Below are 57,671 nucleotides of genomic sequence, written 5' to 3'. Positions count from 1 at the left end.
TGCCACCCGGTCCGCTCACCGGAAGCGGAAACGAAACCGGAACCGGCCCCCGGGGCGATGCGGCGCGTGGCCGTGCCCCCTGCACGGGGCACGGCCACGAGTCCATCCGTACGGGCGTCCGCTCGCACGGACGTACGGGCACGTACGGGCCTACATCGCGGTCAGTCGCTGTGCGCGAAGAGCTTCAGCACCGGCACCCCCACCTTGTGGCGGGCCCGCGAGGCCCAGTCCCGGTGGAAGAACTCCTCCACGTAGTGCGGGGCGGTCAGCACGATCACCTCATCCGCCTCCGACTCGTCGACCACCGCCCTCATCTTGTCGAGCGGATGGTCCTCGACCACCTGCCCCACCGCCTCGCAGCCCGCGTCCCGCAGGGCCCGGAGCGAGTGCTCCAGGGCCTGCTCGGCGGGGAGCCGGGCGGCCTTGCCCTCCGGTTCCTCGCCCTCGCGGGTCGCCTCCTTCAGCTCGCCCATGGCGACGTCGTCGATGGCACGCAGCAGTACATCGGCCTGGTCACCACGCGGCTGCATGAGAACGATGAAGGACACGCCCTCGTCGCCGTGCAGGGTGGTGACGAATTCCACGTCGACGGACGTGAGGGGCTTCTCGATCATCAGAACGCTTGTGAACACCTCAGGAGCCCTTCTGCGGAAACCATCCTTCCCCGTGCCCGCACGGGGTCTGCGACAGTAAGTGTGCCCAGCGGACGGTAAGCGGAACGACAAATTCCGCCGATTGTCAGATCCGAAGGTAGCGGGTGAAGAGGAAGCCGTCCCGCTCCAGCACGGAAGCCACCTGGAAGCGTGTCGGGACCGTCACGGACGGGCCTCCGGCGATCCGCTGGGCCCCGCCCGCCGTCATCGTCGGCGAGAGCGTCAGGCACAGCTCGTCCAGGACGTCCGCCGCGACGAACTGGCCCAGCAGCCGGGGACCGCCCTCGGTCAGCTGCCGCCGCAGCCCGCGCGCGGCGAGCGCCGCCACCACCCGCGCCGGGTCCACCCCGGCGCCGTCCCCCGCCACCACCACCTCGACGCCCGCGTCCCGCGCGGCCCGCACCCGCTCCGGGGGCGCCGTGGCCCCGGTGAGCAGCAGGGTCGGCACCAGCGGAGAGGTGAAGAGGGGCAGGGTGAAGTCCAGGGTCAGGGAGGCGCTGACGACGGCGATGGCGGGCGCCGGGCCCTGTCCGGCGGCGGCGCGGCGGGCGGCGAAGGCCTCGCGCGCGCGTGCGGGCCGGTACCCCTCCAGGCGTACCGTTTCCGCACCGACGACGACCACGTCGGCGAGACCGCGCAGGGTGCCGAAGATCCGCATGTCCGTCTCCGAGGAGAGCGGCTGGGAGCGCCCGTCGTGCTGACCGGCGCCGTCGAGGGACGAGACCATGTTCGCCCGCAGCCAGGACTTCCCTCCGGACGGGAGCTCCGGATAGGCGTAGGCGTCGGCGAGTTCGTCGAGGGACCATTCCCCGCCCCCCGCCGAGGTCACGGGGGCTGTCATGTCCGTCACAGGGAGCAGTTGGCGCATCCTGGCAGTCTGACATGGCGCTTACAGTGGGGAACTGTGTCGACCCGTGCCCCCATCGAAGCCGCCTCCGCCGCGGCGGCCCCGCTCTCGCTCTGCTCGCGCGAGCCCCGTGTCCCCGCCGACCGTCTGGTCGCGGAGATGGTGCCACCGCCCCGGTTCGACTCGGTGCGCTTCGACACGTACCTCCCGGACCCGAACCAGCCCAGCCAGTCCGAGGCCGTGGAGGTGCTGGCCGCCTTCGCCGGGGGGCTGGGCGGGGCGCACGCCTCCGGTGCGGGCAAGCGCCGCTGGTTCGCCCGGAAGCCGGCCGCCCCGACGGGCCCGCGCGGGGTGTACCTGGACGGCGGGTACGGCGTCGGCAAGACCCATCTGCTGGCCTCGCTCTGGCACGCGACCCCGGCGGAGCCCGCGCTGAAGGCGTTCGGCACCTTCGTGGAGCTGACCAATCTGGTCGGCGCGCTCGGCTTCCAGGAGACGGTGCGGACCCTGAGCGGGCACCGGCTCCTCTGCATCGACGAGTTCGAGCTGGACGACCCGGGCGACACGGTCCTCGTCTCCAGTCTGCTCGGCAGGCTCGTCGAGGCGGGCGTGGCGCTGGCCGCGACCTCCAACACGCTGCCCGGCAAGCTCGGTGAGGGCCGCTTCGCCTCCGCCGACTTCCTCCGGGAGATCCAGGGCCTGTCCGCGCACTTCCGGCCGCTGCGGATCGACGGCGAGGACTACCGCCACCGGGGGCTGCCCGAGGCTCCGGCCCCGTACACCGACCAGGTCGTCACGGAGACGGCGTACGCGACGCCGGACGCCTCCCTCGACGACTTCCCGCATCTGCTCGAACACCTGGCCAGGGTTCACCCGAGCCGGTACGGCGCGCTCACCGACGACCTCACGGCCGTCTGCCTCACCGATGTCGCGCCGGTGCCCGACCAGTCGACGGCCCTGCGGCTCGTCGTCCTCGCGGACCGGCTGTACGACCGGGAGATACCCGTACTCGCCTCCGGACTCCCCTTCGACCGTCTGTTCAGCGAGGAGATGCTGAACGGCGGCTACCGCAAGAAGTACTTCCGGGCCATCTCCCGGCTCACCGCGCTCGCCCGCGACGCCAAGGGGCTCGTGCCGCAGTAGGTTGGAGGCCGTACCCCCGTCGAAAGGGATTCACCATGGCCACCGTGCGTCACGCCCACACCGTCTGGCAGGGCGACCTCCTCAAGGGTTCGGGTGTCGTCACCCTGGACTCCTCCGGTCTGGGCTCGTACGACGTCTCCTGGCCCGCCCGCTCCGAGGAGCCCAACGGCAAGACCAGCCCCGAGGAGCTGATCGCCGCCGCGCACTCCGCCTGCTTCTCGATGGCCTTCTCCAACGGACTGTCCAAGGCCGGTCACGTGCCGACCCGTCTGGAGACCAAGGCGGACGTCACTTTCCAGCCAGGCGAGGGCATCACCGGCATCCACCTGACCGTGCGCGGTGAGGTCCCCGGGCTCGACGCCGAGGGCTTCGGGTCGATCGCGGAGGACGCCAAGAAGAACTGCCCCGTCAGCCAGGCGCTCTCGGGCACGACGATCACCCTCACCGCCGAACTGGCCTGATCGTCCCCCGGCGTTCTTGCGCCACATGAGGCGACGCGTCGATCCGCATGGTTCACGGGCCACCACCGTGCGTGGTACCACATGCGGGTCACGCGTCACACCCACCTGTCCGCCAACAGGAAAGTGGTTGCCCCATGTCCGCGACCCGACGTCAGATCCTCTCCCGCACCGGCGCCTCCGTCGCAGGGATCGCCTTCACCGGCGCGCTCTCCGAACTCTTCACCGGCAGCGCGGGCGCCGTGTCCGGGGCCCGCCCCGGGCGGCCCGGCCGCCCGGCCGGATACGGCCCCCTCGTCCCCGACCCGGACGGGCTGCTCGACCTCCCGGAGGGATTCCGCTACCGGGTCCTCTCCCGCCAGGGCGACCCGATGCGCTCCGGCGAGGGCCCGGTCCCCAGCAACCCCGACGGCATGGCCGCCTTCGCCGGACGGCGGGGCCGGACGCACCTCGTCCGCAACCACGAGAACAAGGTCACCGGCAAGATCGGCGTGCCCACCGTCCCCGGTCTGACGTACGACCCGGCAGCCAAGGGCGGCTGTACGGCCCTGGAGCTCGACGGGCGGAACAACGTCCTCGGCGAACGGGTCGCCATCGCGGGGACCGCCGTCAACTGCGCGGGCGGCCCCACCCCCTGGGGGACCTGGCTGACCTGCGAGGAGACCGAGGACAAGGCCGGGACCAAGGGGTACACCAAGGACCACGGCTTCATCTTCGAGGTCGACGGCGCCGACCCCCACCGCACCGGCGCGGTCCCGCTCACCGCGATGGGCCGCTTCCAGCACGAGGCCGTCGCGATCGACCCGGCGAGCGGCGTCGTCTACGAGACGGAGGACGCCTTCGACCACCCCTTCGGCCTCTTCTACCGCTTCCTCCCCCGCGAGCCGCTCGGCGGCCGGGGCTCGCTGCGCGCGGGCGGCACCCTGGAGGCCATGCGGGTCCCCGGAGTGCCGGACCTCTCCGTCGTCCAGGAGACCGGCACCCGCTTCGACAAGGTCGAATGGGTCCCCGTACCCGATCCGGGAGCCGCCGGGACCCCGATCCGGCACCAGGACTTCGGCCCCCGGGGCATCACCCACGCCCAGAAGCTGGAGGGGTGTTACTGGGGCGGGCGGGCCGTCTACTTCGTGTCCTCCTTCGCCCGCGTCAAGGACGGCTCCGGCGCGGGTCACTTCGGGCAGGTCTGGAAGTACGAGCCGCACCGGCGCCGTCTCACCCTCGTCGTCGTCTTCGGGCCCAGCACCGACGTCCGGCTGCCCGGCGAGTCGCCGGACAACATCTGTCTGACGCCGACCGGCGGCCTGATGGTCTGCGAGGACGGCGACGGGGCGCAGCACGTCTTCGGGGTGAGCGAGCGGGGCGAGGTGTACGCGGTGGCCCGGAACGCGAAGGCCATCGGCAGCCCGGAGGCGCCGGAGTGGGGCGAGTTCGCGGGCGTCGCGTTCTCGCCCGACCGGAGCACGATGTACGTCAACTGCTACACGCCGGGGACGACGTTCGCCGTGACGGGCCCCTGGTGCTGAGCTGACGGTCCGAGCGCCCGGCCGCCCGCGCGCTCGCGGACGGCCGGGTTCCGTCGCAGGATCGGGGAAGGACCGGCGGCGCGGCGGAAGGGACCGAGGTGGCGGAGAAGGACGGCGGGAAGAAGACGGACGGGAAGAAGGGCCCCGGAGGGAAGCGCCCCGGGAAGAAGACGGAGGGCCGGCGGGTCACCCCCCTGCGGGAGCTGCTGCGCGTCCCCGAGGGCGAGCGGATCGACCTCACCGCGTACGACGCCGCCGCGACCCCCGGCGGGCCCGGGGGCAAGGCCGCGGGGCTCGCCGCCACCGCCGCCCTCGGGCCCCGCCTCGCCGATCTCCAGGAACGGCTGTACGCGGCGAGCACGGCGGGCGACCGGCGCCGGGTGCTGCTCGTCCTCCAGGGCATGGACACCAGCGGCAAGGGCGGCACGGTCAAGCACGTCATCGGTCTCTTCAACCCCTCGGGCTGCCGCATCCAGGCGTTCAAGTCACCGACCCCGGAGGAGCTGAGCCATCCGTTCCTCTGGCGGATCACGCGGGCGCTGCCCAGGGCGGGCGAGATCGGCATCTTCGACCGCTCGCACTACGAGGACGTGCTGATCGCCCGGGTGCGGGAACTGGTCCCGCGCAAACGGATCGGCCACCGCTACGGGCAGATCAACCGCTTCGAGAAGGCCCTCGCGGACGAGGGCGTGACGGTCGTCAAGGTCTTCCTCCACCTCTCGTACGAGGAACAGCGCGAGCGCCTGCTCGAACGTCTGGACAACCCCGAGAAGCACTGGAAGTTCAACGTCGGCGACATCGAGGAGCGGGCCCTGTGGCCCGCGTACCGGGAGGCGTACGAACTCGCCCTCGAACGCTGCACCACCGAGGACGCGCCCTGGTACCTGGTCCCGGCGGACCGCAAGTGGTACCGGAACTGGGCGATCAGCACCCTGCTGCTCGAACACCTGGAGGCCCTGGCCCCCGCGTACCCGCCGGGAGACTTCGACGTGGCGGAGTGCCGGGAACGCCTGCTGGCCACGTGAACGGCGGTCCGTCGCCCGACGCGTGGACTCCGTAGCCCGGCACTCGGGCTCCGTCGGCCCGACGCGTGGACTCCGCACTCCTCGCTGTCGCGTCGCGCGCGCCGACGTTTTCGATCAGTTAACTTCCGGACGTGAACATTTCTGTACGAAACCTGGCGGCGCTCGGGGTTCTGGGCGCGGTTCTCGTCGGCTGCGGCGGCGGCACGGGCGGGGACGCGGGCGGGCACCCGGCCTCACGGGCGACGGCCACGACCGGCCCGACCGGCACCGGGAGCGCCTCGCCCGGGGCCACCTCGGCGGCGGGCTCCAAGCCGGTTCCCGCCCGTACCGCCCCGCCCACCCTGGCCCCCGCCCCCGGCGGCCTCACACCCGTCTACACCCACCGGGCCAGGAGCACCGAGAAGGTCGTCGCCCTCACCTTCGACGCCGACATGACCGCCGACCAGGGCCCCCGGGCCGCCCGGGGCGAGCACTTCGACAATCCGCAGCTCATCCGGACCCTGCGCCGCCTCAAGGTCGACGCCACCGTGTTCATGACCGGCCGCTGGGCGGAGGAGTACCCCGACCAGGCCAGGGCCATCGGCGGCGACCCCCGCTTCGAGATCGCCAACCACTCCTACAGCCACTACGCCTTCGCGTCCCCCTGCTACGGCCTGCCGACCGTCGCCGGACCCGACATGGCCGCCGACGTACGACGCGCCGCCGACGCCTTCCGGAACGCGGGAGCCGTCAACGTCGTCCCCTACTTCCGCTTCCCCGGCGGCTGCTACGACGACGCCGCCCGGCGCGCCCTCGCCCCCACCGGTGTGACCGCCGTCCAGTGGGACGTCGTCAGCGGCGACGCCTTCGCCAAGGACGCGGACGCCGTCGCCGAACAGGTCCTCGACGGCGTGAAGCCCGGCTCCCTCGTGGTCATGCACTGCACCCGCAGCGCCGCCCCCGTCACCGAGACCGCGGTCCGCCGGATCGTCCCCGAACTCCGCGCGCGCGGCTACCGCTTCGTCAAGGTGTCGGAGCTGATGGGCCGCTGACCCCGGTTCACTCCAGCCGGGCCGTGGCCGCGCGGGCCAGCGCCGCCACGGCCGCCGCGAGCAGCAGCGCGCCCCCGCACGCGAGCCACGGCGGCTCGGCCGTCGCCGTCCGCGCCCCGGTGACCAGCGCCGTCACCGCGTGTTTCGCCGGGGAGCCGGTCGTCACCAGGGCCAGCAGCGAACCCAGCACGAGCGCCCCGAGCGACCGGCCAGGCGCGGGCAGGAACGGCCGTGAGGACAGCGCGCCGACAGCGGCGCCGGTCCCCGCGCAGGCCAGCACCGCGAGGAGCCCGGTCACGAGGGCGGCGCCCGTCCCCACCCCTCGCCGGTCCCCGGTCAGGGTCACCACCAGCACCGCGAAGGCCCCGACCAGCACCGGCCAGAGCGCGCCGGTGGCCAGCGCCGCGAGGTGCGCCCGCCCCCGGCCCGCGACGGCGGCCACCACGCCCCGCGCGGCGGGCGGCTCCTGGGTGACACAGATCCGTACGGACCAGGCCGTGACCGGCAGCAGAGCGGCGGCGGCGAGACCGAGCGAGCCGAGCACCGGCTCCCCGAAGGTGATGCCGACGACGAGACAGGCCGTGTACAGCAGCAGCGGCGCGAGCCAGCGCTGCGAACGCAGCAGCAGACCCGACTGGTAACGCAGGAGAGCGGTCATGTCCGCCGCCGTTCCGCCGTGGGGGTCGCGGTGGCTGGGGTGGCTGGTGTGTTCGGGGTGCCTGGGGTGTCGAGTGCGGCTGGGATACCTGTGGTGTCGGAGGCACCCGTCGTCCGCGGCCCGCCCGTCTCCGGCCCGCCCGTCTCCGCCGTCACCGCCTCCTCCAGTCGTTCGATGTGCCACGAAGAGGCGAGCAGCGCCCCGAGGAGCGTGTCGGAGTGGGACGCGGCCACCGTGAGGACCGTGGTCGCGCCGGGTCCCGGCAGGACGAGCGGCGCCCCGGGCAGGTCCCCCGGCAGCGGGCGGGAGCCGCCGGAGGCGACGATCCGCACCCGGCCCGGCGCCCGTACCCCGGAATCCGGCACGGCCGCTCCGCCCCGGGGCCGCGCCGACACCCGCCCCGCCGCCACCTCGTACACCGCGTCCGCCTCCCCCGCGAGGCGGCGCGGGTCGTGGTCGACGAAGACGACCGTCGCACCCGCCGCCCGGCGCTCGCGCACCGCCGTGTCCAGCACGGTGCGCGCCCCCGCGTCGAGGCCCGTCCAGGCCTCGTCGAGGACCAGCAGTCCCGGCCCGGCCAGCAGCGCCTGGACCACGGCGACCTTCTGGCTGGTGCCCTTGGACAGCTCCGCCATCGGGGTGCGGGCGTGCCCGGCGGCCCCCAAGCGCTCCAGCCACTCCCCCGCACCGGCCCGCGCGGCGGCCCGGCCGAGACCCTGGAGCCTGCCGAGGTGGACCAGGTACTCGACGGCCGTGAACGGCAGCGCGGCCGGGAAGCGCTCGGGGACGTACGCGGTCAGGACCGGCCGCCCCTCGATCCGGCCCTCGGTCGGCGCGTCGACCCCCGCGAGCAGCCGGAGCAGCGTGGACTTGCCGCTGCCGTTGGCGCCGACGACCCGGACGAGAGCGGCGGCGGGCAGATCGAGGACGACCTCGCGGAGGACCCAGGGCCCCCGCGAACCGTGCCTGCGCCCGACCCGCTCCAGCCTCAATTCGACGTCTTCTGCGGGGTCAGCTCGCTCGGCCGGACGACCACGAAGCCCTGGCCCTCCAGCTTCAGCTGCACCGCCTCACCGGAACCGCCCCGCATCATCGAACCGAGCGACTGCGAGCGGTGGAGCGAGGTCCGCAGCTGCTCGCTCCAGCCGACGACCGCGTCGGTGTCGACGTACACCGGGGCCTGCGGGGTGACGGGGATGACGATCGGGGTGCCCTCACAGACCAGGGCGACCTTCCCCCGGCCGGAGAAGACGGAGTTGAAGAGGCCGCCGCCGGTCATCCCGGCGCCCTTCACGGTCTTGATCTCGTAGTGGAGGGTGGAGTCGAAGCAGAGCACGTTCCGGCCGTTCACGGAGAACGCGTCACCCGGCTCGATCTCGACGATGAAACAGTTCTGCGCCTCGTGCGCGAACCACACCTCGCCCTGGCCGCGCACGGCCATCAGCGCCAGCCCCTCGCCGGTGACGGCCCGCTTCAGGAGCCCGCCGATGCCCTGGCCCTTGCGCTCGAACTGGAGGTCGCCCCGGTAGGCGATCATCGAGCCCTGGCGCGCGTGCATCTCGCCGTTCACGGTGTACTTGACCGACTTCGTGTTCTGGAGGGTCATCCCGGGGAAATCGGACGTCTCGGCGAGGTGTTCGCCGACGAAAAGGTCGCTCTTCATACGGGCATCCTGTCCCGGAAGCTCCGATTCCCACAACGATCCCCCGTCCCGGCAGTGGCAGACTTGCCGGGTGAGCAGCGACGACACCGACCTCCGCGACGAAAAGCCCCAGTTCGTCCTCCCCCTGGTGGTGAGGATCGAACGGGACGCGCCCCCGGCCCGTACCGATGCCCTGGAGACGGCCGCGCGCGCCGTCCTGGAGATCCTCACCGACGAGCGTTCCCTCGGCGAGGGCGAGTGGGCGCGGGCGGTCGCGGACTGGGAGGACGCCCGCATCCGCAAGGTGGTGCGCCGGGCGCGGGGCGCGGAGTGGCGGCGCGCCGGGACGCTCCCGGGGATCACCGTCTCCGGGAAGGAGGCGGAGGTACGGGTCTTCCCGCCGGTCCCGCTCGACGGCTGGCCCAAGGACCTCGCCCGCCTCCAGGTCTCGGGCACCCATCTCGACGACCCGGCCGAGCCGGGCCCGGTGCCGGACGGGGCGGTGACGCTCTGGTTCAACCCGGAGCTCGACATGACGGCGGGCAAGTCGATGGCCCAGGCGGGCCACGGGGCGCAGCTCCTGTGGCGGGCGATGCCGGACGCGGACCGCGCGGCCTGGCGCGCCGCGGGCTTCCCGCTGGCCGTACGGACGGCCCCGGCCGACCGGTGGGCGGCACTGGTCGCGAGTGGTCTTCCGGTGGTCCGGGACGCGGGTTTCACGGAGATCGCCCCGGGCGAGACGGTCGTCGCCGAGGGCAGCGAGCGTTTCGCTCCCCGTCTGCGGCTCGACCTGCCGTAGGGCGGGCCGGGGTCACCCCGGGCCGGGGGGACGGGCCGGGAGGACCGGTCGGGGGGACGGGCTCGCACGTCCGCCGGGCCGCCGGGCCCGCGAGCGCCGTACGGGCCCACCGGACTGAGCGGCGCTCGCGGGCCCGGCTCCCGGACTCCCGTCGGCCCGGCCGACCGGCTGACGACCGGCGTCTGAAGGGCCCGACCGGCCGCCCGGCGACACCCTGCCGACCGGCTCCCGGCTCCCGGCCACCCCACCTACGCCACTACGCCACCGGGAACGAAGCCGTCGCCAGGACCGTGCCGCTCGGGGAGACCAGGCGGGCGCCGGTCACCGTGGCCGGATCGGTGGGCGCCGGGGCGCCCCAGGCGCCGTAACCGTCCTTGAGGGAGAACGTCCCCACCGGGACCGTCGATCCGTCGGCGCGCACCAGGAGGCAGCGCACCGGGCCCCGGGCGGAGCCACCGAGGTCGACCGACATGTAGACCCAGCCGCCGTCCCCGCCGTGGGCGAAGACCCGGCCCACCGTCTGTCCGTCGGCCACCAGGGACGCCTCCCGCAGGCCCCCGGCCGTCTGCTGCGAGACCGCCGGGGGCGCGCCCTCGACCACCGTGCCGACCGCCCACCCGCCGAACCCGCAGGCCAGGGCAGCTGCGGCACCCGCCGCCGCGAGCCGCAGCCGGTACCTGCCGCGCTTCGGCGCGGGCGCCGCGCCCATCGCCCGTACCGCCCGGCTCTCGAAACCGACCGGCGGTTCCGCGTCCGGCAGCAGCGCGAGCAGCCCGTCACCGGCCGCCGTCAGCCGTTCGACGTGCTCACGGCAGTCCGGGCAGCGGTCCAGATGGGCCAGCGCCTCGGCCCGTTCACGGGCCGGGAGGACCCCGAGCGCCAGCTCGGCGTCCAGCTCCCGCAGCCGCTCGCACTCCATGTCGTTCACCGTCCCTCCACCGTGTCGAGCAGCGCCCTGACCTTGAGCGTCCCCGTCCGGATACGGGTCTTCGCCGTGCCCAGCGGCACGTCCTCGGCCGCCGCGACCTCCCGCGCGGTCATCCCGTAGATCCCGGCCATCACCAGGGCCCGCGCCTGCTCCCTCGGCAGCTCCGCGACCGCCCGCCGGACCCGCTCCGCGCTGTCGTCGGCGAGGGCCCGCCGCTCGGGCGTCTCGGTCACCGCGCCGAGGAGCGCGTCCAGGTCTTCGGGGGCGACCGGGCGGGCCCGCCGGGCCCGTGCCGCGTCGACCGCCAGGTTGTGCGCGATGACCGTCAGCCAGGTCCGCACGGAGCCGCGCCGGGAGTCGTACACCTGTGCGTGCCGCCAGGCCCGCTCGAAGGTCTGCTGGGCGATGTCCTCGGCGAGCTGCGCGTCCCCGAGGACCGCGAGCGCCACGCCGAAGACCGGGCCCTGGAAGCGGCGCACGAACGCGACGGCGAGCGCGGGATCGCCCGTCGTCAGGCCGGTGAGCAGTGCCTCGTCGGACACCCGCCCGGGAGAAAGTCCCATGCGCCACATGCCAGGGATACGGTCCGCGGCCCGGAAGGGATTGCCCCGCCCATTCTCCTCCCTCCTCCCCTCTCCCCTCTCCCTTCCCCTCGATCGAGCCCGATCGTCGATCGCCCGGAAACCCGGCCCGGTCGCCCGGCGCCCCGGCCCCGGCCCCGGCCCCGAGCCCGATCGCCTGAACCCCCCGCCCCCGCCGCAATCCCCCGGCCGGGTCGGCCCGTACCCCTGGCAGGGGGAAACAACCGGAGGACCGACTCATGACCATCCCGTTCACCCGTCGGCGCGTGCTCCTCGGTCTGACCACAGGAGGCCTCGTCGGACTGCTCGCCGCCTGCGGGGGCGGCGGCACCACCACCGGCGCCACCACCGCCCCACCCCCGGCGACGTCCGTCTCCTCGTCCGCGAACCAGGTCACGGCCGTGCTGACCGACTTCCACATCCAGCTGTCGCCGCAGACGTACCACCCCGGCCCGTACACCTTCACCGCGGAGAACAAGGGGCACACGGAACACGCCCTGGAGCTGGACGGCCCCGGCGGGAACAACCGCACCAAGACCCTGCAGCCCGGCGGATCCACGACACTCACCGTGAACCTGAAGTCCGGCACCTACCAGGTCTTCTGCCCCGTCGACGGCCACAAGGACCTCGGCATGAAGACGCAGATCACCGTCGGCGGCGCCCCCGCCCCCACCGACCGCGTCAACGCCCCCACGCCCCCTCCCGGCAATGGCTACTGACCGGGCGGTCGCACGGCTCGTCCTGCGCCTCGCCGGTGCGGGCCTGACCGGCGCGATGGCCGCCATCCACCTCTGGCTGTGGGCCGAGGGCTACCGGGACCTGACCACCATCGGGCCGCTGTTCCTCGTCAACGGCGTCGTCGGGCTGCTGCTCGCCGTGGCGCTGCTGGTCACCCCGGTACGCGGGCTCGCCCCGCTCGCCTCGGTCGCCGCGCTGTTCACCGCCGGCACCCTGGGCGCCCTGGTCCTCAGCCTCACCACCGGCCTGTTCGGGTTCGAGGAGTCGGTCCACGCGGAGCTCGTACGGCCGACGCTGTACGTCGAGACGGCGGGTACGGCCGTCCTGATCGCCCTCGCGGTGACCGCTCTCGGCCACCGAGCGCCCCGAGCGCCCCGTCCGGCCCCTCCATCCCCTCCGTCCCCTCCGGCCCGGACTCCCGGCCGGACTCCCGGCCGGAACCTCAAATGAAGCTCTGAACGTCCCCCTCCTGGGATTCGAACAGCCGCCGCGGGGCCATCACCCGGGTGACTGAGGACCCGAAGGAGGGGGACATGACGGAACTCGGCATCGGCATCGGCTGGCGTCCCGAGATCGCGGAAGCGGTCGAGGGACTGTCCGCGATCGACTGGGTGGAGGTCGTCGCGGAGAACATCTGCGTCGGCCATCTGCCCGACTCACTGACCAGGCTGCGGCAGCGCGGCGTCACGGTCGTCCCGCACGGAGTCTCGCTGGGGCTCGGCGGCGCCGACCGGCCCGACCCGGCGCGCCTCGCGGCGCTGGCCGAGAAGGCGGTGGCGCTGGGGGCGCCGCTGGTCACCGAACACATCGCGTTCGTACGGGCCGGGGGGCCGCTCACCGCGACACCGCTCCTGGAAGCGGGCCACCTGCTGCCGGTGCCCCGGACCCGGGACGCGCTCGACGTGCTCTGCGAGAACGTGCGCGTCGCGCAGGACGCGCTGCCCGTTCCGCTGGCCCTGGAGAACATAGCGGCGCTCGTCTCCTGGCCGGGCGAGGAGATGTCGGAGGGCCGGTTCCTCGCGGAACTGGTGGAGCGCACGGGGGTGCGGCTCCTGATCGACGTCGCCAATCTGCACACCAACCACGTCAACCGGGGCGAGGACCCGGCGCGGGCGCTGGCCGAACTTCCCTTGGAAGCCCTCGCGTACGTGCACGTGGCCGGTGGCGTGGAGCGGGACGGCGTCTGGCACGACACGCACGCGCACCCCGTCCCGGAGGCCGTCCTGGGCATCCTGGCGGACCTGGCGGGCCGGGTCGCTCCGCCGGGCGTCCTGCTCGAACGGGACGACGACTTCCCTCCGGCGACGGAACTCGCCGACGAACTGAGCGCCGTCAGGGCGACGGTCGCGGGGGCGCGGGCGGCGGGCCGTCACGGGGTACGGGCCTCCCGGCGCCCCGCACCGGCCCGCCACCCCCTGCTCATCGGCGCGGGCGCCCGCGTCTCGGGCGGCACCATGCCGAACGGGCCGGAGCCGGGACCGGAGCCGGGACAGGAGCCGGGGGCAGGGGCAGGGTCGGCGTCGTGGGCGAGGCCGGTCGACCGGCCCGTGTCCGCACCGGCCCCCACGCCCGCACCCGGGCCCGACAGCGCGGTCCCGTCCGCCGGGTCGGACCCGCCCGTCGGAGCACCCGTCGGACCACCCACCGACAACACCCCGTCCGCGTGCGGCGGCCCCGTCGTCGCTCCCGGCGCCCGGCAGCGGGTCGCCGTCGCCCAGGTGTCGCTGCTCTCCGCGCTCGTCGCCGGGACGCCCGCACCCGAGGGCTTCGACACCCGAAGGCTCGGGGTGCAGAGCCGGGCGCTCGCGGCCAAGCGGGCCGGGATCGTCGCGAAGGTCGCGCCCGAACTGCCCGAGATCCTGGGCAGCGGATTCCGGCCCGCGTTCCTCGCGTACGCCAGGTCCCGCCCCATGACCGGCAACTACCGCCGGGACGCGCTGGACTTCGCCGAGCACCTCCTGGCGGCCGGACGGCCGGAGCGGGAGGGGGCGCGGCGGGAGCTGACCGCGTGGTGGCAGGACCGTTCCGGCAATCGTCCGCCCGGCCGCGCGACCCGGCTCGTCCGGGCCGCCCGGCACGCCCTGGCCCGGAGATGAGGTGCCCGTGAACATCGCCGTCACGGTCCACTACCTGGCCGCCGCCGTCGGCATCGCGCTGGTCGTCACCGGGCTGGTCCGGTCCCGTCGCGGGCCCGGCGGGCCCCTTCACGACCGCTACGAGGCGGCCTTCCTCAACGGCGGGCCCGCCAGGGTCGCCGACACCGCCCTCGCCGCGCTACAGGCCGACGGCAGGCTGGCGGTCGGCGGCCCCGGCATCGTGTCGGTGCTCCGCCCCCTCGCGTACGACCCGGTGGAGCGCGCGGTGTTCCAGGCGCACGCCGAAGACCCGCACGGGGCCCTGCACCGGCTGCGGCAGGCCGTGATGCGGCACCCGGCGGTCCAGGAGATCGGCGACGGTCTCGCCGCGCGCGGGCTGCTCGTCGCCCCGGCGGTCCGGCGGTCCGTCCTGCGGCGGTGCGCGGTGGTCGGCGTCCTGTCCTTCCTGCTGTTCCCGGTGGCGGTCGTCCTCACCGTGCTGGACTTCGCGACCGCCGAGGAGCTGCCCGTCCCGTTCGTCCTGAAGGTGGCGCCCGCGCTGATCGCCGCCGGGGTCACGGCCGTCGTCTGCGGGGCCCTCGGTGCCGGGCAGGTCACCTCCGCCGGGCGGCGGGCGGTGTCCGCGTACGGCGCCGGGCACGCGCGTCCCGGGGACGCCGGTCATCTGGTGGCGCTGCACGGCCTCGGGGCCCTGCCGGACCCGGTGCTGCGGGAGCGGTTCGTCGCCGCCGCCCGGTTCTACGGCCCGGTCAGGCGCCGGGGGCGCGGCGGCCGGGGCCGTACGCCGTCCGGACACGCCTCCTGGGCCGGGGACGCCGCCGGGGCGGCGGCCGTGTGGTGCGCGGGGACCGGCGCGTGCGGCGGCGGGAGCTCCTGCTCCGGGGGCGGCGGTTCCTGCTCGTCCGGTGCGTGCTCCGGCGGGGGCTCCGGCTGCGGCGGCGGGAGCGGTTCCTCCTGCGGCGGCTCCGGTTCCTCCAGCTCGTGCGGGAGTTCCAGCTCCAGCTCGTGCGGCGGTTCGAGCGGCGGCTGAGGCGAGGGCGGGCCGGAAGGGCCCGGAAAGGACGCCGGTGCGGCGCGCTGTGGCGCGCCGCACCCGGTGCCGGACCCGGTGTCGCTGGAACGGCGGGCGAAACGTTCCCGCCCGCCGTCTGATCTTCCGGGTCGTGGGTGGCGCACCCGGCCGGGAGCCGGGCCGCCACCAGGTCTTCGTACGGCCGTCAGGCCAGGCCCGCCACCAGCTCGGCGACGCTCTTGCGACGGCCGGTGTAGAACGGGACCTCCTCGCGGACGTGCATCCGCGCCTCGGAGGCGCGCAGGTGGCGCATGAGGTCCACGATGCGGTGCAGCTCGTCCGCCTCGAAGGCGAGGAGCCACTCGTAGTCGCCGAGCGAGAAGGAGGCGACGGTGTTGGCGCGCACGTCCGGGTAGCCGCGGGCCATCTTGCCGTGGTCGGCGAGCATCCGGCGACGGTCCTCGTCGGGCAGCAGGTACCAGTCGTAGGAGCGCACGAAGGGGTAGACCGAGACGTAGTCGCGCGGGTTCTCGTCGGCCAGGAAGGCCGGGATGTGCGACTTGTTGAACTCGGCGGGACGGTGCAGCGCCATGTTCGACCAGACCGGCTCCAGGGCGCGGCCCAGGCGGGTGCGGCGGAAGAGGTTGTACGCCTCCTGGAGCTCGTCGCTCGTCTCGGCGTGCCACCAGATCATGACGTCGGCGTCGGCGCGCAGACCGGACAGGTCGTACGTGCCGCGTACGGTGACGTCCTTGGCGGCGAGCTGGTCGAACAGCTCCTGGACCTCGTCGGCGTAGCCGCCTCGGTCCTCGGGGAGAACGTCGCGCAGCTTGAAGACGGACCACAGGGTGTAGCGGATGACCTCGTTGAGGTCCTTCGCCTTCTTACCGGCGTTCGGGATCTTTTCGGGCGCACTCATGCGCCTATTCTCGCCCGTCACAGGGAGTGCCCCGCACCGGGGTCGGTCCTTTTCGACGTGGCGATGATCTCGTCGGCCGCGCGGTGGGCCGAGGCGACGCACGCGGGGATGCCGACACCGTCGTACGCGGCTCCCGCGACCCGCAGTCCGGGGAGCGCGGCGACCGCCTCGCGGACCCGGGCGACCCGGGCGAGATGGCCGACCGGGTACTGGGGCAGGCCGCCGGTCCAGCGGGTGACCGTGGTGGCGACGGGCCGGGCGGCGAGGCCGGTGGCGGCGGCCAGGTCCTTGAGGGAGGCGGCGACGAGGTCGGTGTCCTCGCGGTCGGTCCGCTCCTCCTCGCCGTGGCGGCCGACGGAGGTGCGGAGCACGAAGAGGCCGGGGGCTCCTTCGGTGACCCAGCGCCACTTCTGCGAGGAGAAGGTGGACGCCTTGACGGTGTGCCCGTCGACGGGCGGCACGAGGAAGCCGGAACCGGCCAGCCGGGGCATGTCGGTGCGCCGGAAGGCGAGGGTGACCAGGGCCATGGAGGCGTACTCGACGGCCCGCAGTTCGGTGGCGGCGGCGGGCGCGTGGTCGGCGAGGAGCGCGGCGGCGGGCCCGGCGGGGGTGGCGAGGACGACGGCGTCGGCGTCGAGGACGCGGTCGCCGGCCGCGACCCGCCAGCCGCCGTCCCCGGTGCGGCGCAGCGAGGTCACGGGGGTGTCGGTGAGGATCTCGCCGCCCGCGGCGCGGACGGCGTCGGCGACGGCGCCGGGCAGGGTGCCGACGCCGCCCCGGAGCCCCAGGAAGACGGATCCGCCGAGTCCGGTGGCGGCCCCGGCCGGGTCTGCGGGGACGGTGGCACCGGCCGACTGGACGGCGCGGACGGCGTCGGTGAGCGTGGGGTGCGCGCGGGCGGCGTGGAAGAGGGCGGGGACGGCGGCGCGCATCGAGATGCGGTAGGCGTCTCCGGCGTAGACGCCGCCGAGGAGGGGTTCGACGAGCCGGTCGACGACCTCGTGGCCCATGCGGGCGGCTACGTACGCGCCGATGGCGATGTCGTCGCCGATGTCGGTCGGGGGCAGTGCGGCGTCGAGGCCGACGCGGCGCAGACCGTCCTCGGAGAGGAGTCCCTCGACGGCGCGGGCGTCGCCGGGGACGCCCATGACGTGGCCCTTGGGCATGGGCACGAGGGCGCCCCGGGACCAGACGGACGCGGTGGTGGTGGCCGGGGCCTGGAGGCGGTCGCCGAGGCCGACCGCGCGGGCCAGTTCGACGGCCTCGGGACGGCGGGCCAGCAGCGACTCGGCGCCGAGGTCCACGGGGGCGCCCTCGATCTCCCCGGCGAGCAGCTTGCCGCCGAGCCGGGGGCCCGCTTCGAGGAGGGTCACCCGGTGACCGGCGGTGGCCAGCCGGTGGGCGGCCGCGAGTCCGGCGATACCGCCTCCGGCGACGACGACATGGGGTCCCGTGGTGTCCGCGTTCATGGGACCACTCTCTCAAATCGCCCGGGACGCCTTGTCCGGGGGCGTGCCGTGGTGGGGCCCCGGGGCTTCCGTTCCGAGGCCGGACCGTGACCACTTCGGGATCGGCGGACGGCAACCGGTTCCGGAGGCGCGTACGTCCAAGGACCGATACTCACCGACGATCCCTGGGGGGACCGATGAAGAGCGTACGGACCACGGCGAGAACGCGTACGGCGGCGGGGGCCGTCCTGCTCACCGCCGCGCTGGCGCTGACCGGCTGCGCGGGCGCCACGGAGGGGGCCTCGGAGAAGGGGGACCTGAGCGCGGCGCGGGGCTACGAGGAGGGCGGGGCCGCGCGGGGCGCGGACGCGGGGAAGGGTTCGCCGGGGGCGTCGTCCGCGAAGACGAAGGTTCCGGCCCAGCAGCACGTCATCCGGACGGCCTCGCTGGAAGTGGAGGTCGCCGACGCGGCGAAGTCGCTGGCCACGGCACGCCGGGTGGCGGTGGGCGCGGGCGGGCGCGTGGAGAACGAGACGACGGAGCGGACCGACGGCGAGCACATGATGTCCACCGTGGTGCTCCGGGTGCCGCAGGAGCGGTACGACTCCGTCCTGGGGGAACTGGCGGGTACGGGGAAGCTGCTGGCCCGCAAGGCGGACGCCAAGGACGTGACCGAGCAGGTCGTGGACGTCGAGAGCCGGATCGCGACCCAGCGGGCGAGCGTCGCCCGGGTGCGGACGCTGATGGACCGGGCGGAGCGGCTGGCCGACGTGGTGACGCTGGAGGGCGAGCTGAGCCGTCGGCAGGCGGACCTGGAGTCGCTGCTCGCGCAGCGGGCTTCGCTGGAGGACCGGACGTCGCTGGCGACGATCAGGCTGACGCTGCTGGAGAACTCGAAGGAGGCGGCGGCGGAGGAGCCGGGCCGTCCGGGCTTCGGTGACGCGCTGGCGGGCGGGTGGAACGCGCTCGCGGCGGCGGTCGCCTGGATCGGGATCGTGCTCGCGGCGCTGGCCCCGTGGCTGGTGGTGGCCCTGGTGGCGTACCTGCTGTGGCGCCGTCTGGTCCGTCCCCGCCTGGCCGAGCGCCGCCGGACGCGGGGCACCGGCTCCCCCGTGCCGTCGACGGCCCCCCGCAACGCCGCCGGGGCCCCGGTGCCGCCCGGTCCGCTGGAGTCCCCCGGGACTCCTGGCGAGTGAACCGGAGGGGCGCGGGGTGTTCCACCGGCTGAAGCGCCCCGGAGGAGAACCGGGCCCTTGAGAATGGGTGCATGAGGGAACGACTGGTGGTCATCGGGGGTGACGCGGCGGGGATGTCCGCCGCGTCCCAGGCACGCAGGCTCAAGGGTCCGGAGGAACTGGAGATCGTCGCTTTCGAGCGGGGCCGGTTCTCGTCGTACTCGGCGTGCGGGATTCCGTACTGGGTCGGCGGTGAGGTGGCCGCGCGGGAGGAGCTGATCGCGCGGTCGCCGGAGGAGCACCGGGCCAGGGGCATCGGTCTGCGGACGCGGACCGAGGTCACGGCGATCGACGTGGCGGGCCGCCGGGTCCTGGCGCGGGACCTGGCGGCGGGTACGGAGTCGTGGACGGGTTTCGACAAGCTGGTGATCGCGACGGGGGCGCGGCCCCGGCGTCCGGCACTGCCCGGCATCGACGCGCCGGGGGTGCACGGGGTGCAGACCCTGGAGGACGGGCAGGCGCTGCTGGACTCGCTGGCGGGGTCGCCGGGGCGGCGGGCGGTGGTGGTGGGCGCCGGGTACATCGGGGTGGAGATGGCGGAGGCGCTGCTGCACCGGGGGTACGAGGTGACGGTGCTGCACCGGGGTGAGCAGCCGATGGCGACGCTCGATCCGGACATGGGGCGGCTGGTGCACCGGGCGATGGACGGCCTGGGGATCAGGACGGTGGCGGCGGCGGAGGTGACGAAGGTCCTGACCGGTCCGGACGGGCGGGTGCGGGCGGTGGCGACGGACGCGGCCGAGTATCCGGCGGACGTGGTGGTCCTCGGGATGGGTGTGGTGCCGGAGACGTCCTTGGCCCGGGAGGCGGGCCTGCCGGTGGGGGCGCACGGCGGGCTGCTGACGGACCTGGCGATGCGGGTGCGGGGGCACGAGGACGTGTGGGCGGGCGGTGACTGCGTGGAGGTGCTGGACCTGGTGGCGAACCGGGAGCGGCACGTGCCGCTGGGGACCCACGCGAACAAGCAGGGTCAGGTGATCGGGACGAACGTGGGCGGGGAGTACGCGACGTTCCCGGGGGTGGTGGGCACCGCCGTGTCGAAGGTGTGCGATCTGGAGATCGCGCGGACGGGGCTGCGGGAGAAGGACGCCCGTGCGGTGGGGCTGCGGTTCGTCTCGGTGACGGTGGAGTCGACGAGCCGGGCGGGGTACTACCCGGGGGCGGCGCCGATGACGGTGAAGATGCTGGCGGAGCGGCGTTCGGGGCGGCTGCTCGGGGTGCAGATCGTGGGCCGTGAGGGCGCGGCGAAGCGGGTGGACGTGGCGGCTGTCGCGTTGACGGCGGGGATGACGGTGGAGGCGATGACGGCGCTGGACCTGGGGTACGCGCCGCCGTTCTCACCGGTGTGGGACCCGGTCCTGGTCGCGGCCCGCAAGGCGACGGCGGCGGTCCGCGCGGCGGGCTGAGGCGGCGGCGGGCGCGAGGGCGGCTCGGGCGCCCCGGCGTCCGTCGGCGGGGCTCCGGCGATACGGCCGCGGGTACGGCGGTACGGGTACGGCGGTACAAGCGCGGCTACGGGGACGGCGACGGCCGCCGGGGAGGTTCCCGGCGGCCGTCGTGGGTCCGTGCCGTCGTCGTGGTGGGCGCGGCTCAGACCGCCGTGCGCGTGTGGACGTGGTCGACGAGACGGGTCAGCGCGTCCGGGTCCATCGAGGGCATGACGCCGTGGCCGAGGTTGAAGACATGGCCTTCGAGGTCCTTCGCGGCGGCGAGGACCTCGTCGGCCTTGTCCCGGACGACCTGCTCGGGGGCGAACAGCACGGCGGGGTCCAGATTGCCCTGGAGCGCCTTGCCGGGGCCGACGCGGCGGGCGGCCTCGTCGAGGGGGACGCGCCAGTCGACGCCGACGACGTCCGCTCCGGCCTCACCCATGAGGCCGAGGAGTTCGCCGGTGCCGACGCCGAAGTGGATGCGGGGGACGCCGTATCCGGCGACCGCGTCGAAGACCTTCGTGGAGGCGGGCATCACGGAGCGGCGGTAGTCGGCGGGGGCGAGGGCGCCGACCCAGGAGTCGAAGAGCTGGACGGCGGAGGCGCCGGCCTCGATCTGGACCTTGAGGAAGGCGGAGGTGATCTCGGCGAGGCGGTCGAGCAGATCGGCCCAGAGCTGCGGGTCGCCGTACATGAGCGCCTTGGTGCGCTCGTGGCTGCGCGACGGGCCGCCCTCGACGAGGTAGCTCGCGAGCGTGAAGGGGGCGCCCGCGAAGCCGATGAGCGGGGTGTCGCCCAGTTCCCCGGTGAGCATCCCGATGGCCTCGGTGACGTAGTGGACGTCCTCGGGGGTCAGGTCGCGGAGCCGGTCGAGGTCGGCGCGGGTGCGGATCGGGTCGGCGACGACGGGCCCGACGCCGGGCTTGATGTCGAGGTCGAGACCGATGGCCTTGAGGGGGACGACGATGTCGCTGAAGTAGATGGCGGCGTCGACCTTGTGGCGGCGGACGGGCTGGAGGGTGATCTCGGTGACGAGTTCCGGCCGCATACACGATTCGAGCATGGGGATGCCCTCGCGCACCTTCAGGTACTCGGGAAGGGAGCGCCCGGCCTGCCGCATGAACCACACCGGGGTGTGCGGCACGGGCTCCCGCCTGCACGCCTTGAGGAACGCGGAGTCGTGCGTCCGCGACCGCGGGTCCGTCGGGCGGTCCGCGGCGGGGGTGGCGGCGGCACCGGTGGGGTCTTGGGCGAGGGAAAGGTCGTTGGCACTCACGCCCCGAATCTTCGCATGTGGCGGGAAGCCGCTCGGCCGGGCCGGGTGTCCTCCCTGCACGGAGGGCCCGTTCCGCCTACTCTTCCCCGCATGGCTGCGGCGCAGGGACATTTTTCCGATCATTCCGACGGCGATCGAGGGACGGGCGAAACGGCGGACAGCACGGAGACGAACCCGGTGCCGCTCGCGTTCCGGCGGGCGGTGGAGGCCCTGCGGGGGGCGCGGCTGAGGCCGGAGGTGGAGGTCGATCCGACGCGGCCCCCGCAGCGTCTCGCGCCGTACGCGTACGCGGTGGAGGCGGCCGTGGTGGACGGCGAGGAGGACCTCGCGGACGGACGGCTCGTGCTGCTGCACGACCCGGACGGGCACGAGGCCTGGAAGGGGACGTTCCGTCTGGTGACGCTCGTACGGGCGGAGCTGGAGCCGGAGATGGCGGCGGACCCGCTGCTGCCCGAGGTGTGCTGGTCCTGGCTGACGGGGGCGCTGGAGGCGCGGGGGCTCTCGTACGGGGAGGCGAGCGGGACGGTGACGATGGCGGGCTCGCACTATTTCGGGGGGCTCGCGGACCGCAGGCCCGCGACCCAGATCGAGATCCGGGCGTCGTGGACGCCCCGGGAGGGGCTGGGCGGGGTGCCGGACACGGGGGCGCACCTGGCGGCCTGGTGCGATCTGCTCTGCCAGATCGCGGGGCTGCCGCCGGTCGCGGTGGAACCGGGTGCGGCGGGGACGGTGTCGGGGGCGGGGGTCGTCTCGTTGCCCCAGCGGCGGGGCCCGCAGCAGGTATGAGGCCCGGCGGCGGACACGTCGCGCCCGGCGTGCGTGAGGCGGTCCGCGACGGGCCGGGGCCTCGGCCGGGCCGGTCACGGTTCCGGGTGGCCGGACGGGTGCCCCGGCGCTCCCTCGTGGGGGTGAAGGGGCGGGGGCCGTTCGTAGGATGATCGATCACGCATCCGAATTGCCCTAATTGTTACTCACCAAATCGTGATCTTTCCCTAAAGGCGGGCCGCCCTCCTGCCGAAGGAGTCAGTGACCCCTTCACAGCACGGGTCCACCCCCGGCTTCTTCCCCGAGCCGGCCCGTCCCGCATCCTTTTCAGGAGGCCTGGTGTCCGTTCTCCTCGAGCAGCCCGCAAGCCTGGTCGCCTACCGCCCGAACAAGCCGACGGCCATGGTCGTCGTGGCCGACCCGCGCGTCCGTTCCACCGTGACCCGCCACCTGTGGGCCCTCGGAGTACGTGACGTGATCGAGGCTTCGTCCATCGCGGAGGCACGCCCCCGCGTCGGCAACCCGCGCGACATCTGCGTTGCCGACGTCCACCTGCCCGACGGCAGCGGTCTGACCCTGCTGTCCGAGACCCGCGCCGCGGGCTGGCCCAACGGCCTCGCCCTCTCGGCCGCCGACGACATCGGCGCCGTGCGCAACGCCCTCGCGGGCGGCGTGAAGGGCTATGTCGTCACCGGCACCCGGACCAACATCGGCCATCCGACCAGGCCGGGCGCCGCCCCCATCGGTGCCGCCGCCGCCCGGCTCGGCCACCGCCGCCCCCCGGGTGCCCCGAGCCACCCGGGCGGCTACCGCGAGCTCTCCGGCCGTGAGGTCGAAGTGCTCCGGCTCGTCGCGGAAGGCCAGTCGAACAAGGCGATCGGCGTCTCCATGGGCCTCTCCGCCCTCACGGTGAAGAGCCACCTCGCCAGGATCGCCCGCAAGCTGGGCACGGGAGACCGGGCGGGCATGGTCGCGGTGGCCCTGAGGACCGGGATCATCCACTGACCCACCCGGTCGACAAAGACCCGGCGCCTGTCGACGGAACGTTCCGTCGGCGGGCGCCCGCCGTTCACCGATACCCTTGACAGGTGACCGACGCCCAAGAGACCGCAGCAGACACCGCACTGCGCACCACCGGGGGCGGCCCCCCGGACGACGACGTCCCTGCGATTGGGCTTCCGATCCCGTTGCTGGAGCCCCGCGAGGGGATTCCGCCCGTCGTCGAGACGGCGGACGCCCTCGCCGGGGTGATCGCCGCCTTCGCCGCCGGACGCGGGCCGCTCGCCGTGGACGCCGAGCGCGCCTCCGGCTACCGCTACGGCCAGCGCGCCTACCTCGTGCAGCTCCGCCGCGAGGGCGCGGGCACCGCGCTCATCGACCCGGTCGGCTGCCCCGACCTCTCCGGCTTCGGCGAGGCGCTCGACGGGACCGAGTGGATCCTGCACGCGGCGACCCAGGACCTGCCCTGCCTGCGGGACATAGGCATGGTGCCGACCTCGCTGTTCGACACCGAACTGGCCGGACGGCTCGCGGGCTTCCCGCGCGTCGGCCTCGGCGCGATGGTCGAGTCCGTCCTCGGCTACGCCCTGGAGAAGGGCCACTCCGCCGTCGACTGGTCCACCCGTCCGCTGCCCGAGCCCTGGCTGCGGTACGCGGCGCTCGACGTGGAACTCCTCGTCGACCTGCGCGACGCGCTGGAGAAGGAGCTGGACCGGCAGGGCAAGCTGGAATGGGCCCTCCAGGAGTTCGACGCCATCGCCTCCGCCCCGCCCGCCCCGCCGCGCAAGGACCCCTGGCGGCGCACCTCCGGGATGCACAAGGTGCGGCGGCGCCGTCAGATGGCGGTCGTACGGGAGCTGTGGACGGCCCGCGACAGGATCGCCCAGCGGCGGGACGTCTCCCCCGGCAAGGTGCTGAGCGACGCGGCGATCGTGGAGGCGGCGCTCGCCGTCCCGGTGAACGTGGCCGCGCTGCCCGGCTTCGGGCACCGGATGGGCCGCCGTCAGCTGGAGCAGTGGCAGGCCTCGGTGGACCGGGCCAGGGCGCTGCCCGAGAACGAGCTGCCGCAGCCGGGCACGCAGGTGGCGGGTCCGCCGCCGCCGCGCGCCTGGGCGGACAAGGACCCGGCGGCGGCGGCACGGCTCTCGGCGGCGCGCACGGCGGTGTCCGCGCTGGCGGAGACCCTGCACCTGCCGCAGGAGAACCTGATCACCCCGGACACCGTGCGCCGGGTCTGCTGGGAGCCGCCGACCGCGGGGACCGCGGGCGTGTCCGCCGCCCTGAGCGGGTACGGCGCGCGGCCCTGGCAGGTGGAGCTCGTGACCCCGCTCCTGGTGAAGGCCCTGACGGCGACCGCCTGACCCGTACGGGACGGCCCCCGGCATCCGCGAGGACGCCGGGGGCCGTTTCCTCTTTCCGGGCGGTTCCCCGGCGCCGCCCGGCCCGTTGCGGCAGGGTGACGGATGTGACCTTCGCCGCTTGGGGCCCAGGGGGTGGGCAGTCTGGTTACTCGTAAGTAGCATGGGGGAGCAAGCGCACGCTTAGGCGTGGGCCGCAGCAGCAGTGCCATCCCGCACCCTGGAGGAGAGCCATCGTGCCTCGTACCGTCAGGGACGTCGTCTTCGTCGACGGCGTCCGCACCCCGTTCGGCAAGGCGGGCCCGAAGGGCATCTACCACGAGACCCGCGCCGACGACCTCGTCGTGAAGGCCGTCCGGGAGCTGCTGCGCCGGAACCCGGGCCTCGACCCCGCGAAGATCGACGAGGTCGCCATCGCCGCGACCACCCAGATCGGCGACCAGGGCCTGACCCTCGGCCGTACGGCGGGCATCCTCGCCGGACTGCCCCAGTCGGTGCCCGGCTACTCCATCGACCGCATGTGCGCGGGCGCCCTGACCGCCGTGACCTCGGTCGCCGGTTCGATCGCCTTCGGCGCGTACGACGCCGTCATCGCCGGTGGCGTCGAGCACATGGGCCGCCACCCCATGGGCGAGGGCGTCGACCCGAACCCGCGCTTCGTGTCGGAGAAGCTCGTCGACGAGTCCGCCCTCTTCATGGGCATGACCGCCGAGAACCTGCACGACCGCTACCCGGGCATCACCAAGCGGCGCGCCGACGAGTACGCCGTGCGTTCGCAGGAGAAGGCCGCCAAGGCGTACGCCGACGGCAAGATCCAGCAGGACCTGGTGCCGATCTCGGTCCGCCGCACCGACGCCACCACCGGTGAGACCGGCTGGGGCCTGGTCACGGCCGACGAGCCGATGCGTCCCGGCACCACCCTGGAGTCCCTGGCGGGCCTGAAGACGCCGTTCCGCGTCCACGGCAACGTGACCGCGGGCAACGCGGCCGGTCTCAACGACGGCGCCACCGCCTCGATCATCGCCTCCGAGGAGTTCGCCCGCGAGAACGGCCTCCCGGTCCGGATGCGCCTCGTCTCGTACGCCTTCGCGGGCGTCGAGCCCGAGGTCATGGGCTACGGCCCGATCCCGGCGACCGAGAAGGCCCTCGCCAAGGCCGGTCTGTCCATCGAGGACGTCCAGCTCTTCGAGATCAACGAGGCCTTCGCCGTCCAGGTCCTCGCCTTCCTGGAGCACTACGGCATCGCCGACGACGACACCCGGGTGAACCAGTACGGCGGAGCCATCGCCTACGGTCACCCGCTCGCTTCCTCCGGCGTCCGGCTGATGACTCAGCTGGCCCGCCAGTTCGAGGAGCAGCCGCAGGTCCGTTACGGCCTCACCACCATGTGCGTCGGCTTCGGCATGGGCGCGACGGTCATCTGGGAGAACCCCCACTGGGAGGGCAAGTGAGCACCACCGCCGAGCTTCTGAAGGGCGCCGCCGAGCTCTTCCCCGACGAGGTCGTCACCAGCGCCCACGTACGGCACTTCGAACTGCCCGCGGGTGCGGGCCGGTTCGCCCTGATCACGCTGGACAACGGCTTCGACCACACCAAGCCGACCACTTTCGGCCCGCAGTCGCTGGCCAATCTGAACGCGGCGATCGACCAGGTCGAGGCCGAGGCCGCGAACGGCGAGATCACCGGCGTCGGCCTCACCGGCAAGCCGTTCATCTTCGCCGTCGGCGCCGACCTCAAGGGCGTCGAACTGCTGCGGAAGCACGACGAGGCGCTCGCCATCGGCAAGGGCGGCCACGACGTCTTCAAGCGGCTCTCCGGGCTCGCCGTGCCGACCTTCGCGTACTACAACGGCGCGGCCATGGGCGGCGGTGTCGAGGTCGGTCTGCACTGCACCTACCGCACCGTGTCGAAGGCCCTCCCGGCCTTCTCGCTGCCCGAGGTCTTCCTCGGTCTGGTGCCCGGCTGGGGCGGCTGCGCCCTCCTGCCGAACCTGATCGGCCCGGAGAAGGCCGTCTCGGTCATCATCGAGAACTCGCTGAACCAGAACCGCCAGCTCAAGGGCGCGCAGGTCTTCGAGCTCGGCATCGCCGACGCCCTGTTCGAGGGCGCCGACTTCCTGGAGCGGTCGCTGGTCTGGACGGCCGGGGTCCTCAACGGCTCCGTCACCGTCGAGCGCCCGGAGATCGACCGCGGCGAGGCCTGGGACCAGGCCGTCGCCAAGGGCCGTGCCCTCGCCGACTCCAAGGTGCACGGCGCCGCCCCGGCCGCCTACCGCGCCCTCGACATCATCGCGGCGGCCAAGGACGGCGACCTCCAGAAGGGCTTCGACGCCGAGGACCTGGCGCTCGCCGACCTGATCATGGGCGGCGAGCTGCGCTCCGGCATCTACGCCTTCAACCTGGTGCAGAAGCGCGCCAAGCGCCCCGCCGGTGCCCCCGACAGGTCGCTGGCCCGCCCGGTCACCAAGGTCGGTGTCGTCGGCGCCGGTCTGATGGCCTCCCAGCTCGCCCTGCTGTTCCTGCGCCGCCTGGAGGTGCCGGTCGTCCTGACCGACATCGACCAGGAGCGCGTCGACAAGGGCGTGGGCTACGTCCACGGCGAGATCGAGAAGCTGCTCGGCAAGGGCCGGATCAACCAGGACCGGGCCAACCGTCTCAAGGGCCTGGTCTCCGGTGTCCTGGACAAGGCCGAGGGCTTCGCGGACGCGGACTTCATCATCGAGGCCGTGTTCGAGGAGATGGGCGTCAAGCAGAAGGTGTTCGCGGAGGTCGAGGCGGTCGCCCCGGCGCACGCGATCCTCGCCACCAACACCTCCTCGCTGTCCGTCTCGGAGATGGCCTCGCAGCTGAAGCACCCCGAGCGCGTGGTCGGCTTCCACTTCTTCAACCCGGTCGCGATCCTCCCGCTCCTGGAGATCGTGCGCGGCGAACGGACCGACGAGGCCTCGCTGGCCACCGCGTTCGGTGTCGCGAAGAAGCTGAAGAAGACCGCGGTCCTCACCAAGGACGCCCCGGCGTTCGTCGTGAACCGCATCCTGACCCGCTTCATGGGCGAGATCCAGAACGTCATCGACGAGGGCACCCCGGTGGCCACGGCGGAGAAGGCGGTCGAGCCGCTGGGCCTGCCGATGTCCCCGCTGGTCCTCCTCGAACTGGTCGGCCCGGCGATCGGTCTGCACGTCTCCGAGACCCTGAACCGCGCCTTCCCGGACCGCTTCACGGTCTCCCCCAACCTGAAGGCGGTCGTCGAGGCGGGCAAGCGCGGCTTCTACGTCTACAAGCCCGAGAACGGCTTCAAGCCGGAGCTCGACCCGGAGGTCGCCGCCCTCCTCGTCCAGGGCGACTCCGTCCTGACCGAGGAGCAGGTCCGGGCCCGGGTCCTGGACGCGGTGGCGCAGGAGATCGGCCTGATGCTGGAGGAGGGTGTCGTCGCCGAGGCGCAGGACATCGACCTCTGCCTGATCACCGGTGCGGGCTGGCCCTTCCACCTGGGCGGCATCACGCCGTACCTGGACCGTGAGGGCGTCTCCGAGCGCGCCGTCGGTCGGCGCTTCCTGCCGCAGGGCGTGGCGAGCGTCCCGGCGTAACCCCTCGGGCGTACGCGAACGGCCCCGGCACCTCTTCCAGGTGCCGGGGCCGTTCCCGTCGTCGCGCGCGGGTCACCCTATGGAGCGCCAGCCCTCCAGGAGGAGGCCTTCGGCCGCCGCCTTCTGCCGGGTGGTGACCAGACCGGCGCCGCCGACCAGGGCCATCGCAACGAGGCGCCCGTCGAGGCCCCGGGTGAGGACGGTGGCCAGGTCGCCCTGGGCGTCCCCGGTCTCCGACCATGTGATGCCCTCGCTCTCCTGCTCGCTCGGGTAGGCGGCGAGGGCGAGGCGGCCGTCGGTGGACTGCTGGGCGAGGACCGTGCAGTCGAAGCCGTCGATGAGGCAGCGGGTGGCGGCGAGGCGCCCGGTGCCGACGGCGTCGCCGAGCGGCGTGGGCGCCAGGGAGCGCTCCGGGGACCAGGCGCAGACCTGGCCGTCCCCGTCGAGGTAGAAGAGGGTGACGTGGCCGGAGGGGCCGGTGGTGGCCGCCAGGGTTCCCATGACCACCGAGGCGGGGACCAGCTCCTCGCGGAGCGGCTTGGCGCCCGCCTCCCGCTGCACGTAGCGGACGAGGCCCTTGGCGTGGCAGCTGAGCAGTTCGACCATGCCCGAGCCGTTGGTGACGGCGACCGGCGAGGGGTCGGTCTTCGAACCCATCAGGTCCCACCAGGGGTGCCAGCCGCCGGCGTCCTTCTGGGCGCGCACGCTCAGTCCGCCGCCGCCGTTGCGCACGAAGACGTACGCGCGTCCCTGGGCGTCCACGGCGACGGCGGGGTCGCCGGTCCAGGGCCCCTTGCCGTTGGAGTGCCCGATGGGACGCCAGGCCACGGCGGGACGGCCGGTCTGGAACTGGACGGAGTGCACCAGCTCGACGTGGCCGTCCTCACCGTCGGTGGGCCGCAGGCCGACGAGGTGCACATAGCGGTCGGCTCCCTGGCCGACGGCGAGGAAGGCGCTCAGTCCTCCGCCGCCGAGCGGGTCGGGGCCGGTCCAGCCGCCGTCCTCCCGCTCGGTCCAGCGCACCACTTCTTCGTTCCTCGGCAGATAGGCACTGAACCTGCCGTCCGCCCCACGGGTCAGCCAGGATCCCTGGAGCCGGGGGGCGGCGGAGCCGTGGGAACGGGCAGCGGGGACCTGGGATCTATTCGCCATGGGGGGATCCAGCACTCCGGTCGTCGGGAGGAGTTCGGGTACGAGCCGACTCTAGTCTCCCGCCGGGACGCCCCCTTCCGCGCCTTCGGGATCGGCGGTCAGGAGGGGAGTTCGCCGTCCTCGCGCGCGAGCCGGCTGTGACGGTGGCCGTACAGGAAGTACACGAGGAAGCCGAGCAGCATCCAGACGGCGAACCGGAACCAGGTCTCGGCGGGCAGGTTGAGCATCAGCCAGAACGAGGCCGCGACGGAGAGGACCGGCAGGACGGGGACCCAGGGGGTACGGAAGGCGCGCGGCAGGTCGGGGCGGGTGCGGCGGAGCACGAGGACGCCCACGGCGACCACCACGAAGGCGAAGAGGGTGCCGATGTTCACCAGGGTGGCGAGTTCGTTGATGCTGGTGAAGCCCGCGACGATCGCGATGATCACACCGAGCAGGATGGTGGGCCGGTACGGGGTGCGGTACTTCGGGTGGGTGACCGAGAAGAAGCGGGGCAGCAGTCCGTCGCGGCTCATCGCGAAGAACACCCGGGTCTGGCCGAGCAGCAGGATGAGACAGACCACGGTGAGGCCGATGGCGGCGCCGAAGCTGATGACGCCCGCGTAGAAGGGGTGCCCGACGGATTTGAAGGCGTCCGCGAGCGGGGCGTCGACGGACAGCTCCGTGTAGTGCTGCATTCCGGTGACGACGAGGGCGACGGCCACGTAGAGCACGGTGCAGATGATGAGCGAGCCGAGGATGCCCCGGGGCATGTCCCGCTGGGGCAGTCTGGTCTCCTCGGCGGCGGTGGCCACCACGTCGAAGCCGATGAAGGCGAAGAAGACCACGGAGGCGGCGGTGAAGATGCCCATGACGCCGAAGTTGGTCGGCTGGTAGCCGAACATCAGCTGGATCAGTGGCTCGGTCCAGTCGGAGCCGCCGCCGGGCGGGGTGACGGCGGGCGGGATGAAGGGCTTGTAGTTGTCGCCGACGACGAAGAACAGGCCCGCGACGATCACGATCATCACCACGGTCACCTTGATGGCGACGACGACGGAGGTGATGCGGGCGGAGAGCTCCATGCCGAGGACGAGGACGACGGTCAGCACGAGGACGAGCACGAAGGCGAGGAGGTCGAAGGTGCCGCCGGGGATGTCGGGGCCTTCGAGCGCGGGTGGCAGGTGCCAGCCGATGTTGTCCATCAGCGAGCGGACGTAGCCCGACCAGCCGACGGCGACCACCGCCGTGCCCAGGGCGAACTCCAGGACGAGGTCCCAGCCGATGATCCAGGCGGGCAGCTCGCCGATGGAGGCGTACGCGAAGGTGTACGCCGATCCCGCCACCGGCACCGTCGAGGCGAACTCGGCGTAGCAGAGGGCTGCCAGGGCGCAGACGACGCCCGCGACCACGAAGGCGATGGCGGTCGCCGGGCCCGCGTTCTCCTTGGCGACCTTGCCGGTGAGGACGAAGATGCCGGTGCCGATGATGACACCCACTCCGAACACCATCAGGTCCCAGGCAGAGAGGGACTTCCGGAGTGCGTGCTCGGGCGCCTCGGTGTCGCGGATCGACTGCTCGACCGACTTGGTCCGGAACATGCCCGAGCGGGCACGCGGCTGTTGGTCCGTGCTCATCGTCGTACCTCCTGCCGGAGGGCTGCCCGCCCCGGGCCCGGAAGGCACGCGAAAGGGCCGGTCGGCACTCCGAAGAGTGAACCCGACCGGCCCCAGGTGACGGGGTCCGTCAGTCGCGCACGGGCTCCACGGCGGGCTCGACGGCCTCGGCGCTCTCGTACCGTCCGTCGAGGCGCGAGACCAGGCCGGTGACCTGGCGGGCGACGTCGAGGGCGGTCAGGCCGATCTCGGCCATGACCTCGCCCCGGGAGGCGTGGTCGAGGAAGCGCGGCGGGATGCCGAAGTCGCGCAGCGGGATGTCCACGTCCGCGTCGCGGAGCGCCTGCGCGACGGCGGAGCCGACGCCGCCGACCCGGCTGTTGTCCTCGACGGTGACGACGACCCGGTGGCGCTGGGCGAGCGGGGCGAGGGCCTCGTCGACCGGCTTGACCCAGCGGGGGTCGACGACGGTGGTGGAGATGCCCTGCCGGTCGAGCAGGTCGGCGACCTCCAGGCACATCGGGGCGAGCGCGCCGACGGAGACCAGGAGGACGTCGGGGCGGTCGCTGCCGGGCTCGCGGAGCACGTCCATGCCGCCGACGCGGCGGAGCGCGGGGACGGCGGGGCCGACGGCGCCCTTGGAGAAGCGGACCACGGTGGGGGCGTCGGTGACCTCGACGGCCTCGCGGAGCTGGGCGCGGACCTGGTCGGCGTCGCGCGGGGCGGCGAGTCGCAGTCCGGGCACGACCTGGAGGATCGACATGTCCCACATGCCGTTGTGGGAGGCGCCGTCGGTGCCGGTGACGCCCGCCCGGTCCAGGACGAAGGTGACGCCGCACCGGTGCAGGGCCACGTCCATCAGGACCTGGTCGAAGGCGCGGTTGAGGAAGGTGGCGTAGACCGCGAAGACCGGGTGGAGGCCGCCGGTGGCGAGGCCCGCCGCGGAGACCGCGGCGTGCTGCTCGGCGATGCCGACGTCGAAGACCCGCTCGGGGAACGCCTTGGCGAACTTGTCGAGGCCGACGGGCTGGAGCATGGCCGCCGTGATGGCGACGATGTCCTCGCGCTCCTTGCCCAGCTCGACCATCTCCTGGCCGAAGACCGAGGTCCAGTCCGCGCCGGAGGAGGCGATGGGCAGGCCGGTGTCGGGGTGGATCTTGCCGACGGCGTGGAAGCGGTCGGCCTCGTCCTGGAGGGCGGGCTGGTAGCCACGGCCCTTCTCGGTGAGGCAGTGGACGATCACGGGGCCGCCGAAGCGCTTGGCGCGCGTCAGGGCGGACTCCAGGGCCTCGATGTCGTGGCCGTCGATGGGGCCGACGTACTTGAGGCCGAGGTCCTCGAACATGCCCTGGGGGGCGATGAAGTCCTTGAGGCCCTTCTTGGCGCCGTGCAGGGTCTCGTAGAGCGGCTTCCCGACGACCGGGGTGCGCTCCAGGATGTCCTTGCCGCGGGCGAGGAAGCGCTCGTAGCCGTCGGTGGTGCGCAGGGTCGCCAGATGGTTGGCGAGGCCGCCGATGGTCGGCGCGTAGGAGCGCTCGTTGTCGTTGACGACGATGACGAGCGGGCGGTCCTTGGCGGCGGCGATGTTGTTCAGCGCCTCCCAGGCCATGCCGCCGGTGAGGGCGCCGTCGCCGATGACGGCGACGACGTGGTCGTCCTTGCGCAGGACCTCGTTGGCCTTGGCGAGTCCGTCGGCCCAGCCGAGGACCGTGGAGGCGTGCGAGTTCTCGATGACGTCGTGCTCGGACTCGGCCTGCGAGGGGTAGCCGGAGAGGCCGCCCTTCATCTTGAGCTTGGAGAAGTCCTGGCGGCCCGTGAGCAGCTTGTGGACGTAGCTCTGGTGGCCGGTGTCCCAGAGGACCTTGTCCTTCGGGGAGTCGAACACGCGGTGCAGGGCGATGGTCAGCTCGACCACGCCGAGGTTGGGCCCGAGGTGCCCGCCGGTCTTGGAGACGGCCTCCACCAGGAACGCCCTGATCTCGTCGGCCAGCTGGTCCAGCTGTTCCGGGGAGAGCCGGTCCAGATCTCGCGGTCCCCTGATACGGGTCAGCAGAGCCACCCGTTCCTCCTTGCGTTGAGCTGGTCGAGCTTGCCGATTTGTCGAGTCTAATGTTCCGTCCCGGATCGCGGACATCGGGCCGGGGAGTCGGTCATCACTCGGATGGCCTACATGGCGTTAATCTGTACGGCTCCGCGCGGGGTGGTCCGGGGGCCGGGCGGGGGTGTCACCGGGGCGGTCGCGCACGGGTCCCCGCGGATCTCGGCCCGCACGCCGGGCGGTCGCGGCACCCGGCCCGCGTACGGGTGGCGTACGCCCCCGAGGACTCCGCCCCGGCCGGTACGGCGAGGTGCCCGTCGCGTCCGTCCGGGTTCCCCGGCCCCCGAGGTCCCGCCCGCGCACCGGGCAGCACCCGGGGGCCGCACCGGGCCCGTCAGGCCTTCTTGACCACGCTCGACTTGAGCTGCATGGGGCCGAAACCGTCCACCTTGCAGTCGATGTCGTGGCCGTCCACGCCGTCCACGAGGCGGATGCCGCGGACCTTGGTGCCCGCCTTGATGCCGCCGGGGCCGCCCTTGACCTTGAGCGCCTTGACGACGGTCACGGTGTCGCCGTCGGCGAGGACGTTGCCCACGGCGTCCTTGACGACCCGCGCGCCGTCGCCGTCGGCCGGGCCCCCGGGGTCCGTCGTCGCCGACCACTCGTGGCCGCATTCGGGACAGACGAGCAGGGCGCCGACTTCGTAGGTGTAGACGCCGGAGCACGGGGGGCACGGGGGGAGGTTCTCGTTCACTGTTCGATTTTAGGAGCCGATCCGCCCCCGGCGGAAACCGAGGACACCTAGCGGTCGAGCCCTACGTGACCACGGTGATTATCCGCGTTTGCATTTATAGCGCGTGCGCAATTATTGTCGAGTCTCATCAAGGGCCTGCTCAAGCAATCGGAGAAGGGACGGACCCATGCCTCTCGCACTCCTCGCGCTGGCCGTAGGGGCCTTCGGGATCGGCACCACCGAATTCGTGATCATGGGCCTGCTGCCCGGGATCGCCGCCGACTACGGGGTCACCGTCCCCACCGCCGGACTCCTCGTCACCGGCTACGCGCTCGGCGTCGTCGTCGGCGCCCCGCTCCTGACCGTCCTCGGCTCCCGGGTCGGCCGCAAGCGGATGCTCATGCTGCTGATGGGCCTCTTCGTCGCCGGGAACCTGCTCTCCGCCCTCGCCCCGGACTTCGGGACGATGCTCGCCGGACGCGTGGTCGCCTCGCTCGCGCACGGCACGTTCTTCGGCATCGGCTCCGTCGTCGCCGCCGGACTGGTCGCCCCGGACCGGAAGGCCGGAGCCATCGCCACCATGTTCACCGGCCTGACCCTGGCCAACGTCGTGGGCGTCCCGCTGGGCACCCTCGTCGGGCAGACGGTCGGCTGGCGCGGCACCTTCGCCGCCGTCGCCGCGCTCGGGGTGATCGGGCTGCTCGGCATCGCCCGGCTCGTCCCCGAACTCCCCCGCCCCGAGGGGACCCGGCTGCGCGGCGAGCTGACCGCGTTCCGCAACCCCCAGGTGCTGCTCGCCATGGCGATGACCGTCCTGGGCTTCGGCGGGGTCTTCGCCGCGATCACCTACATCGCCCCGATGATGACCGAGACCGCCGGATACTCCGACGGCGCGGTCACCTGGCTCCTCGCCCTCTTCGGCGTCGGCATGTTCCTCGGCAACCTGCTCGGCGGGCGCTACGCCGACCGTGCCCTGATGCCCCTGCTGTACGTCGCTCTCGGCGGCCTCGCGGTCGTGCTCGCGCTGTTCACCGTGGCCGCCCACCACAAGGTCCTCGCCGCGCTCGCCGTCCTCCTCGTCGGAGCCCTCGGCTTCGCCACCGTGCCGCCGCTGCAGAAACGCGTCCTCGACCAGGCCCACGGCGCCCCCACCCTGGCCTCCGCGGTCAACATCGGCGCCTTCAACCTCGGCAACGCGCTGGCCGCCTGGCTCGGCGGCCTCGTCATCACCGCGGGCCTCGGCTACACCGCCCCCAACTGGGTCGGCGCAGCCCTCGCGGCCTCCGCACTGCTCCTCGCCCTCTGGTCGGCCGCCCTGGAACGCCGCACCCCACCCCCCGGCCCGGCCATCACCGCGGAGCCCGTACCCGTTTCCGTACCTCACTGAACGGAAGAGCCGGAGGGGACAGCCCACCCCGTGCGCACGCACGGGGTGGGCTGTCCCCTCCGGCTCTTCCGGTTCCTCCGGCTCCTCCGGGCGGGGGTTCGGTCAGGCGCGGCCCGCTGTTTTCTGGGTGCGGCGGGAGACCGAGTCGATGATCACGGCGATCAGCAGGACGGCTCCGGTGATCATGTACTGGATGGCGTTCGAGGACAGGTTCATCTGGTTGAGGCCCTGGACGATCGACTGGATGACCAGGATGCCGAGCAGCGCCGACCAGACCTTGCCTCGCCCGCCGAACAAGGACGTACCGCCGATGACGGCGGCCGCGATGCACATCATCAGCTGGTTGCCGCCGCCGAGGGAGCGGTCGGCGCCGCCGGTCGCGGAGGCGAGGAACAGGCCGCCGATGGCGCCCGTCGTGCCGGAGATCATGAAGACCGAGATCCGGATCCAGGACACGTTGACGCCCGCGCGGCGGGCGGCCTCGATGCCGCCGCCGACCGCGAAGACCTGACGGCCGTACGTGGTGCGGCGCAGCACGAAGTCGGTGACGAGCAGGATCGCCAGGAAGATCACCAGGGAGAGCGGCAGGCCCTGCTCCTGGTTGAAGCCGTACGCGGCGACGAGGACCAGGACCGCGAGGACGCCGGTGCGCAGCGCGATCTCGCTCTGCGGGCGGTGCGGCAGGTCGGCGGACCTGCGGCGGCGCGCGTCGCGGAACTGGGCGTACCAGAAGGCGGCGATCACCACGACGGCGAGGCCGTAGGCGGCGGCGACGTCGGAGAAGTAGTACTTGGTGAGGTCGCCGACGAAGCTGCCGATCGGGGTGGGGATGGTGGAGCGGTCGCCCATCACCCAGGTCTGGAGTCCGGCCCAGCCGAGGAACCCGGCGAGGGTGACGACGAAGGCGGGCACGCCGATCTTGGCGAAGACCAGACCGTGGAAGGCGCCGAGGAGGGTGCCGGACAGGATGCCGAGGAGGATGGCGAGGGAGTCGGGCATGTCGGTGCCGAGGACGCCCCAGACCGATCCCGCCAGACCGGCGACCGAGCCGACCGCGAGGTCGATCTCGCCGAGCAGCAGGACGAAGACGATGCCGACGGCCATGATGCCGGGGCCGACCGCGTACAGCGTGATCTGGTCGAGGTTGTACGAGGTGATGAAGTTGCCGGTGAGCGCCTGGAAGACGATGCCGATGACGATCAGGCCGACCACGACGGGCAGCGAGCCGATCTCGCCGGAGCGGATCTTGCGCTTGAACTCCTCGGCGTACCCCTTGAAGCCCTGCTCGCGCACGAGGAGGCGGGGGTCGACGGCGGGGACGGTCGCGGCGGCCGGGGTGTCGGTCGCGGGGGCACCGGCGCCGCGGGGCTCGGGCACCGCGGCGGCTTCGCTCGCGGTGGGAGGGGTCTCGCTCACTTCGCCACCTCCGCGTTGCGGGCCTGGCGGCGGGTCACGGCGTTGTCCGTGGCACCGGTGATCGCGGCGATGATCTCTTCGTGGGTGGTGGTGGCCACCGGGAAGGTGCCGTTGTTGCGGCCCAGGCGCAGTACGGCCACGGTGTCGGCGACGGCCTTCACGTCGGCCATGTTGTGGCTGATGAGGATGACGCCGAGGCCCCGCTCGCGCAGCCGCTCGACCAGGTCGAGGACCTGGGCGGTCTGCTCGACGCCGAGGGCGGCGGTCGGCTCGTCGAGGATCACGATCCTGGGGTCGCCGACCAGGGCGCGCGCGATGGCGACGACCTGGCGCTGGCCGCCGGAGAGGGCGGCGACGGGGATGCGGACGCTGGGGATGCGGATGGAGAGGGTGGAGAGGAGGTCCTTGGCCCGCTTCTCCATGGCGACCTCGTCGAGGACGCCGCCCCTCTTGATCTCGCGGCCGAGGAACAGATTGGCGACGACGTCGAGGTTGTCGCAGAGCGCGAGGTCCTGGTAGACGGTGGCGACGCCGAGGTTCTGGGAGTCCTGGGGGCGCTGGATCTCGACGCGCCCGCCCTCCCACTCGATGACGCCCTCGTCGATCGGGTGGACGCCCGCGATGGTCTTGACCAGCGTGGACTTTCCGGCTCCGTTGTCGCCGACGAGCGCGACGACCTCTCCTGCGTGGACTTCGAGATCGACACCGGAGAGGACCTGGACCGCTCCGAACCGCTTGAAGATCCCGCGCAACGCCAGCACGGGCGTCTGGGACACGTGAACCAACTCCTTCGCCGCCCGGGGACGGCGGGATGTCGCGCCGCCGTGCGGCGCCGAAGTTTCGAGGGGGAAAGGGGCTCGTCCGGCCCCCGGACCGACAGCGGGGTCTGGGTCGGCCGGGGACCGGACGGGCGGAGGGACGGACCGGACGGATGCCTTCCGGTCCGTACGGGGGCGCAGCCCCGTACGCGGGGCCCGCGGCGCGCGCGGGCCGGTGGCGGGACCGGTCCGTGGTGTCGGCCCCGCGCGGGGCCGACGGGCCGGGCCCGGAGGGTGTCGCCTCCGGGCCGGGGGGGCTACTTGATGCCCAGGGCGGTGCACTTGGCGGCGAGGTCCGGGGTGCACAGGTCGGCGACCTGGTAGATGCCGTCCTTGACGACCGTGGTCTGGATGTTGGTCTTGTCGACGACGACCGGCGGGAAGAGCGTCGACGGCACGCCGTCGGTCGCGCCCTGGGCGCCCAGGTCCTTGCCCTGGAGGAGGTTCACCGCGAACTTGGCGGCCTCGGGGGCGAGCTGGAGCGGGGACTTGTAGATGGTGAAGGTCTGGGTGCCCGCGATGATCCGCTGGATGCCCGCGACCTCGGCGTCCTGGCCGCCGACCGGGATGTTCTTGATGCCCGCGTTCTCCAGGGCGGTGATGATGCCGCCGGCCATGCCGTCGTTGGCCGAGTAGACGGCGCCGATCTTGTCCTTGCCGACGGAGGAGATCGCGGCGGACATCTTCTCGCCCGCGACCTTCGGGTCCCACTCGCCGGACGCCTCGTACGCGATCTTGCCGACCTTGCCGTCCAGGGCGCTGTGGACGCCCTTCTTGAACAGGGCCGCGTTCGGGTCCTTCTCGTCGCCGTTGATCAGCACCACGTCGGCGGTGGCGGCCTTGCCGCCGAGGGCGGCGAGCAGCGCCTGGCCCTGGAGCTCGCCGACCTTGTTGTTGTCGTGGCTGACGTAGGCGTCGGCGCCCGCGACGGCACGGTCGTACGCGACGATCTTGACGCCCTTGGCCTTGGCGTCCTTGACCCAGGCGGCGGCCTTGGTGGCGTCGACCGGGTCGAGGGCGATGACCTTGACGCCGTCGGCGATCAGCTGGTCGAACTGCTGCTTCTGCTTGACGACCTCGGAGACCGCGTTGTTGTACACGACCTCGCAGTCCGCGCAGGCGGCCCGGACGGCCTTCTCGAACTGGGGCTTGTCCAGGGCCTCGTAGCGCGAGGTCTTGTTCTCCGGCAGAAGCAGACCGATCTTGGTCGAGCCGCCCTTGTCACCACTGTCGTCGCCGCCGGCCTTGCCGCAGGCGGCGAGCGTGAGGGCCATCGAGACCGCGGCCGTTGCTATGACGGCACGACGCGTCACTGCGTTCATGGGGGGTTGCCTCCCTGACGAGGCCGCGACGTTGCGGCCGAGGTGGCACGAAGTCAACTCGGCCGCCACGATGTCGTCAAGAAGTAAATCCTTAACGAGATGACAACGGTGGCGATCGTTCTCTAAGTGAAGGCAAGCCGGGAAGCGGGGCCCGAAATCGGTGGTGCGCTCTCCAACAGGGTCGAATCGCCCATCTCGCTCAGCACCAGCGCGAGCGCCCCGAGGACCTCGGCCCGACCGCCCAACGCCCCCTGGACCAGGGTAAGTTGACGAGCGGCGCTGGGAATCGCGTACCGCGAGACGGAGTCCCTCACGGGGGCCAGGAGCAGCTCGCCCGCCTCCGCGAGATCGCCGCCGAGCACGACCCGGCTCGGGTTCAAGAGATTGCAAAGGTTGGCGACACCGCTGCCGATGTGCCGTCCCACGTCGGCGATCACCCGGCGGCATCCCGGGTCGCCCTCCCGGGCCAGCTGGACCACCCGCTCCATGGTCAGGTCCGGCCCGTGGCCGGGCTGGAGCAGCGGCAGCACGTACCGGGCGGCGGTGAAGGTCTCCAGACAGCCCCGGTTGCCGCAGCGGCAGACCGGCCCCGACTCGTCGATCGTGATGTGCCCGATCTCCCCCGCGGTGCCGCCAGGCCCCCGGTAGACCCGCCCGTCGATGACGAGCCCGGCGCCGACGCCGCTGGCCACCTTGATGTACGCCAGGTCCTTGACGCCCCGGCCGCTGCCCCAGACCAGCTCGCCGAGCGCGCCGAGGTTGGCGTCGTTGTCGACGTGCACGGGGACGCCCAGCCGTCCGGACAGCTCCTCGGCCGGGTTGATGCCGCTCCAGCCCGGCAGGATCGACGTCGAGCCGAGCGTGCCGGACGAGACGTCGATGGGGCCGGGGACGCCGAGCCCCACCCCGATCACCTTGTCCCGGCCGATGCCGGTGGTCAGGATCAGCCGGTTGACCAGTTGCTCCGCCCGGTCGAAGCCCTCGGCGGCGGAGGCGTCCACGTCGAGCGGTTCGGCCTCCTCGGCGAGCACCTGGTGGGCGAGGTTGCCGATGGCGACCCGCAGATGGGTGTGGCCGAAGTCCACCCCGATCACGATGCCCGCGTCACCCGAGAGGGAGACGCTGCGGGCCCGGCGCCCGCCCGCCGAGGTCGGCGTGACGTCGACGGTGCCGCCTTCCCTCAGTTCCCGCACGATGTTGGAGACCGTGGCGGCGGAGAGACCCGTCGCCCGGGCGATCTCCGCCTGGGTGAGCGAACCCGCCATGCGCACCGCGCGGACGACCCGTTCGAGATTGGCCCTGTGCAGCGACGTCTGCGACCCAGGAGTCTCCATGGACTCACTCACTCCCACCGTTTTCTCCAACATGTGAACCCTAAGGGGACGCTTTCGGCTTGCTTCCCGTCAAGACCTTGAGTGGCGGACCGTACGCGCCGCTCGCCGGGGCGCGACACGACAGGGCCCCCGGCGCGTGGTGCGCCGGGGGCCCTGCGGGGTGCTGCGGTCCCGGAGGTCTCCGGAGATCCCTACGGGACGGGCCCCTGGAGGGGCCCGGGGTTCACTTCACGGCGCCGGCGGTCAGACCGGCCACCACCTGCCGCTGGAAGATGATGTACGCGGCGAGCACCGGGAGCATCGCCATCACCAGTCCGGCGAAGAGTCCGGACCAGTCGCCCTTGTAGCCCTGGCTGACGGCCAGCTGGACGAGGCCCTGCGAGAGCACCTTCTTCTCCGGCTCGGTGTTGAGCACGGTCGGCAGCAGGTACTGGTTCCACTGGCCGAGGAAGTTGAAGATGCCGACGCTGATGAGACCGGGCTTGGCCATCGGCAGCATCACCTGGAAGAAGGTCCGGGTGTGCGAGGCGCCGTCCACGAACGCCGCTTCCGCCACCGAGGACGGCAGGGTGCGGAAGAAGGCGGTGAGGAAGAAGACGGTGAACGGCAGCGAGTACGCGATGTAGACCAGGATCAGGCCGGGCAGCGTGTTGAGCAGGGCCATGTTCTGCATCACGTAGAACAGCGGCACGAGCGCCAGGATGATCGGGAAGCTCATCCCGCCGATGAACAGGAAGTAGATGAAGCGGTTGCCCGGGAAGTCGAAGCGGGCCAGGACGTACGCCGCCATCGAGCCGAAGAGCAGGGTGCCGATCAGCGAGCCGCCGACCACCAGGATCGTGTTCAGGAAGTAGTCGCTCATGTGCGCCTCGGTCCAGGCGCGCGACCAGTTCTCGAAGTGCAGCTTGTCGGGCAGCGACCACGGCGAGGTGAAGATCGCGTTGTCGGTCTTGAAGGAGGTCATGACCGCCCAGAGCAGCGGCATGACGACCATGATCGCCCAGAGGATCAGGACGCCGTGGGAGAAGACGTTGAGCGTCGCCCCCTCGGCCTTGGACTGCTTGCGGGCCGCGGGAGGGGCCGTCCTGGTGACCGCGGGTCCCGAGCCGCCCGGTGCCCCGGGGGTCTCGACGCCGGTGGTGGCCGTGTCGGTGGTCTTCATCAGAACTCCAGCCGCTCGCGCCGGCCCAGCTTCATCACGATCGCGGCGAAGGCGAGCGTGACGAGGAGGAGCGCGACACCGATGGTCGTTGCGTAGGCGGCCTGACCGTCCCGGAACGCCTTCTGGTACACGTACAGCGGAAGGACGATGGTCGAGTAGTCCGGCCCGCCGCCGCTGGGGCCGACGGTCATGATCTGAACGACGGCGAAGGACTCGGCGCCGAGCGCCAGGATGCCCATGTAGATCCAGCCCGACTGCACCGTGTCCCAGAGCAGCGGCAGAGTGATCTTGAAGAAGGTGGTGAACCGGCTCGCGCCGTCGAGCAGCGCCGCCTCGTAGAAGTCCCGGGGAATGGACGCCATGCCCGCCGAGAAGAGGACGACGAAGAATCCGACGGTGGACCAGACGAGAACCACCATCACACAGATGAGGGCGAGGTCGGGATCACCCAGCCAGTCCGGCTGGATACTGCCGAGACCGACCCCCTTCAAAACGGAATTGATGGCTCCACTGTTCGGGTTGTAAGCGAACTGGAAGAGCAGCGCGACGATCGCGATCGACAGCACCTGCGGGAAGAAATACACGATCTTGTAGAAAGCGGAACCGCGCACACCCGCGATGGCCGCGCCCCTACGGCGCCGACCGCCGACATTCAGCATGAAGGCGAAGAACAACGCGAGCCCGACGGTCACCAGTGGCAGCACCACCGCGAGGGTCAGACTGTGCTGCAACGACTTCCAGAAGATCTCGTCGTCCAGCATACGGCTGTAGTTGTCGAATCCGATCATGCCGAATTCGGGGCTCAGCCCGGTCCAGTCCGTGAACGAGTAGTAGATGGACTGGATGAACGGCCAGATGACGAACAGCGCGTAGAGCGCGAGGGGGGCCGTCAGGAACCCCACGATGAAACGGTACTTGCCGTGTTGCATTCCTACCGACCCCGATCTTCCCGCGGAGGCGCGCCGCTGCTGCCGCGCGCGAAGGGCCCGGGGCCCGCTCCCGGTCGGCGGGAAGGGGCCCCGGTACAGCTCACTGGTGCTTGTAGTGCTTGATCGAGGAGTCCTTGGCCGCCTCGTCGGCGTACTTCTGGATCTTCTTGATCGTCTCGGCCGGGGTCGCGCGGCCCGCCATCATCTCGCCGATGCCGGCGACGCCGATCTTCTCCTTCTGGAGGGCGACGTACCAGTCCTGGAGGCGCGGGTTGACCACGTTCTGGCCGGCCTTCTCCAGGGCCGCGACACCGGACTTGAGGCCCGGGGACAGCTCGATGCCGTCGGTGCCGCCGTTCAGCGCGCTCAGGGACTTCACGGACTGCGTGAAGTTCTTGGAGGACGCCTCGCTGAGCATGATGCGCAGCTGCTCCATGCCGCCCTCGGGGTTGGCGGCCTTCGCGGGGACGATGAAGGGCTCGCCGCCGGCCGCCCAGATGGTGCCGAACGGCATCTTGTCCGAGGAGTCGATGCCGGTCGGGCCGGAGACCGCGAGGCCGAAGTCGGCCGGCATGGTCTTCGCGGCCTCGTTCTCGACCCAGGAGCCGTTCGGGATGAACAGCGCCTTGCCCTCGGTCCAGGCGGTCTGCGACTGGATGTGGTCCAGACCGGGGGTGCCCTTGAGGATGTAGCCCTTCTGGACCAGCTCGTAGTAGGCCTCGAAACAGGCCTTGACCGCGGGGTGCTCCCAGGCCTTCGGCTCCAGGTTGTCGATGGCGTCCAGGACCTCGCGGCCGCCGACCTTGCCGATCATCGGGTAGAGCGAGAAGGGGACGTAGTACGGGTGCTTGCCCGCGTACGTCCAGGCCGCGATGCCCTTGCGCTTGGCCTTCTCGCAGACGGCCAGCATCTCGTCCCAGGTCTCGGGGTACTTCGCGTCGAGCGAGTCGAGGAGCTTCTGCGAGTACCAGACGCCGTAGACCGTGTAGGCGTAGTTGAGGATCCAGCACTGCTGGCCGTCGAACTGGCCCATCTCGATGATGCCCGGCCGCAGGGTGTCGCGGACCTTCTTGTTCGGGTCGTCGACCGACGGCGCGTCCAGGAGCGGGGTGAGGTCCGTGAGCTGCTTCTGACCGACGAGGACGCCCATGTCCATCTGCTCGGCGCCGGAGTTGTCGATCAGGTCCGGCGGGTTGCCGCCGTTGAAGCGGGGCTGAAGCGTGGTGGTGATCTTCTGGGTCGGGGTGAACTTGACCTTCGCCTTGGGGTAATTGGTCTCGTAGATCTTGACAGCGTCCTTGGCGTACTGCTGTCCGAATCCGCCGTCGAAGAGGACGAAGTCGAGCGGTGCCGACTCGTTCACGGCGAGCGGGTTCTTGTCGGTCTTCTTACCCTTTTCGACCTTTCCGTTACCACCGGTGTCACTGCTCGCACAGGCGGAGAGGAAGCCCATCGTCGGGACGGAGATCAGGCCGATAGCAGCGGAACGCTTGATCAGATCGCGACGGCCAAGGCCCTCACTGGTGTGCGCGGAGGTGGATCCCATGCTCAAGTCCTCGCCTTCATTCAGGACTCAGGCGGTGTACCGGTCGCCCGTATCTCACTCGCCACAGGCGAAGGGCCCCGCCACCGCAGTCATTTGCAGCCGGGTCGTGCAGACGTCGGGCCGTCGTGTGATGGATACGACTGGCTGGACGCCGACAGGTATAGTCCACTTCCCTTCACCTGAGCAAGATCGTAAGCAGGTTTCGACAACCATCTTTCCCGAGTTGAGACCTCCGGGATTAGCACGAGGCATCTGCGGCGTTTCGTCCAAGGATTCGCCCTGCAACACTCTTGACAGTCCATCGGATCTACCTCTATTCGAGGTACCGGCCAGTAGTGCACGGCGGCGCGGAGTCGAACGAGACAAAGAGGACATACGGCCGGGATCGAAACAGTTGTGTCACAGAGCCCCCTCCTGTGAAGTTTCCGTAAGGACGATCCGGGATGATGGGGCTCCCACCGTTTCCCTCCTTCGCGACGGACGCACGGTGGGACCTGTCTTTTCCCCTCGCATCTGGAGTACACGTGGCCGACTATTCTGGCCTGAACCGCACGAGTCCGATGGCCCGTGTGACTGTTGCGGCCGTGACGGCCGCCCTCGTGGCCACCGGCACCTCCGCCGCCGTGGCCGCGGACGCGGGAGCGGGCGCGCAGGCCAAGGCCGTCGCGGTCTCTCCGGCCGCGCCTCACGCCACCGCTTTCGCCGCGAACGCCACGGCCACCGTCACCCCGGTCAACGCCCTGTACGGCGTGAACAACACGGGGGACATCTACGGATACGCCCCCACCGGCAACGGGGGCCTCAGCGCCGCCGAGAAGACCGGTTACGGCTTCCAGTACAAGAAGTACGTCACCCAGGCCGACCTCGACAGCGACGGCGACTCCGACGGCGTCTGGTTCGTCCAGAACAACCGTCTGTACTACGGCCCCTGGAGTCAGGACGCGCGCGACCTGGGCGGTGGCTGGGGCATCTACAACCGGGTCTTCTCCTCCTCGAACATCGGCGGCGGGAGCGCCGACGACCTCCTGGCGCGCGACAGCTCCGGCGTGCTCTGGCTCTACCTGGGCTACGGCAACGGCAAGATCGCCGCCCGCACCAAGGTCGGCGCGGGCTGGAACGCGTACAACCAGATCACCGGCAAGGGCGACCTGACGAACGACGGCAAGGCCGACATCGTCGCCCGTGACGGCTCGGGCGTGCTGTGGCTCTACAAGGGCACCGGCGACTACAAGAAGCCGTTCGCGGGCCGCGTCAAGATCGGTGCTGGCTGGAACGCCTTCAACACCCTGATCTCGGTCGGCGACATCAACTTCGACGGCGTCTCGGACCTGATCGCCCGTGACGGCTCGGGCGCCCTGTGGCTGTACAAGGGCACCGGAAACGCCGCCGCGCCCTTCCACACCAAGGTCAAGATCGGCACGAGCGGCTGGAACACCTACCGCCTCATGTTCTGATCCCCGGATCGAACGGCCGGCCGACGCGTGAAAGGGCCCCCTCCTCGTCCGAGGAGGGGGCCCTTCGTCGTGCGGTGCTACCGGATCCCGTGGGGTCAGCCGCGGATCAGGTTGCGGAGCACGTACTGCATGATTCCGCCGTTGCGGTAGTAGTCCGCCTCACCGGGGGTGTCGATGCGGACGACCGCGTCGAACTCGACACCGGTGTCGGTGCTGACCTTGACCGTGCGCGGGGTGGTGCCGTTGTTCAGTTCCTCGACGCCGGTGAAGGAGAAGGTCTCCTCGCCGGTCAGGCCCAGGGTCTCGGCCGACTGGCCCTCGGGGAACTGGAGCGGCAGGACGCCCATGCCGATGAGGTTCGAGCGGTGGATGCGCTCGTACGACTCGGCGATGACGGCCTTGACACCGAGCAGCGCGGTGCCCTTGGCGGCCCAGTCGCGGGACGAGCCGGAGCCGTACTCCTTGCCCGCCAGGATCGCGAGCGGGGTGCCCTGGTCGATGTAGTTGCGCGAGGCGTCGTAGATGAAGGAGACGGGGGCGCCGTCCTTCGTGAAGTCGCGGGTGAAGCCGCCCTCGGTGCCCGGCGCGATCTGGTTGCGCAGGCGGATGTTGGCGAACGTGCCGCGGATCATGACCTCGTGGTTGCCACGGCGCGAGCCGTAGGAGTTGAAGTCACGACGCTCCACACCGTGCTCGGTGAGGTACTTTCCGGCCGGGGTGTCGGCCTTGATCGCACCGGCCGGGGAGATGTGGTCGGTGGTGACCGAGTCGCCCAGCTTGGCCAGGACGCGCGCGCCGACGATGTCGGCGACCGGGGTGGTCTCCATCGTCATGCCCTCGAAGTACGGGGGCTTGCGGACGTAGGTGGACTCGGCGTCCCACTCGAAGGTGTTGCCGGTCGGGATCGGCAGCGCCTGCCACTGGGCGTCGCCCGCGAAGACGTCCTGGTAGGACTTGTTGAACATGTCCTCGCCGATGGAGTTGGCGACGACGTCGTTGACCTCGGCCTCGGTCGGCCAGATGTCCGCCAGGTAGACCGGCTTGCCGTCCTGGTCGATGCCCAGGGCGTCCTTGGTGATGTCCACCTTCATGGAGCCCGCGAGCGCGTACGCGACGACCAGCGGCGGGGACGCCAGGTAGTTCATCTTGACGTCGGGGTTGATACGGCCCTCGAAGTTGCGGTTGCCCGAGAGGACCGAGGTCACGGCCAGGTCGTGCTCGTTGACCGCCTTGGAGACCTCCTCCGGCAGCGGGCCGGAGTTGCCGATGCAGGTGGTGCAGCCGTAGCCGACGAGGTTGAAGCCGACCTTGTCGAGGTACGGGGTGAGACCCGCCTTGTCGAAGTAGTCGGTGACGACCTTCGAGCCCGGGGCGAGGGTGGTCTTGACCCACGGCTTGCGGGTCAGGCCACGCTCCACGGCCTTCTTCGCGACGAGCGCGGCGGCGACCATGACGTACGGGTTCGAGGTGTTGGTGCAGGAGGTGATCGCGGCGACGGTGACGGCGCCGTGGTCGATCGTGTAGGTGCTGCCGTCGGGGGCGGTCACCTGGACCGGGTTCGACGGGACGCCGTTGGTCTGCGCCGGGGAGTCGGAGGCCGGGAAGGACTCCTTGCCCGCCTCGTCGGCGGTGTCGACGTAGTTGCGGACGTCCTGGGCGAACTGCGCGGCGGCGTTCGCGAGGACGATGCGGTCCTGCGGGCGCTTCGGACCGGCGATGGAGGGGACGACCGTGGAGAGGTCGAGCTCCAGCTTCTCGGAGAAGTCGGGCTCGGCGGCCGGGTCGAGCCAGAGGCCCTGCTCCTTGGCGTACGCCTCGACGAGCGCGACCTGCTGCTCGTCGCGGCCGGTCAGGCGCAGGTACTTCAGGGTCTCGTCGTCGATCGGGAAGATCGCGGCGGTGGAGCCGAACTCCGGCGACATGTTGCCGATGGTGGCGCGGTTCGCGAGCGAGGTGGCGGCGACGCCCTCACCGTAGAACTCGACGAACTTGCCGACGACGCCGTGCTTGCGCAGCATCTCGGTGATCGTGAGGACCAGGTCGGTGGCGGTGGTGCCGGCCGGGAGCTCCCCGGTCAGCTTGAAGCCGACGACGCGCGGGATGAGCATGGAGACCGGCTGGCCCAGCATCGCGGCCTCGGCCTCGATGCCGCCGACGCCCCAGCCCAGCACGCCGAGGCCGTTGACCATCGTGGTGTGCGAGTCGGTGCCGACGAGGGTGTCGGGGTACGCCTGGCCGCCGCGGACCATGACCGTACGGGCCAGGTGCTCGATGTTCACCTGGTGGACGATGCCGGTGCCCGGGGGGACGACCTTGAAGTCGTCGAAGGCGGTCTGGCCCCAGCGCAGGAACTGGTAGCGCTCCTTGTTGCGGCCGTACTCCAGCTCGACGTTCTGGCCGAAGGCTTCCTTCGTGCCGAACTTGTCGGCGATCACGGAGTGGTCGATGACCAGCTCGGCCGGGGAGAGCGGGTTGACCTTCGCCGGGTCGCCGCCGAGCTCCTTGACGGCCTCGCGCATGGTGGCGAGGTCGACGACACAGGGAACACCCGTGAAGTCCTGCATGATCACGCGGGCCGGCGTGAACTGGATCTCCTGGCTCGGCTGCGCCTGCGAGTCCCAGCCACCGAGGGCCCGGATGTGGTCGGCGGTGATGTTCGCGCCGTCCTCGGTGCGGAGCAGGTTCTCCAGGAGAACCTTCAGGCTGTACGGGAGGCGCGCGGAGCCCTCGACCTTGTCCAGCTTGAAGATCTCGTACGACTCGTCGCCCACGCGCAGCGTGCTGCGGGCGTCGAAGCTGTTCGCCGACACGACAGTCTCCTTCATCAATGTGCGCGTATTACCGCCATGCTGCCGCCACGACTCCTCGCCGATCCGCTAAGGTAAGACTTAGTTAGGTAAGCCTTACCGGGTGGGGCGGCCATGGTGCGCCGTAAGCAGTTATCTCGATGTCGAGATAACTCTAGTGCATCACCGCCGCGAGGTCATGCCCGGATGCCCTTGTCCATGCTCATCCGGTCGTCCGCTGTCATCCGATCGAGCCGTTCGGCAACGAACCCGGTCGTTCCGGCTTCCTTGTCGGCGAACCCGGTCGTACGAGGTGACGCGCTGGGGTGCGGGGTGGCCGTACCGGTCGGGGGCGGGTCTTGCGGAGCCCGTACGTCGAGCTGTCGTACGTGGATGCCGTGCGTGAGCGTCGGCGGTCCGCTGCTGGACCGCGCGACCGCCCGGTTCGAGGACGTGGCTGCTGTACGCCCGTTTCGCTGGTCTCACGGTGAGCGTCTCTTCTCCGGCTGGTACCGGGCGGCGACGACCAGGCAAGCACGTCGGTTTCGAATCGCGGCTGGGAGCGGGACCGTCTTCTGCTGATGGACTTCGGTGCCGAGGTGGTGGGGATCGTCTCGGGACCGTTCTGGCTGCACTGGCACGACGGCGAGCGGAAGCGTCGGCACGCTCCGGACTACTTCACCGGACTGCTTGCCGGACTGCTTCGTACGCCGCGCCGACGGCTCGGCGGCGGTCGGCGATGTCGCCGGTGAACGGGTCGAGCCGAAGGGCGCGGGAGTCGTTCGAGATCACCCGCCTGGCCTGCGACCAGGTGGGATGGGGTTTCGAGCGGGTCGGGGTGCCGGACGCGGTGCTACTGGCGAATGCCCGGTGACTGTCGCGCTACCTGCACCCGCGGCGCCTGCGTGGATCGGCCATGGACCGACTCCGGGCAGCTTTCCCAGCCCTGATCCCGCTGATGATCGGAGCCGGTGCCGCCTGGCGGCGAGGTGTTCGGCACCCTGAAGCACTTCCCGGGGCGCATCCCCGCGACTGGTTCGGCAAACCCGGTCTCTCCCGCCTCGCAGCAGTCTCCGGCCGCCCCAGACGCTCGCTCGAACGGGCTCTGGCCGATGTCGCATCGCCACGACGACGCAACAAGCCGAACGTCCGCCACCCCAGCAACGCCCCCTTGACCGATCGCCCTGACTCGGCCCTCCGCATCCGCGAGACCGCCCCGTCCGGACCGCGACCATCCGTCACCTGTCCAGACGCCGCCTTCCCCTCAGCAACCTCCGTATCTTGGCGCCATGACGGAGGCGGAAGAACCGAAGCTCCACGTGAACCGCTGGGGCGACACACTCAGATCCGGCCCCGGAGCGACGAAGCCCCCGCCAGGACGCGTGCTCGTGCTTCGACCGGTCCAGGCCACGCCCGAGCCCGCGTCGGATTCCACACCGAACGGCAGGACACCTCTGCCCCTGGCTGGCAACACCTGCTGGAGCTGGCTGATGAGGCCGCTGCCGACGGGCGCGAAGAGTTCCGGCCCCTCACCGAGCTGAGCCCGCAAGAGCGGCGGCAGGTCATCACCCTGCCGCCGAGCATCGCCGGGCTGACGGGGGTCAAACACCTGGTGCTCTACGGCAGCAACGTGGTCCGCGTCCCGCCCGAGATCGGATCCATGACCAGCCTGGAGGAGTTCACCCCGTACACCTTCACTGGCTCCCCTGCGAGATCACCCGATGCCGGAAGCTGACCCGCAGCACAGTGAGCACACGCGCGTTGTTCGGCAACGAGAAGCTGCGGCCGCCCTTCCCAAGACTTCAGCCCGCCCAGGGCTCCATCGCGGACCTCGATCCGGAGAACCTGGATCCCCGGCGATGGGGCATCACCGCCATCCATCGCTGCGGTGTCTGCAGCCATGCGATCGCACGGAGCGGATTCCATCAGGTGTGGATCTCGTCACGCGTGGCCACCGATGTGCTTCCTCTGCTGGTCAGCGCCTGCTCGTCGGCATGTGTCGCCGAACTGCCCGGTGGCGCGGAGGGCTACATCCCCACATCGCACACAGGCGGCCGAGCCGATCAGCCGGCGTCCGACCGGGACTGACCAGCCGACGTGACCGTCGCAGGCGGGTGCCGCACGGGGCGGCGGGCCCGGGTTGCGGGCAGAGCGTCTGGCCGAGCCGAGGGCGGGAGGGGGCGGATCGCCCGTACGGCCGTTCCGGTGGTCTCGTGGCGCGTACCCCTTCGTGGGCCGCCAGGTGACGGGGGGCCGAAATCGGTCGGCTCGTCGGCGGCCTCTCCGGCGGAGCCCTCCAGCGGCCCTCCGTCCGGCGTGCCTCCGCGTCCCGGGCGCGGCGGCGATCCGGCAGTCCGGGGCGGCCGGTGATCCACTCCCCTATCCCCGGGGATGATGTCGCCCGAAACGTATGACTGGGAGTCAATTCACTTAGCCGAGAGGTACATTGTGGACGCCCGATGACGCGTGCTCGATGGGGAGGGCTGCCCTCGTGGTGGAGAAGATCGTCGGTGGCGTCCTGGTCGCCCTGCTGACCGCCGTGGGCCGGGCCCTGTGGCAGAACAGGCGGCACCTCAGCCTGTTCCGTGTCCTGCTCACACCGCTGGGCCAGGTGCGCGTCTCCGTCGCCGTACTGCTGCGGGTGAACGACGAGGACCACTATGTCCTCTTCTCCTCGGTCACCCGCCCGGGGGCCTTCGGCCCGCCCGGCGGCGTGGTCAAGTATCACGAGGCGGCCAAGTCCCGGCTGGAACGCCTCGGGTTCGAGCCCGAGGGCCGCGCCCGCGCCGAGATGCGGCACGATCTGCGCGGTTTCCTGCCCGCCCTGCGGGTCCTGGGCTTCGCCCGCTGGCTCCAGCGGGGCACGGACCGCGAGGCCCCGACCGAGTGCCTGCGCCGCGAACTCGTCGAGGAACTGGGCGAGGTGGGCCATGAGGAGCTCGTACCGCTGGCCCGGGAGGCCGGTTTCCAGCCCGTGGCCCGGTACATCGACGGGCCGCTGAAGGTCCCGGGGGAGACGTACCGGCAGATCCGCTTCTTCGAGGTGTACGACCTCGTGCCCGACAGGCCGGAGACGGTCGAACTCCGTTCCGCCGTGCTGGATCTGGCGTCGGACGCCGAGGAGCCCCTGGTCATCGGCGTGACCAGGCGCGACATCACCCGGGGACGGTCCCGGGCCCATGTGGTGCTGCCCCAGTCGGCCTTCCTCGCTGGCGACCGCCGGGTGCGGGAGGACATCGCCCCGGTGTCCTGAGGCGTCGACACGGTCCTTCGGCTCCGAGCCGGACCCGCCCCGGGGCGGCACTCCCCCGGATCTCCTCAGGCACTTCCCGTCATCCGCCTCCCGTGATCCGCCACCGTCTTCCCCCTCCTGTCACCGTCCTCCGCCATCCGCCCATCCCGCAGACCGTCTCCCGCCCCGATCGTCTCCCGTCCGAAGCGCCCCCGGCCCGGATCGCCCCGGTCCGTCCGCGCACCGGACGCCGGAGCGCCTCCTCCCCCGCCCCCACCGCACCCGACCATGCACCACCTGCCGGATTCGCCCCGCTACGCCCCCGGTGGCGCGGGGCCGTAGTGACCTCTCGGAAGGAACAGATGATGGTTGCTTCACCGGTGTCGCCGGAGGAGTTCAACGAGGCGTACGACATCGTCACCGCGGCCCTCCAGGACATCGCCGGGGCCGACGGCCACTTGCCGAGCGGCCTCGCCAAGGCGCGCGGCATCCTGGCCACGGCCGGGGACGAACTCGCGAGCGGGAACTTCGCGGGGCCCACCTTCAAGATCGCCAACGCGGCCAAGCTCGCCGCCCAGCAGCACTACGCGGAGACGGACCCCGGACGGGCCCGCCTCCTGTTCGAATTGGCGATCCGCTTGTACGAGGCCCGCCATCCGGAGAGATACCACTCGTCCATCGACGAGTGCCACAAGGGTCTCCTCCAGCTCGGTCCCGCGCTCCAGATCCAGGAGGAGAGCCCGGCGGCCCACACCACGGAGGTCGCCGAGGGCGAAGCGGACACCACCGAGACGGATCCGGAGAGCCCCGCGAGCCCGCCCAGAGGGAGGGTTCCCGGCCAGATCCGCGTGCCCGTGGCCGCCGGGCAGGCGACGCTGGGCCTGTTCGACCGGTGGCACTCCGACCAGCCGTGGCGGGAGTCCTTCTCGAAGCTGCACACCGGCTTCGAGAAGTGGCTGGTGGAATGCCTCATGAGGCACGCCCCCGACGCCGCCGAGGTGCTGCGGCCCCTCCTGGACGCGGACCTGAAGACGCTGGCCGAGGGCCTCGCCGAGGTGCGGGTCCCGGCCGACGAGTACTGGCCCCTGCACGAGGGCGCGATGACGGTCCGCAACACGGCCCGTACCGCCATGCGCAACTACATGGCAGGAGGCACCGCGTCCGAGGCCCAGCAGATCCGGACCCGGTTCCTGCAGAGCGCACTGCTCAACTTCTGCCTGCGCGAGCACCTGAAGTCCAACAACTACCAGGTCGTGGCCGATGTCGTCGGCTACCTCCAGATCATCCAGGCCGAGCACCGGCGCAACAGCGACCAGCGCGAACTGCTGCTCGCCGCCGCCGAGGCGACCGCCCTGGTGGCCGTCAGCGAGCTCCAGGAGGTCGACCTGGAGCTACGGCTGCCCGACGTGTGCCGCTGGCTGCGCCACGCGGTGGGGATACAACTGCTCATCGGCGGACCCGACCCCGTGGACCCCGAGTACAGCAACCAGGACCAGCGAGTGCGGGGCGTGACGACCGCCGAGGGGTGGGCGACCCATCTGCTCGACGAGTGGGCCAACGCGCCGGAGCACCGGCACAGCACCGCCTTCATGCTGCTGAGCCTCTCCGGCTGGAAGGAGAACCAGCTGGACCGGCTGCTCACCGGGCTCTACCACAACCCCCACGAGGAGCCGTCGGCGCGCTACCGGGACGTCCGCCGCCTCTGGCGCGGGCGCGCGGTCGGCCTGCTGGACAAGGCCAGGGACGTGAGCGTCGTGAAGAACGCCTGGGAGCCCGGCACCGCCACGGACGCGACCGCCTCGATGTCCCTGACGGAACGGGACCACGCTCTCCAGCTGCCGAACCGGCTGCTCCAGGGCGTCGCCGCCGAGCTGGCCCCGCGGCACGGCGGGCTCATGGTGCAGGGGGCCCTGTTCGCCGGCCGGCCCGTACCGACGTTCCTCGCGCGCAACGTCTTCGGCCCGGTCGGCGTGCTGAAGATGGACGAGGAGAGCAAGGTCCAGCGGGAGAAGCGCAACTTCGACGAGTTCGGCGAACAGCTCCAGCCGTTCTACCGGTCGAGCAAGTGCACGGTCTCGTCCACCTCGATCGTCAACCGCAGCAACGGCAGCCGCTACCAGGCGATCCTCACCTCCTACGTCTTCCGCGAGGACGACGAGCCGAGCACCTTCCGCGACTGGCTCACCCGGCGGGAACCCGTGAGCGACGAGACCCTCAGGAGCGTGGTCAGGAAGCTCTTCGTCAAGGCGCTCGGCCCCTGGCTGAGCAACGCCAGCCGGGCCGTGGGCGACCTGCGGGGCGAGTATCCCGCCCTGCGCCCGGCCGGTTTCGAGCGGGCGGGGTACCGGCCCGGCAAGAACGCCGATTCGGAGCTCCGGAAGTTCGCCTCGCCGGAGGTCGGCACCGTCTTCGGCGTCCCGGACGGCCTGCCCTGGCGGCCCCGGAGCCTGGGAGAGCTGCTGGGAGACCACCTCGACGTGGGCGGTCGCGGGGAGGCGGACCGGGAGCGGACCAGCCCGCTCTGGCTGGTGGCGCAGACCGCCGAGGCCGCCGTGCCCTCCCCGGAGTCCGCCCGGCTCGTGGACTGGCTGCTGTACGACCGTGAGCACGGTCTGACGACCCGGTACCTCACCTGCGTCTCGCACGGCGACCTGCACGGCGAGAACATCCTCACCAGTGGTCCGGACGCCAGCACCCCCCACCTGTACGTGATCGACTTCGAGACCACGCACCGGGGGCACATCGCGAAGGACTTCGCCCGCCTCGAAGCGGCCCTGTGGTCGCGGACGTTCCCGTGGTCGACGGAGCAGGTCACGGTGATCCGCGAGTGGTTCGCGGAGTCGCTCCGTCCGGAACGGCTCTGGAACCCGGTCGTGCCGGGGAACGTGGACGACTCGGTCCGCCGGGTCCTGACCTGTGTGATCGAACTGCGGAGCATCCTCAAGGGCTGCGAGCAGTCGAACTGGGCCTTCAACGACCTCGAATACCAGTGGGCCCTGCTCGCCTCCCTGCTCCCCTTCGCCCGCTACCGCGACCACGAGGACCTGGTGAACCGGTGGCTGCCGTTCTTCCTTGCCGCCGATGTCGCCGACGCCCTGGTCACCAGGGCCAGGGAGGCGATGGAGGGCACGGAGGCGGAGGAGACGGCCGGGGGCAGGAAGGAGCCGCTGGCGGGAGCCGGGGCGTAGGGGCCTGGCTCTGGGGCTGGGGATGGGCCTGGCCGGGGCCGGGGCTGGGGCCGGGGCCCGCGAAGCCGTGCGCGGACAGGCGCGCGGAGGCCGTATCCGGGCGAGCGCATGAGGCCGTACCCGGGCCGGGGCACGGAAGCCGTGCGCGGGCAGGCGTGTGAGGCCGTGCGCGGGCAGGCGCACGGAAGCCGTATCCGGGCAGGCCCATCAGGGCCGTACCCGCGCCACGGCGCGGCCCCGCGCCCTCACCCGTACGGCCCCCCGTGGATTGCCCGGGGCCGGGGCACGGCCGACGATCGGGGCATGTTCAGTGGCGCGCACCTGGTCCTCTACACCCGCGACGCGGAGGCGGACCGCGCCTTCCTCAAGGACGTCTTCGGGTTCGAGCACGTGGACGCGGGCGGTGGGTGGCTGGTGTTCCGGCTGCCGCCCGCCGAGATCGCCGTGCACCCCACCGGGCGCGAGCCCCGGAGCGAGGTCTACCTCATGTGCGAGGACCTCGCCCGGACCCTGACCGCCCTGGAGGACCGGGGCGCCGAGGTCTCGCGGGCCATCACCGAGCAGTCCTGGGGACTGCTCGCCGCCGTACGGCTGCCGAGCGGCACCGAACTCCCCCTGTACGAACCGCGCCACGCCACCGCGCACGACGGCTCGCCCTGACGCCCCGCCCCACCGCGCGGGGCGTTTCACCCTGATGGCCCACCCCAACCAACAGGGTCATCTCATATCTGAGATAACGTGACGGCATGGCAGACGACTACCTCGTACGCATCGGCAAGCTCATCCGTGACGCCCGTCAGCACCGTGGCTGGACACAGACCCAGCTCGCCGAGGCACTGGCCACGAGCCAGAGCGCCGTCAACCGGATCGAGCGCGGCAACCAGAACATCAGCCTTGAGATGATCGCCCGGATCGGCGAGGCCCTCGACAGCGAGATCGTGTCCCTGGGCTACGCGGGCCCGATGCACCTCCGGGTCGTCGGCCGCCGCCGGCTCTCCGGCTCCATCGACGTCAAGACGAGCAAGAACGCCTGTGTCGCGCTGCTCTGCGCCTCCCTCCTCAACAGGGGCCGCACGGTGCTGCGCCGGGTCGCCCGCATCGAGGAGGTGTTCCGGCTCCTGGAGGTGCTGAACTCCATCGGCGTCCGCACCCGCTGGATCAACGAGGGCGTCGACCTGGAGATCGTGCCCCCGGCCGAGCTGGACATGGACTCGATCGACTCCGAGGCCGCGATCCGCACCCGCTCGATCATCATGTTCCTCGGCCCGCTGCTGCACCGCATGGACCGCTTCAAGCTGCCGTACGCGGGCGGCTGCGACCTCGGTACGCGGACCATCGAGCCGCACATGATCGCGCTGCGCCGCTTCGGTCTCGACGTCACCGCCACCGAGGGCATCTACCACGCCCAGGTGGAGCGTTCCGTCTCCCCCGACCGGCCGATCGTGCTGACCGAGCGCGGGGACACCGTCACCGAGAACGCGCTGCTCGCCGCCGCACGCCACGACGGCGCGACCGTCATCCGCAACGCCTCCTCCAACTACATGGTCCAGGACCTGTGCTTCTTCCTGGAGGCCCTGGGCGTACGGGTGGACGGCATCGGCACCACGACGCTCACCGTGCACGGGGTGCCGCAGATCGACGTGGACGTCGACTACTCCCCCTCGGAGGACCCGGTCGAGGCGATGAGCCTGCTGGCCGCCGCCGTGGTGACCGAGTCGGAGCTGACGATCCGCCGGGTCCCGATCGAGTTCATGGAGATCGAGCTGGCCGTCCTGGAGGAGATGGGCCTCGACCACGACCGCTCGCCGGAGTACCCGGCGGACAACGGACGCACGCGCCTGGTCGACCTGACGGTCCGCCCCTCCAAGCTGGAGGCGCCGATCGACAAGATCCACCCGATGCCGTTCCCCGGCCTGAACATCGACAACGTGCCCTTCTTCGCGGCCATCGCGGCCACCGCGCAGGGCAAGACCCTCATCCACGACTGGGTCTACGACAACCGCGCGATCTACCTCACGGACCTCAACCGCCTCGGCGGCCGACTCCAGCTCCTGGACCCCCACCGCGTCCTGGTCGAGGGCCCCACCCGCTGGCGCGCCGCCGAGATGATGTGCCCCCCGGCCCTGCGCCCGGCGGTGGTCGTCCTCCTCGCGATGATGGCGGCGGAGGGCACCTCGGTCCTGCGCAACGTCTACGTCATCAACCGCGGCTACGAGGACCTGGCGGAGCGCCTCAACTCGATCGGCGCGCAGATCGAGATCTTCCGGGACATTTAAGGCACGGCCGCTGCTGTACCCCGTGTGACCTGCCTCCTGGTTGGCCTCATGGGGTACGGCGACCCTCTGGATTCCTGGCCCGCGACCGGCTGCCGACCGAGGCTACGAGAAGCTCGCGTCGATGACGGCGGCACCCCCGTGCACCCGCTCGCGGCGGCGGAAGACGCGCCCACCGTAGGGGCCTCCCGGCACGGCAGTGGATAGTCCGCCTCGGCCGGAGAATCGGCTCCGGCTGGGCCTCTGCCCGCGAAATCGCTAGCGTTCCACGAATACCAGCCGAGGAGTCGTTTCCGAGAGCCCGCCAATGGGTTTTCCAGACGGAAGCACCGCCCGGACCTGTTGAAAGACCTTGTTGATCCATTCGGCGGTGTAGGTCCGCGTGTCCTCCGTCGCCCGCAACACCAAGCCGGCGTCGGCTAGCGCCATAACGTCCGTGAACGCCCCGGAGGCACGCAGCGCGTCCACGCCGCCAAGCCGATTCGCGACACCGGGCGAGCACACGATGATCCACGAGTAGCCGCGCATCATGGTGTCACGTTCCGGAAGCGTCTCATCCTGAACAACCCCAAGGAGGCTTCGAGCGCCGTACGGACTCTCGGGGCACCCGTCCGCTCCGAGGCGTGCCAGCCTGACCGATCCAACGGCTCCGTCTCAAGCTCCTGGAGGAAGCCCCCCCTCCTTTGGCGACTACGCCTTGCCGGAACGCGTGCGTCCCCCTCGAGACACCCTCGCGTTCCACAGACTTCCCCACAGCTCCCCGGGCTGACCGTACGGAACACCCGACTTCCATAGCACGGCCCGCGTTCCCAGAGATCGAGATCATCTGCGAGAGGCGCGAGATCGTCGCCACCCAGGTTCCTGACGGCGTCGACGAACCACTCCTCCACCAGACGCCGGAACTTCACCGGATCTCGCGGAAGGGCGTAGTCCAGCTCGGCGTGCACACTCGCGTTCGGCACGAACATGTCCCCGTTCCCCACAGAGTTTCTCCGTTCCAAACCACCTGACCCCGTCCGAGCCGGGTCAATGAGCCTCTTCAGCGTTGCCGCTCCAGGGTGAGAATGGCTTTGGCGATTGACGTCATGCGGTTGGGGCTGCAGCGGGACCTGCGGAAGATCCGCCAGGACTTCAGGCAGGCCACGCCGCGCTCAACCGG

Annotated in this window: 48 protein-coding genes and 1 pseudogene; 25 read left to right on the top strand and 24 right to left on the bottom strand. The window is 71.7% G+C overall.

The features are described 5' to 3' along the window. Positions 1–161: 161 nt before the first annotated feature. Positions 162–632, bottom strand: coding sequence for an indole-3-glycerol phosphate synthase (locus ACIO92_RS27765; protein ID WP_366441349.1), 471 nt, complete (start codon positions 630–632; stop codon positions 162–164). Between the two features lie 106 nt (positions 633–738). Beyond that, the gene (locus tag ACIO92_RS27760; protein ID WP_366441348.1) at positions 739–1,521 is read right to left on the bottom strand and encodes a pyrimidine reductase family protein; all 783 of its coding nucleotides are present in this window, start codon (positions 1,519–1,521) and stop codon (positions 739–741) included. 36 nt (positions 1,522–1,557) lie between these two features. Between ACIO92_RS27760 and zapE the strand changes: the two genes are divergently transcribed. From zapE to ACIO92_RS27735, 5 genes are all read left to right on the top strand, one after another. Next, positions 1,558–2,643 (top strand): cell division protein ZapE, encoded by a 1,086-nt coding sequence (gene zapE, locus ACIO92_RS27755; RefSeq protein WP_402284173.1) that lies wholly within the window; start codon positions 1,558–1,560, stop codon positions 2,641–2,643. A 35-nt stretch (positions 2,644–2,678) separates the two neighbouring features. After that, positions 2,679–3,104 carry an OsmC family protein gene (locus ACIO92_RS27750; protein ID WP_351781568.1) on the top strand — a complete coding sequence of 142 codons (426 nt, stop codon included), beginning with the start codon at positions 2,679–2,681 and terminating at the stop codon, positions 3,102–3,104. A gap of 134 nt (positions 3,105–3,238) precedes the next feature. Continuing rightward, positions 3,239–4,624 (top strand): alkaline phosphatase PhoX, encoded by a 1,386-nt coding sequence (locus ACIO92_RS27745; RefSeq protein WP_366441346.1) that lies wholly within the window; start codon positions 3,239–3,241, stop codon positions 4,622–4,624. A 98-nt stretch (positions 4,625–4,722) separates the two neighbouring features. Beyond that, positions 4,723–5,649, top strand: coding sequence for a PPK2 family polyphosphate kinase (locus ACIO92_RS27740; RefSeq protein ID WP_402059346.1), 927 nt, complete (start codon positions 4,723–4,725; stop codon positions 5,647–5,649). Positions 5,650–5,780: 131 nt separating this feature from the next. Further along, positions 5,781–6,680: a polysaccharide deacetylase family protein gene (locus ACIO92_RS27735; RefSeq protein WP_402284170.1), complete on the top strand. Its 900-nt coding sequence runs from the start codon at positions 5,781–5,783 to the stop codon at positions 6,678–6,680. A gap of 7 nt (positions 6,681–6,687) precedes the next feature. Here ACIO92_RS27735 and ACIO92_RS27730 read toward each other — a convergent pair whose 3' ends face one another. Genes ACIO92_RS27730 through ACIO92_RS27720 form a run of 3 tightly spaced genes read right to left on the bottom strand, consistent with a single transcriptional unit; the run spans position 6,688 to position 9,001 of the window. Continuing rightward, a complete protein-coding gene (locus tag ACIO92_RS27730) occupies positions 6,688–7,338 on the bottom strand; it encodes an ABC transporter (protein WP_402284167.1) in 651 nt (216 codons plus the stop codon). After that, positions 7,335–8,330 carry an ATP-binding cassette domain-containing protein gene (locus tag ACIO92_RS27725; protein ID WP_402284165.1) on the bottom strand — a complete coding sequence of 332 codons (996 nt, stop codon included), beginning with the start codon at positions 8,328–8,330 and terminating at the stop codon, positions 7,335–7,337. The genes ACIO92_RS27730 and ACIO92_RS27725 overlap by 4 nt, the downstream gene beginning before the upstream one ends. After that, entirely contained in the window at positions 8,327–9,001 is a 675-nt protein-coding gene (locus ACIO92_RS27720) for an AIM24 family protein (protein WP_402284163.1), read from the bottom strand. The genes ACIO92_RS27725 and ACIO92_RS27720 overlap by 4 nt, the downstream gene beginning before the upstream one ends. Before the next feature lie 70 nt (positions 9,002–9,071). Here ACIO92_RS27720 and ACIO92_RS27715 point away from each other — a divergent pair, with 70 nt between their 5' ends. Further along, positions 9,072–9,779 (top strand): peptidyl-tRNA hydrolase, encoded by a 708-nt coding sequence (locus ACIO92_RS27715; protein WP_401241753.1) that lies wholly within the window; start codon positions 9,072–9,074, stop codon positions 9,777–9,779. 256 nt (positions 9,780–10,035) lie between these two features. On the opposite strand, the gene ACIO92_RS27710 is transcribed toward ACIO92_RS27715, so the two are convergent. Continuing rightward, positions 10,036–10,698, bottom strand: coding sequence for an anti-sigma factor family protein (locus tag ACIO92_RS27710; protein ID WP_402059455.1), 663 nt, complete (start codon positions 10,696–10,698; stop codon positions 10,036–10,038). A 5-nt stretch (positions 10,699–10,703) separates the two neighbouring features. Then, positions 10,704–11,279, bottom strand: a complete 576-nt coding sequence (locus ACIO92_RS27705; RefSeq protein ID WP_366441340.1) for a sigma-70 family RNA polymerase sigma factor — start codon at positions 11,277–11,279, stop codon at positions 10,704–10,706. Positions 11,280–11,527: 248 nt separating this feature from the next. On the opposite strand from ACIO92_RS27705, the gene ACIO92_RS27700 reads away from it, so the two are divergent. The 4 genes from ACIO92_RS27700 to ACIO92_RS27685 all read left to right on the top strand — a co-directional run bounded on the left by ACIO92_RS27700 (position 11,528) and on the right by ACIO92_RS27685 (position 15,152). Then, positions 11,528–12,007 carry a copper-binding protein gene (locus tag ACIO92_RS27700; protein ID WP_366441339.1) on the top strand — a complete coding sequence of 160 codons (480 nt, stop codon included), beginning with the start codon at positions 11,528–11,530 and terminating at the stop codon, positions 12,005–12,007. After that, on the top strand, positions 11,997–12,476 hold the full coding sequence (locus ACIO92_RS27695; RefSeq protein WP_366441338.1) for a hypothetical protein: 480 nt from the start codon (positions 11,997–11,999) through the stop codon (positions 12,474–12,476). The genes ACIO92_RS27700 and ACIO92_RS27695 overlap by 11 nt, the downstream gene beginning before the upstream one ends. A gap of 83 nt (positions 12,477–12,559) precedes the next feature. Beyond that, positions 12,560–14,122 carry a DUF692 domain-containing protein gene (locus tag ACIO92_RS27690; RefSeq protein ID WP_402284160.1) on the top strand — a complete coding sequence of 521 codons (1,563 nt, stop codon included), beginning with the start codon at positions 12,560–12,562 and terminating at the stop codon, positions 14,120–14,122. A gap of 7 nt (positions 14,123–14,129) precedes the next feature. Further along, complete coding sequence (locus ACIO92_RS27685; protein WP_402284157.1) at positions 14,130–15,152, top strand: TIGR04222 domain-containing membrane protein; 1,023 nt, start codon at positions 14,130–14,132, stop codon at positions 15,150–15,152. Between the two features lie 187 nt (positions 15,153–15,339). Here ACIO92_RS27685 and hemQ read toward each other — a convergent pair whose 3' ends face one another. Together hemQ and hemG are read right to left on the bottom strand one after the other, a co-directional pair. Next, complete coding sequence (hemQ, locus tag ACIO92_RS27680) at positions 15,340–16,053, bottom strand: hydrogen peroxide-dependent heme synthase (protein ID WP_366441335.1); 714 nt, start codon at positions 16,051–16,053, stop codon at positions 15,340–15,342. Between the two features lie 17 nt (positions 16,054–16,070). Then, positions 16,071–17,522, bottom strand: a complete 1,452-nt coding sequence (gene hemG / locus ACIO92_RS27675; RefSeq protein ID WP_366441334.1) for a protoporphyrinogen oxidase — start codon at positions 17,520–17,522, stop codon at positions 16,071–16,073. Between the two features lie 176 nt (positions 17,523–17,698). On the opposite strand from hemG, the gene ACIO92_RS27670 reads away from it, so the two are divergent. Further along, positions 17,699–18,697, top strand: coding sequence for a DUF4349 domain-containing protein (locus ACIO92_RS27670; RefSeq protein ID WP_366441333.1), 999 nt, complete (start codon positions 17,699–17,701; stop codon positions 18,695–18,697). 71 nt (positions 18,698–18,768) lie between these two features. Next, the gene (locus tag ACIO92_RS27665) at positions 18,769–20,142 is read left to right on the top strand and encodes an FAD-dependent oxidoreductase (RefSeq protein WP_402284154.1); all 1,374 of its coding nucleotides are present in this window, start codon (positions 18,769–18,771) and stop codon (positions 20,140–20,142) included. A gap of 184 nt (positions 20,143–20,326) precedes the next feature. On the opposite strand, the gene hemE is transcribed toward ACIO92_RS27665, so the two are convergent. Continuing rightward, positions 20,327–21,442 (bottom strand): uroporphyrinogen decarboxylase, encoded by a 1,116-nt coding sequence (hemE, locus tag ACIO92_RS27660; protein ID WP_366441331.1) that lies wholly within the window; start codon positions 21,440–21,442, stop codon positions 20,327–20,329. 90 nt (positions 21,443–21,532) lie between these two features. Here hemE and ACIO92_RS27655 point away from each other — a divergent pair, with 90 nt between their 5' ends. The 5 genes from ACIO92_RS27655 (at position 21,533) to ACIO92_RS27635 (ending at position 28,150) form a co-directional block, all read left to right on the top strand. Next, a complete protein-coding gene (locus tag ACIO92_RS27655) occupies positions 21,533–22,228 on the top strand; it encodes a DUF3000 domain-containing protein (RefSeq protein ID WP_366441330.1) in 696 nt (231 codons plus the stop codon). Positions 22,229–22,546: 318 nt separating this feature from the next. After that, positions 22,547–23,212 carry a response regulator transcription factor gene (locus tag ACIO92_RS27650; protein WP_015037008.1) on the top strand — a complete coding sequence of 222 codons (666 nt, stop codon included), beginning with the start codon at positions 22,547–22,549 and terminating at the stop codon, positions 23,210–23,212. An 83-nt stretch (positions 23,213–23,295) separates the two neighbouring features. After that, on the top strand, positions 23,296–24,567 hold the full coding sequence (locus ACIO92_RS27645; RefSeq protein WP_402284151.1) for an HRDC domain-containing protein: 1,272 nt from the start codon (positions 23,296–23,298) through the stop codon (positions 24,565–24,567). A 233-nt stretch (positions 24,568–24,800) separates the two neighbouring features. Next, positions 24,801–26,015, top strand: coding sequence for a thiolase family protein (locus tag ACIO92_RS27640; RefSeq protein ID WP_402059332.1), 1,215 nt, complete (start codon positions 24,801–24,803; stop codon positions 26,013–26,015). After that, positions 26,012–28,150, top strand: a complete 2,139-nt coding sequence (locus ACIO92_RS27635) for a 3-hydroxyacyl-CoA dehydrogenase NAD-binding domain-containing protein (RefSeq protein ID WP_366441327.1) — start codon at positions 26,012–26,014, stop codon at positions 28,148–28,150. Before ACIO92_RS27640 ends, ACIO92_RS27635 begins: the two co-directional genes overlap by 4 nt. 72 nt (positions 28,151–28,222) lie before the next feature. On the opposite strand, the gene ACIO92_RS27630 is transcribed toward ACIO92_RS27635, so the two are convergent. From ACIO92_RS27630 to ACIO92_RS27615, 4 genes are all read right to left on the bottom strand, one after another. After that, a complete protein-coding gene (locus tag ACIO92_RS27630) occupies positions 28,223–29,302 on the bottom strand; it encodes a hypothetical protein (RefSeq protein WP_402284148.1) in 1,080 nt (359 codons plus the stop codon). Positions 29,303–29,400: 98 nt separating this feature from the next. After that, a complete protein-coding gene (locus ACIO92_RS27625; protein WP_402284146.1) occupies positions 29,401–30,915 on the bottom strand; it encodes an amino acid permease in 1,515 nt (504 codons plus the stop codon). Between the two features lie 109 nt (positions 30,916–31,024). Beyond that, positions 31,025–32,953, bottom strand: a complete 1,929-nt coding sequence (gene dxs, locus ACIO92_RS27620) for a 1-deoxy-D-xylulose-5-phosphate synthase (protein ID WP_366441324.1) — start codon at positions 32,951–32,953, stop codon at positions 31,025–31,027. Positions 32,954–33,326: 373 nt separating this feature from the next. Then, complete coding sequence (locus ACIO92_RS27615; protein WP_402284143.1) at positions 33,327–33,686, bottom strand: zinc ribbon domain-containing protein YjdM; 360 nt, start codon at positions 33,684–33,686, stop codon at positions 33,327–33,329. Positions 33,687–33,852: 166 nt separating this feature from the next. Between ACIO92_RS27615 and ACIO92_RS27610 the strand changes: the two genes are divergently transcribed. Further along, on the top strand, positions 33,853–35,052 hold the full coding sequence (locus ACIO92_RS27610) for an MFS transporter (protein ID WP_366441322.1): 1,200 nt from the start codon (positions 33,853–33,855) through the stop codon (positions 35,050–35,052). 102 nt (positions 35,053–35,154) lie between these two features. Here the strand turns inward: ACIO92_RS27610 and ACIO92_RS27605 are convergent, their stop codons facing one another. The 7 genes from ACIO92_RS27605 to ngcE all read right to left on the bottom strand — a co-directional run bounded on the left by ACIO92_RS27605 (position 35,155) and on the right by ngcE (position 43,579). After that, positions 35,155–36,468 carry a sugar ABC transporter permease gene (locus ACIO92_RS27605; RefSeq protein WP_402284364.1) on the bottom strand — a complete coding sequence of 438 codons (1,314 nt, stop codon included), beginning with the start codon at positions 36,466–36,468 and terminating at the stop codon, positions 35,155–35,157. Further along, positions 36,465–37,244, bottom strand: coding sequence for an ATP-binding cassette domain-containing protein (locus ACIO92_RS27600; protein WP_366441321.1), 780 nt, complete (start codon positions 37,242–37,244; stop codon positions 36,465–36,467). The genes ACIO92_RS27605 and ACIO92_RS27600 overlap by 4 nt, the downstream gene beginning before the upstream one ends. A gap of 299 nt (positions 37,245–37,543) precedes the next feature. Then, complete coding sequence (locus ACIO92_RS27595) at positions 37,544–38,608, bottom strand: substrate-binding domain-containing protein (RefSeq protein WP_366441320.1); 1,065 nt, start codon at positions 38,606–38,608, stop codon at positions 37,544–37,546. Between the two features lie 122 nt (positions 38,609–38,730). After that, positions 38,731–39,942 carry an ROK family transcriptional regulator gene (locus ACIO92_RS27590; protein ID WP_366441319.1) on the bottom strand — a complete coding sequence of 404 codons (1,212 nt, stop codon included), beginning with the start codon at positions 39,940–39,942 and terminating at the stop codon, positions 38,731–38,733. A 223-nt stretch (positions 39,943–40,165) separates the two neighbouring features. Then, on the bottom strand, positions 40,166–41,104 hold the full coding sequence (locus tag ACIO92_RS27585; protein WP_366441318.1) for a carbohydrate ABC transporter permease: 939 nt from the start codon (positions 41,102–41,104) through the stop codon (positions 40,166–40,168). Next, positions 41,104–42,033, bottom strand: a complete 930-nt coding sequence (locus ACIO92_RS27580; protein ID WP_351781510.1) for a sugar ABC transporter permease — start codon at positions 42,031–42,033, stop codon at positions 41,104–41,106. The genes ACIO92_RS27585 and ACIO92_RS27580 overlap by 1 nt, the downstream gene beginning before the upstream one ends. 100 nt (positions 42,034–42,133) lie before the next feature. Next, positions 42,134–43,579 carry an N-acetylglucosamine/diacetylchitobiose ABC transporter substrate-binding protein gene (gene ngcE, locus ACIO92_RS27575; RefSeq protein ID WP_366441317.1) on the bottom strand — a complete coding sequence of 482 codons (1,446 nt, stop codon included), beginning with the start codon at positions 43,577–43,579 and terminating at the stop codon, positions 42,134–42,136. 560 nt (positions 43,580–44,139) lie between these two features. Between ngcE and ACIO92_RS27570 the strand changes: the two genes are divergently transcribed. Then, on the top strand, positions 44,140–45,033 hold the full coding sequence (locus ACIO92_RS27570; protein WP_366441430.1) for a VCBS repeat-containing protein: 894 nt from the start codon (positions 44,140–44,142) through the stop codon (positions 45,031–45,033). Positions 45,034–45,128: 95 nt separating this feature from the next. Here ACIO92_RS27570 and acnA read toward each other — a convergent pair whose 3' ends face one another. Next, on the bottom strand, positions 45,129–47,843 hold the full coding sequence (acnA, locus tag ACIO92_RS27565) for an aconitate hydratase AcnA (RefSeq protein ID WP_402284368.1): 2,715 nt from the start codon (positions 47,841–47,843) through the stop codon (positions 45,129–45,131). 557 nt (positions 47,844–48,400) lie between these two features. Between acnA and ACIO92_RS27560 the strand changes: the two genes are divergently transcribed. From ACIO92_RS27560 to ACIO92_RS27535, 6 genes are all read left to right on the top strand, one after another. After that, on the top strand, positions 48,401–48,571 hold the full coding sequence (locus ACIO92_RS27560) for a hypothetical protein (RefSeq protein ID WP_402284370.1): 171 nt from the start codon (positions 48,401–48,403) through the stop codon (positions 48,569–48,571). Positions 48,572–49,580: 1,009 nt separating this feature from the next. Then, positions 49,581–49,907, top strand: coding sequence for a hypothetical protein (locus ACIO92_RS27555; protein WP_402284373.1), 327 nt, complete (start codon positions 49,581–49,583; stop codon positions 49,905–49,907). A 403-nt stretch (positions 49,908–50,310) separates the two neighbouring features. Then, the gene (locus ACIO92_RS27550) at positions 50,311–51,072 is read left to right on the top strand and encodes a hypothetical protein (RefSeq protein ID WP_402284376.1); all 762 of its coding nucleotides are present in this window, start codon (positions 50,311–50,313) and stop codon (positions 51,070–51,072) included. A 344-nt stretch (positions 51,073–51,416) separates the two neighbouring features. Then, positions 51,417–54,239, top strand: a complete 2,823-nt coding sequence (locus ACIO92_RS27545; RefSeq protein WP_402284377.1) for a phosphotransferase — start codon at positions 51,417–51,419, stop codon at positions 54,237–54,239. Positions 54,240–54,542: 303 nt separating this feature from the next. Continuing rightward, on the top strand, positions 54,543–54,899 hold the full coding sequence (locus ACIO92_RS27540; protein WP_366441313.1) for a VOC family protein: 357 nt from the start codon (positions 54,543–54,545) through the stop codon (positions 54,897–54,899). Between the two features lie 86 nt (positions 54,900–54,985). Continuing rightward, positions 54,986–56,515: a UDP-N-acetylglucosamine 1-carboxyvinyltransferase gene (locus ACIO92_RS27535; RefSeq protein ID WP_366441312.1), complete on the top strand. Its 1,530-nt coding sequence runs from the start codon at positions 54,986–54,988 to the stop codon at positions 56,513–56,515. Between the two features lie 255 nt (positions 56,516–56,770). On the opposite strand, the gene ACIO92_RS27530 is transcribed toward ACIO92_RS27535, so the two are convergent. After that, positions 56,771–57,043 carry a hypothetical protein gene (locus ACIO92_RS27530; protein WP_402284381.1) on the bottom strand — a complete coding sequence of 91 codons (273 nt, stop codon included), beginning with the start codon at positions 57,041–57,043 and terminating at the stop codon, positions 56,771–56,773. 508 nt (positions 57,044–57,551) lie between these two features. Then, positions 57,552–57,671 (bottom strand): annotated as a pseudogene (locus tag ACIO92_RS27525) (IS5/IS1182 family transposase); the annotation flags it as partial.

This window comes from Streptomyces sp. NPDC087215 (assembly GCF_044744885.1).
Classification (GTDB): Bacteria; Actinomycetota; Actinomycetes; order Streptomycetales; family Streptomycetaceae; genus Streptomyces.
This window is presented reverse-complemented; position numbering and strand designations above follow the sequence as displayed.

What these genes read in the sequence shown, in the direction of transcription:
- ACIO92_RS27670 (WP_366441333.1), top strand. Translation starts at nt 17,699, where the DNA reads ATGAAGAGCGTACGGACCACGGCGAGAACGCGTACGGCGGCGGGGGCC.
- ACIO92_RS27535 (WP_366441312.1), top strand. Translation starts at nt 54,986, where the DNA reads ATGGCAGACGACTACCTCGTACGCATCGGCAAGCTCATCCGTGACGCC.
- ACIO92_RS27630 (WP_402284148.1), bottom strand. Translation starts at nt 29,302, where the DNA reads ATGGCGAATAGATCCCAGGTCCCCGCTGCCCGTTCCCACGGCTCCGCC.
- ACIO92_RS27530 (WP_402284381.1), bottom strand. Translation starts at nt 57,043, where the DNA reads ATGATGCGCGGCTACTCGTGGATCATCGTGTGCTCGCCCGGTGTCGCG.
- ACIO92_RS27695 (WP_366441338.1), top strand. Translation starts at nt 11,997, where the DNA reads ATGGCTACTGACCGGGCGGTCGCACGGCTCGTCCTGCGCCTCGCCGGT.
- ACIO92_RS27745 (WP_366441346.1), top strand. Translation starts at nt 3,239, where the DNA reads ATGTCCGCGACCCGACGTCAGATCCTCTCCCGCACCGGCGCCTCCGTC.
- ACIO92_RS27595 (WP_366441320.1), bottom strand. Translation starts at nt 38,608, where the DNA reads ATGAACGCAGTGACGCGTCGTGCCGTCATAGCAACGGCCGCGGTCTCG.
- ngcE (WP_366441317.1), bottom strand. Translation starts at nt 43,579, where the DNA reads ATGGGATCCACCTCCGCGCACACCAGTGAGGGCCTTGGCCGTCGCGAT.
- ACIO92_RS27730 (WP_402284167.1), bottom strand. Translation starts at nt 7,338, where the DNA reads ATGACCGCTCTCCTGCGTTACCAGTCGGGTCTGCTGCTGCGTTCGCAG.
- ACIO92_RS27560 (WP_402284370.1), top strand. Translation starts at nt 48,401, where the DNA reads ATGGACTTCGGTGCCGAGGTGGTGGGGATCGTCTCGGGACCGTTCTGG.
- ACIO92_RS27580 (WP_351781510.1), bottom strand. Translation starts at nt 42,033, where the DNA reads ATGCAACACGGCAAGTACCGTTTCATCGTGGGGTTCCTGACGGCCCCC.
- ACIO92_RS27610 (WP_366441322.1), top strand. Translation starts at nt 33,853, where the DNA reads ATGCCTCTCGCACTCCTCGCGCTGGCCGTAGGGGCCTTCGGGATCGGC.
- ACIO92_RS27540 (WP_366441313.1), top strand. Translation starts at nt 54,543, where the DNA reads ATGTTCAGTGGCGCGCACCTGGTCCTCTACACCCGCGACGCGGAGGCG.
- ACIO92_RS27720 (WP_402284163.1), bottom strand. Translation starts at nt 9,001, where the DNA reads ATGAAGAGCGACCTTTTCGTCGGCGAACACCTCGCCGAGACGTCCGAT.
- ACIO92_RS27700 (WP_366441339.1), top strand. Translation starts at nt 11,528, where the DNA reads ATGACCATCCCGTTCACCCGTCGGCGCGTGCTCCTCGGTCTGACCACA.
- ACIO92_RS27585 (WP_366441318.1), bottom strand. Translation starts at nt 41,104, where the DNA reads ATGAAGACCACCGACACGGCCACCACCGGCGTCGAGACCCCCGGGGCA.
- ACIO92_RS27625 (WP_402284146.1), bottom strand. Translation starts at nt 30,915, where the DNA reads ATGAGCACGGACCAACAGCCGCGTGCCCGCTCGGGCATGTTCCGGACC.
- ACIO92_RS27705 (WP_366441340.1), bottom strand. Translation starts at nt 11,279, where the DNA reads ATGTGGCGCATGGGACTTTCTCCCGGGCGGGTGTCCGACGAGGCACTG.
- ACIO92_RS27570 (WP_366441430.1), top strand. Translation starts at nt 44,140, where the DNA reads ATGGCCCGTGTGACTGTTGCGGCCGTGACGGCCGCCCTCGTGGCCACC.
- ACIO92_RS27655 (WP_366441330.1), top strand. Translation starts at nt 21,533, where the DNA reads ATGGCTGCGGCGCAGGGACATTTTTCCGATCATTCCGACGGCGATCGA.
- ACIO92_RS27750 (WP_351781568.1), top strand. Translation starts at nt 2,679, where the DNA reads ATGGCCACCGTGCGTCACGCCCACACCGTCTGGCAGGGCGACCTCCTC.
- hemG (WP_366441334.1), bottom strand. Translation starts at nt 17,522, where the DNA reads ATGAACGCGGACACCACGGGACCCCATGTCGTCGTCGCCGGAGGCGGT.
- ACIO92_RS27590 (WP_366441319.1), bottom strand. Translation starts at nt 39,942, where the DNA reads ATGGAGACTCCTGGGTCGCAGACGTCGCTGCACAGGGCCAATCTCGAA.
- ACIO92_RS27665 (WP_402284154.1), top strand. Translation starts at nt 18,769, where the DNA reads ATGAGGGAACGACTGGTGGTCATCGGGGGTGACGCGGCGGGGATGTCC.
- ACIO92_RS27710 (WP_402059455.1), bottom strand. Translation starts at nt 10,698, where the DNA reads ATGGAGTGCGAGCGGCTGCGGGAGCTGGACGCCGAGCTGGCGCTCGGG.
- ACIO92_RS27690 (WP_402284160.1), top strand. Translation starts at nt 12,560, where the DNA reads ATGACGGAACTCGGCATCGGCATCGGCTGGCGTCCCGAGATCGCGGAA.
- hemQ (WP_366441335.1), bottom strand. Translation starts at nt 16,053, where the DNA reads ATGAGTGCGCCCGAAAAGATCCCGAACGCCGGTAAGAAGGCGAAGGAC.
- ACIO92_RS27760 (WP_366441348.1), bottom strand. Translation starts at nt 1,521, where the DNA reads ATGCGCCAACTGCTCCCTGTGACGGACATGACAGCCCCCGTGACCTCG.
- ACIO92_RS27545 (WP_402284377.1), top strand. Translation starts at nt 51,417, where the DNA reads ATGGTTGCTTCACCGGTGTCGCCGGAGGAGTTCAACGAGGCGTACGAC.